The organism is Microbacterium sp. KR10-403 (assembly GCF_040196215.1).
GTDB lineage: Bacteria > Actinomycetota > Actinomycetes > Actinomycetales > Microbacteriaceae > Microbacterium.
On record NZ_JBEGDC010000006.1, the window covers coordinates 1 to 56,156 of the forward strand.

Here is a 56,156-nt window from a genome sequence, read left to right on the forward strand (position 1 = left end):
GAGTTTCGGCGGCCATAGCGAGAAGGAAACGCCCGGTCACATTCCGAACCCGGAAGCTAAGCTTCTCAGCGCCGATGGTACTGCAGGGGGGACCCTGTGGGAGAGTAGGACACCGCCGAACATTTTTCCAGAAATGGCCACCCTCGAGGTGGCCATTTCTGTTTTACGGCAGAATCGGCAGATGAGGTATCGACGTGGCTGAAGACGACGAGCGCGCGAAGAGCGGCAGCGACCGGGGGGACAGCGGAGACCGGCGCCGCCCTGCGCACGGTCAGGAACGCAGCACCGGCCACCGAGACAAGAAGCCTTACGGCGAACGTGGTGAGCGCAAGCCCTACGGCGACCGCGATCGCAAGCCGTATGGCGATCGTGACCGTAAGCCGTATGGCAGCGGGGCGGATCGGAAGCCCTATGGTGATCGGGGCGATCGCAAGCCCTATGGTGACCGTGATCGTCAGCCGTACGGCGACCGTGATCGCAAGCCGTACGGCAATCGAGACGGCAAGCCCTATGGCGATCGTGACCGTAAGCCGTATGGCAACGGGGCGGATCGGAAGCCCTATGGTGATCGAGGCGATCGTAAGCCGTATGGTGATCGAGGCGATCGTAAGCCGTATGGTGACCGTGATCGCAAGCCGTACGGCAGCGACCGTGATCGCAAGCCGTACGGTAATCGAGACGGCAAGCCCTATGGCGATCGTGACCGTAAGCCGTATGGCAACGGGGCGGATCGTAAGCCGTATGGTGACCGGGGCGAGCGTAAGCCGTATGGTGACCGGTCGGATCGGAAGCCGTATGGTGACCGCGGTGCGCGGGGCCGCGTGGAGGGCCGCGATGACCGGCGTACGACGCGGCCGCCGCAGAGCGAGCGCGAGAACCGTCCGCTCGATCCGCGTCTGCCGGATGACATCACGCCCCGCGATCTGCATCCCGCAGCGCGCAACGAGCTGAAGACCCTGAGCAAGGAGAACGCCGAGCGGGTCGCACGGCACCTGGCGATGGCCGCGCAGCTCATCGACGAGGACGTCGCGCTCGCGCACGAGCACGCTCTGGCGGCATCCCGCCACGCGGGTCGCATTCCGGTCGCGCGGGAGACCGTCGCGATCACGGCGTATGCGACGGGGGACTTCGCCCTGGCGCTGCGCGAGCTGCGCACCTATCGCCGGCTGACGGGGCGCGACGACCAGATCGCGCTGATGGTCGACAGCGAGCGAGGGATGGGCCGTCCCGAGCGCGCGCTCGAAGAAGGGCGATCCGTGGACCGCGCCGCACTGCCGACAGAGGTGCGCGTGAATCTGGCCATTGCGATGTCGGGTGCCTGGCTCGATCTGGGCGATGCGCAGCGCGCGCTGCAGGAGCTCGAGATCCCCGAGGCGGATCCGGAGCGCGCCTTCGACTGGAGCCCGGCACTCTTCTCGGCGCGCGCCGCCGTTCTCGACGAGCTCGGCCGTGACGCCGAGGCCGCGCGCTGGCAGAAGTTCGCCGACGTGGCTGCCGAAGCGCTCGACGAAGCCGCCGGCGTCGACGAGAGCGAACTCATCGTCATCGAGGAGCTCGACGAGCCCGAGAACGAGCTGCCTGGCGAGGACGAGGTGCCCGCAGATGACGAAGCGCCTGCTGACGACGAGCCGCCGACACCCGCGGAGGCACCGGGCGAGGAGGCCGACGACTGATGGGGCTGTTCTCGCGACACCGTCCCACGTCCACGCCCCTCGACGGCGTCGACACGATCCTGGCCGACCTCGACGGCGTCGTGTATGCCGGTTCCGGGGCGCTTCCGCACGCTGTCGAGAGCCTCACGCGCGCGGCAGAGGGCGGTGCCCGCCTCGGCTACATCACGAACAATGCTTCACGCACCGATGCGAGCGTCGCGGCGCACCTGCGCGAGCTCGGGCTGAGCCGCACCGCGCCGGAAGACGTCGTCACCAGCCCGCAGGCCGCGGTGCGGCTGCTGCGCACCAAGGTGCCCGCCCCGGCGGTGATCCTCATCGTGGGCGGTGAAGGACTCGTCACCGAGGTGGAGCGCGCCGGCTACACCGTCACGCGCAGCGCGTCGGACGCGCCCGCCGCTGTGCTGCAGGGCTTCTCGCCCGACGTCGCGTGGACAGACCTCGCCCAGGCCGCGTTCGCGCTGAAGGTTCCCGAGGACGAAGGCGGCATCCCCTGGATCGCCACCAACACCGACTGGACCATCCCGCAGGCACAGGGCATCGCTCCCGGCAACGGCACGCTGGTCTCCGCCGTGCACACCGCGGTGGGGCGCCTCGCGACCGTGGCAGGAAAGCCCGAACCGCCGATCTACCATGAGGCCGTCGCGCGGTTCGGGGCGCAGCATCCCCTCTTCATCGGCGACCGGCTCGACACCGACATCGCCGGCGCACATGCCGCCGGCATCCCGTCCGTCCTCGTCCTCACCGGCGTGGACAGGCCCCGGCACGTGCTCGCGGCTCCCGCGGCGAGCCGGCCGACCTTCATCCTCGAGGACCTGCGCGAGCTGTTCGAGCCGTACCCGACCACGCACACGGACGGTGACACGACCCGCGTCGGCGATGCGATCGTGCGCATCGACGGAGCCGACCTGCGGCTGGTGGATGCCGGAACCCGGCCCATCGACCTCGTCCGGGCGGCCGCGGCCGCGGTGTGGGACTCGGGACGTGCGATCTTCGGCTTCCGCGTCGAGGAGGAACTGTACGCCGACCCGTTCTTCCGTCCCTGACCGGAGACGGGCCACGGACTACCATGGGCACATGGAACCGGGCGAGCGCGACGAGCTGATCAGCAGGCTGCGGGTGATCGAGGAGCAGCCGCTGTCGGAGCGCGCCGACGCCTATGCCCAGTTGCACGACGCCCTGGCACGGGAGCTCGACGCAGGACCGGCGGGTCTTCCGTCGGCATGACGCAGCGACTCGATCAGGCTCTCGCCGCGCGCGGGCTCGCGCGCTCGCGCACGCACGCACAGACGCTCATCGCACAGGGCGTCGTGACCGTCGAGGGACGTCCGGCGCACAAGCCGTCGACGCCGGTCGACGAGGGCGCATCACTCGCGGTCGCCGCGCCCGACCACTATGTGAGCCGTGCCGCGCACAAGCTGATCGCCGGACTCGACGCGTTCGCGGTGACCGTCGACGGACGCGTCGCGCTCGATATGGGCGCCTCGACCGGCGGGTTCACACAGGTGCTGCGCGAGCGCGGGGCCGCACCGGTCATCGCCGTCGACGTGGGGCACGACCAGCTCGTACGCGAGATCGCCGCGGATCCCGGTGTCATCCCGATCGAGGGCTTCAACGTCCGGTACATGACGCGCGACACGCTGGCGGAAGCGGCAGGGACCGGCGCCGCGCCCCAGGTGGTCACCGGCGACCTGTCGTTCATCTCGCTGCGTCACGTGCTGCCCGCGGTGCGGGACATCGCGACCGACGACGCCGACATCGTGCTGCTGATCAAGCCGCAGTTCGAGGTCGGGCGCACGGCCGTCAAGGGCGGCCTCGTCAGCAACCCGATCCTGCGCGCCGATGCCGTCGCGCAGGTGCTGTGGTCGGCGTGGGACGCGGGCCTGGCCACCCACGGGCTCATCCCGTCGCCGATCGTCGGCACCCACGGCAACCGCGAGTACGTCGTGCACCTCCGACCAGGGGCGGGCGCCGATCCGTCAGAATGGAGGAACACCGTGGACGAACTGACAGGGGGCTCATGAGCGACGAGCAGCGCAGCATCCTCGTCGTCGCGCACGCCCTGCGCGACGACACCGTCGAAGCCGCAGCCCGGGTGATCCGGGCCCTGCACGACGCCGGCGCGCGACCCGTGCTCGCCGCCGAGGACCGCGACGAACTGGCGTCGAGGCGCAGCGCGTTCGCGTCAACGGCGGTGCTGGGCACGGACGTCACCGTCCACGACATCGAGCTCGCCATCGTGCTCGGCGGCGACGGCACGATCCTGCGTGCGGCCGAGCTGGTGCGCGGGGGCGCCGCGCCGATCCTCGGCATCAACATGGGGCATGTGGGATTCCTGGCCGAGATCGATCGTGACGACATGGACGCCGCCGTGCGCCGCGTGATCGCCCGCGACTACCGCGTCGAAGAGCGCATGACCCTGGCGGTGCGGGTGAAGGATGCCGCGGGCCAGGTGATCTACTCGACCTGGGCCCTGAACGAGGCCACCGTCGAGAAAGCCAGCCGAGAGCGGATGCTCGAGGTCGTCGTCGAGATCGACGGCCGCCCGCTGTCGACCTTCGGGTGCGACGGGATGGTCGTGTCGACCCCGACCGGTTCCACCGCCTACAACTTCTCGGCCGGGGGCCCGGTGATCTGGCCCACGGTGGAGGCGATCTCGGTGGTGCCGCTGTCGGCCCACGCGCTCTTCGCGAAGCCGCTCGTCGTCGGGCCCGAGGCCTCGGTCGCGATCGAGGTGCTCGAACGCACGAACGGTGTCGGCGTGCTCTGGTGCGACGGACGGCGCTCGCACGACCTACCGCCCGGCGCCCGCGTCGTCGTGCGGCGCGCCGATGAGCCCGTGCGACTCGCACGGCTGCACCCGGCCGCGTTTACGGACCGTCTCGTGCGCAAGTTCCGACTGCCGGTCGACGGCTGGCGTGGCAACGGGGACGGCCCGAGCACGGGAAACGGCGCATGATCGAGGAGATGCGCCTGCAGGACCTCGGCGTCATCGCGCAGGCGACGCTGCCGCTCGGCCCCGGCTTCACGGCCATCACGGGAGAGACCGGCGCCGGCAAGACGATGGTCATCAGCGGCCTGAGTCTGCTGCTCGGCCGTCGTGCCGATTCGGGCGCGGTGCGCGCCGGTGCCGCGCAGGCGTCGGTGGAGGGCGTGTGGCTCGTCGACGAAGACGGGCCCGTCGCCGAGCGGGCGCGCGACGCCGGCGGCGATGTCGAGCCCTCGGGCGCGGGGCGCGCGGAGCTGTACGTGGGGCGGACGATCACCGCCGAGGGCCGCAGCCGTGCCACGGTGGGCGGGCGCAGCGCCCCGGCCGGCGTGCTCGCCGACCTGGCCGATCAGCTCGTGGTCATGCACGGGCAGTCCGACCAGCTGCGTCTGCGCTCGGCGGCCGCGCAGCGCGATGCGCTGGACCGCTTCGGCCGCGAGCCCGTGGCGTCGGCGCTCACGGCCTACCAGGAAGGCTTCACCGCCTGGCAGGAGATCGATCGTGCATTGACCGCACTGGTGACCGAACGCGACGCACGTGCCCGCGAGGCGGAGGAGCTGCGGGCGCTCATCGCCGAGATCGAGCAGGTCGATCCGCAGCCGGGCGAAGACGACGAGCTCACGGTGCGCGCCGAACGGCTCGCGAACATCGAAGAGCTGCGGATGGCCGCGGCAACGGCCCACGCCGCCCTCTCCAGCGAGGACGACCAGCCCGACGTCAGCGTGCTCGCGGGCGAAGCCCGGCGCGTGCTCGAACGTGCGGGGGAGAACGACCCCGCACTCGAGGAGTTCTCCGCGCAGGCCGCCGACATCGCGTACCGCGCGGCGGATCTCGCCGCCGGGCTGTCGGGATACCTGGCCGACCTGGACGAGTCCGGGCCCGCGGAGCTGGCGGCCGTCGAAGAACGTCGTGCGCAGCTGGGCGCGCTCATCCGCCGACACGGCGATCTCTCATCGGCGATCGATCTTCTGCAGACGGGCTCGGCACGGCTCGTCGAACTCGATGACGATTCGGACCGCATCGACCGGTTGACCGCCGAGCGCGAGGCCGCGGCATCCACTCTCGACGATGCGGCCGCCGCGCTCACCGCGGCGCGCGTCGACGCCGCGGCCCGGCTGGGCGAGGCCGTCACCGAAGAACTGCGGGCGCTGGCCATGCCCGACGCGCGGCTCGAGGTCGTCGTGGAGCCGGCGGCTCCCTCGCTGCACGGGCGCGACGAAGTGGCGATCCTGCTCGCGCCGCATCCGGGAGCGCAGTTGCGGTCGGTCTCGCGCGGAGCGTCCGGCGGCGAGCTGAGCCGGGTGATGCTCGCCATCGAGGTCGTGATCGCGGCGACCGACCCCGTTCCGACCTTCGTGTTCGACGAGGTGGATGCCGGCATCGGCGGCGCCGCCGCGATCGAGGTGGGGCGCCGGCTCGCGCGACTCGCCGAATCGGCGCAGGTCATCGCCGTCACGCACCTCGCCCAGGTCGCCGCGTTCGCCGGCAATCACCTGACGGTGGTCAAGGACAACGACGGCACCGTGACCGCTTCGAGCGTGCGGCGCCTGGACGGCGACGACCGCGAGGCGGAGATGGCGCGGCTGCTGTCCGGTCTCGCGGATTCCCAGGCGGCTCTCACGCATGCGCGGGAGCTGCTCGAGACCGCGCGCTCGTGACGGCTGAGGGGCCGCAGCGGCGGGAGCGGATGCCCGCCGACGCGATCGCCGTGGAGCAGCGTCGCCCCACGCCGCTCTATCGCTGGCTGTCGGCCCGACTCACCCGGCTGGAGCGCTGGGTGCGCTCGCACGGGTCGGTCAACCTGCGCTGGGGCATCGGGTTCGTCTGGGCGATGATCGTCGGCATCGGGCTGCTGCTGATCTTCGGCCCGGTGATCAACAAGCCGATCGGCTTCGACGACATCACCGCGTCCGCCGAGGACGTCACCGACACCTGGATCGCCCGGTCGTTCCAGGCGGACTACGTGCTGCATCGCACCGACGACGGCCGACTGCAGGTCGATGTGACCGAGCGGATCAGCGCCTTCTTCCCCGACGACGTGAGCGACGAGACGATCGAACGGGTGATCCCCGCAGAGTACGAGTCGCATGATCTGCGACCCACCCTCGCTCGTGCCACGTTCGACGGGGCGGCGGTCGATGCGCGCACGCGAACCACCGCCGACGGAGTGGTCTTCGACATCCCGCACCCGGCAGGGCTGCGCGGCGATCACGACCTCGTGCTTCACTACACGCTGCACGATATGGCGTATGCGGCTCAGGACGACTCAACAGCCCGCGACGAGCAGCTGTGGGAGTGGAACGCCTACGGTCCGGCGTTCGCGCACGGGGTCGCGCACTCCGAACTGAACATCACGGTGCCGCGCGATCTCACTGACGAGTACTCGCGGCAACCTCGGGGCGGACTCTCGTGGCTGCTGGCGGGGGACTCATCCCGGCTGGAGGCGGAGCGCACCACGGCCGACACGGTGACCTACACCCTCACGAACGACCAGAGCATCCCGCCGTACGCGACCTTCTGGTTCCGGTTCGGGTTCGAACCCGGGACGTTCGCTCTGCCGGCGCCGTCGGCCCTCTACTGGGTGCAGGTGATCGGCCCGTTCGTGCCGCTGCTGCTCCTGGCGGTGACCCTGCTGTTCGCCCTCGCGGCCCGTGCCGTCGCCTGGTCGGATGCCCGCGGACGCGCCTGGTACGTGTACCGGGAGGACCCGCCCGACACCGTGAGCCCGGCTCTGGCGGCGCGGGTGTGGGGATCGGTGCGGAACACTCCCCTCGTCGAGGCGCTCGATGCCTATCGCACCGGCGGCGGCGCGGCCGACAAGCGGCGCCTGGTGCGCGCCGCGCGACAGGCGGGCAGACCCGGCGACGCGATGCTCGCATGGGGGCGCCACGTGGGCGGATCGGCGTGGCGTGAGTCGTTCACGCGCGGACTGCGGCGCGTCCCGCGCGGGTTCGTGCGGGAGTCGTTCATCGGCGCGGCCATCGCGTGGACCGTGCTGCAGTGGGGTCTTGTGCGCCAGCTGTCGTACCAGGTGCCGCTGTCCCGCTACTGGTGGCCGGTGGCCGTCGTGGCGGTGTCGGTGCTCCTCGCCGGCGTCATTCTGACCATCGCGCTCACGGCCCGTCCGCTCACGCGCAAGGGCGCGCTCGTGAAGGAGGACCTGCTCGGGCTGCGCCTGTACGCGCAGCAGACGCTCGCGGAGCACCGGATCGGTCTGAGGAACCCGCTGCTGCCGTACACGGTGATGTTCGCGTCGCCGCGTCGTGCCGGGCGTCTGGTCCGCGCGCTCATCGCGCAGAAGGGCCTGGACGCGGACGTCGCCGCCGACCCGAGATTCCTGTCCGGTGGACGGCTGGCACTGCGGACGGCGGCCGTGCTGGCCGTTCCCGCCGCCATCGCCGTGGTCACCTGGGTGCCCGCGAGCACACACTACGACTTCGACGACGCGGGGTACGACAGCGATGTCGTCGCCGGCGCGTACGGCTTCTTCGTGAACACGTTCGCGGCCGACGCCACGCTGACCGGCGCCCCGGGCGGCGCCCCGCGGCTGGAGGTCACCGAGCACATCACCGCCGACGTGGGGGAGGGCTACCGCAACGTGCCCCAGGTCGTGCGGCAGTGGCACGACACCGTCAACGGACACCGGATGGGGCTGACCGTGACCTCGGTGACCGTCGACGGATCTCCGGTGGGGTTCTCACAGAGCCGTCTCGAGGGGCAGGCGCTGCTGCGCACACGGCTGCCGGACGAGTGGCCCGGCGCGCACGACGTGACGATCCGCTACGTGATCGACGACCCGGTCGCCGAGGTCTGGGAGGACGGACGATGGCAGCAGAGGCTGCGCTGGACGGCGCTGAGCCCCGGATGGGACTCCGGCTGGGCCGGAGTGAACCATGACGTGCAGGGGGTGTCGCTCTCGCTGACGATCGCCGACGGGGTGCGGGATGCCGCGACAAGCGGACACGGCTGGCTCGGCGGAGGCATGTGGCCCGATCTGAGGGTCCGCGACTTCGGGGCACCCGCACGGTCGGCATCCGGCACGGAGTACGCCGAATGGTTCGCGCCGGACGAGGACGGGCTGTGGCCGCACAGCGTCACGGAGGACGGACCCTTCTGGTCGAACGACGACTACCTGGGCGCACAGCTGCAGTTCCCCGAGGCGACGTTCGCGTCCGGGTCGCACGCGGCCTTCGTCGCCGACGCCGGAGTGCGTGCGCTGCCGATCGCGCTGCCGATACTGTGCGCGATGATCGCCGTCGGGGCGGGACTGATCGGCATCGTCCGCGGGCGGCGGGGCGTGTCCGGGGCGCCCCGGGACATGACGCGCTGGATCACGCCGTGGCTCACCGTCGCCGCCTGGATGCTGACCGTCTGGGCGACCCGCGACCTGGCCGGCGACGAGCCGGAGTTCCTGCCGATCATGGGCAGCGCGGGACTGGCCACAGCAGCCGCCGTCTGGATGTTCATCGCGACACGACGCCGGCACACGCCGACACGCACCCACCGTTCAGCCTCGCACTGATAGGATCGAAGCCCGTGATGCACAGTTCAGGCTCAGGCGATTCCGGACCTCTTGTCGACACCACGGCGACCGACGACGACACCACCAAGCACATCTTCGTGACCGGCGGTGTCGTCTCCTCTTTGGGGAAGGGTCTGACCGCCGCGAGCTTGGGCAATCTGCTCACCGCGCGGGGACTGCATGTGGTCATGCAGAAGCTCGACCCGTACTTGAATGTCGACCCCGGGACGATGAACCCGTTCCAGCACGGCGAGGTCTTCGTCACCGATGACGGCGCCGAGACCGACCTCGACATCGGGCACTACGAGCGCTTCCTCGACGTGGACCTGAGTCAGGCCGCCAACGTCACCACGGGGCAGATCTACTCGACCGTGATCGCCCGCGAGCGCGCCGGCGAGTACCTCGGCGACACGGTGCAGGTCATCCCGCACATCACCGACGAGATCAAGCGGCGCATGCGCCTGCAGGCAGACGCCGACCCCAAGCCCGACGTGATCATCACCGAGGTGGGCGGCACGATCGGCGACATCGAGTCGACACCCTTCATCGAGGCGGCCCGCCAGCTGCGCCACGAGCTCGGCCGCGACAACGTGTTCTTCGTGCACGTGTCGCTGCTGCCGTACATGGGCGCCTCCGGTGAGCAGAAGACGAAGCCGACGCAGCACTCCGTCGCCGCCCTCCGCCAGCTCGGCGTGCAGCCCGACGCGCTCGTGCTGCGCAGCGACCGGCCGGTCAGCGACGGCAACCGCAAGAAGATCGCGCTGATGTGCGACGTCGACATCGAGGGCGTGGTCAACACCGTCGATCTGCCGAGCATCTACGACATCCCGTCGACGCTCAACGACCAGGGGCTGGACGTCTACATCGCCCGCCGCCTGGGCCTGGCCGGGAAGGCCGGCGAGGTCGACTGGACGCGTTGGCAGAAGGTCCTCGACGCCGTGCACAACCCGCGCCACGAGGTCACCATCGGCCTGGTCGGCAAGTACATCGACCTGCCGGACGCCTACCTCTCGGTCACCGAGGCGGTCAAGGCCGGCGGGTTCGCCCAGGAGACGAAGGTCCGCATCGAGTGGATCCCCTCCGACGAGTGCGAGACGCCGGAGGGTGCGCAGAAGTCGCTCGCTCACCTCGACGGCATCGTCGTCCCCGGCGGCTTCGGCATCCGCGGCATCGAGGGCAAGCTCGGCGCGCTGCGCTTCGCGCGCGAGCAGGGCATCCCGACCCTGGGACTGTGCCTCGGCCTGCAGTGCATGGTCATCGAGTACGCACGCAACGTGGCCGGCATCGCCGGTGCCTCGTCGAGCGAGTTCGACCCCGACACCGCCGACCCGGTGATCGCGACGATGGCCGAGCAGGTCGACATCATCGCCGCCGGCGATCTGGGCGGCACGATGCGGCTCGGGCTGTACCCCGCCGATCTGGCGGAGGGGTCGCTGGCCGCCGAGGTCTACGGCTCGAACCGGGTCGAGGAGCGCCACCGGCACCGCTACGAGGTCAACAACGCGTACCGCGACCGGCTGAGCGACGCGGGCCTCGTGTTCTCGGGGCTGTCACCCGATCGCAACCTCGTCGAATACGTGGAGCTGCCCCGCGCGGAGCACCCGTACTACATCGCGACGCAGGCCCACCCCGAGCTGCGCTCGCGGCCCACCAGCGCGCACCCGCTCTTCCGCGGACTCGTCGAGGCGGCACTTGTGCGCCACCGTGCGAGCGAGCTGTTCGATGACGAGGGCGACGATGACTGAACCGTTGCAGGACGAGCCGGCCGAGGCCGCGGTCACGCGCAGCGACACCGTGTACGAGGGTCGGGTGTGGAACATCCGCCGCGATGAGGTCTCGTACAACGGCGAGACCATCGTGCGCGAGTACATGGACCATACGGGCGCCGTGGCGGTGCTGGCACTGGATGAAGACGACCGGATGCTGCTGATCAAGCAGTACCGGCATCCGGTCCGCGCGCGCGAGTGGGAGATCCCGGCGGGACTCCTCGACATCGCACAGGAGGACGCCCTGACGGCCGCGCAGCGTGAGCTCGCCGAGGAGACCGACCTGACCGCCGCGCGGTGGGACGTGCTGGCCGAGTTCTCCACGAGCCCCGGCGGCAGCGACGAGTGCATCCGCATCTATCTCGCCCGTGACCTCGCGCCGGCCGCCGAGTCGTTCGAGCGCGAGGCCGAGGAGGCCGACATCGAGCTGCGCTGGGAGCCGCTCGAGGACGTCGTGGCGGCGGTGCTCGCACGCCGTGTGCAGAACCCTTCGCTCGTGATCGGCGCACTGGCGGCGCACGCGTCGCGGGCGGCCGACTGGCAGAGCCTCGTCCCCGGCGACACGCCGTGGCCGCGGCGTTCCCGGCCGGTGGGCGCGGGCATCGGCGAGGGCTGATCCCGTGCAGCTCGACCGGGCGATGGACGCGTTCCTGCGCCACGTCACGGTCGAGCGCGGCCTGAGCGAGCACACGGTGGGCGCCTACCGGCGGGATCTGACCGGTTACGTGCAGTGGATGTCGCAGCACGACGTCACCGACAGCGCGCAGGTGACGGCGGCACGGGTGACCGAGTTCATCGCGGAGCGGTCCGGAGCTCAGCCCCGGCCCGCGGCATCCAGTCTCGCCCGTCTGCAGTCGTCGGTACGCGGGCTGCATCGATTCCTGCAGCGGGAGGGCATCGAGGCCGAGGACCCGACGGGACGGCTGCGTCCGCCGAAACTGCCGCAGCGACTGCCCAAGGCCCTCACCGTCGACCAGGCCGTGCGGCTGCTGGAGGCGCCGGACCCCGCCGAGCCGCTGGGCATCCGCGACCGGGCGCTGCTCGAGCTGCTGTACGCGACCGGCGCGCGCGTGTCGGAGGTCGTGCAGCTCGACGTCGACGACCTCGCCCACGGCGATGTGCTGCGCGTGCGCGGGAAGGGCTCGAAGGAGCGCATCGTGCCCGTCGGGCAGTATGCACGCGAAGCCGTCGACGCGTACCTCACCCGGGTGCGCCCCGAGCTGTCGCGTCGGGGGCGCGCGACGCCCCGACTGTTCCTCGGTGCGCGCGGAGCGCCGCTGTCACGCCAGAGCGTGTGGCTGGTCATCCAGGCTGCGGCCGAGCGCGCCCAGCTGAGCGCTCATGTCTCGCCGCACACGCTGCGGCACTCGTTCGCGACCCACCTGCTGCAGGGCGGGGCGGATGTGCGCGTCGTTCAGGAGCTGCTCGGGCACGCGTCGGTCGCGACCACGCAGATCTACACCCATGTGAGCGCGGACGCGCTGCGTGACGTGTACGCGACCTCGCATCCGCGGGCTCAGTGAGACGGCGGAAACACCCTGATCCGGCGACATCCCGCACCGGCCGCCCGCGGACGGGGCGTTCTCCTCGCTAGAATCGTCCGGAAAGCACGACAAGGTCAGGAGAACGGTGGCGGGCAGCACGGCGAGCAAGACGCAGAAGTCGAAGGCCGCAGGCGACACGCCGATCGGCCCGACGGGGCGCCCGTACCACGGCTTCCCGACCCCTCCGGCCCTCTCCGGTCACGGTCCGGCGCGCATCATCGCCCTGTGCAACCAGAAGGGCGGCGTCGGCAAGACGACGACCACGATCAACCTGGCGGCGGCGCTCGCGGGCTACGGCCGCAAGGTGCTCGCCGTCGACTTCGACCCGCAGGGGGCGCTGTCGGCCGGGCTCGGCATCGCGACGCATGAGATCCCGACGATCTATGACCTCCTGCTGGACGGCAAGCGGGACCCGCACGGGGTGATCGTGCACACGGCGATCGAGAACCTCGACGTGATCCCGGCGAACATCGACCTGTCGGCGGCCGAGGTGCACCTGGTCAACGAGGTCGCCCGCGAGATGACGCTGGCGCGCGCCCTGCGCGACGTCTCGAAAGAGTACGACGTCATCCTCATCGACTGCCAGCCCTCGCTCGGCCTGCTGACGGTCAACGCGCTGACGGCGAGCCATGGCGTAGTGATCCCGCTGGAGTGCGAGTTCTTCGCGCTGCGCGGCGTCGCGCTGCTCATCGAGACGATCGACAAGGTGCGCGACAGGCTCAACCCCGCGATCGAGCTCGACGGCGTGCTGGCGACCATGTACGACCCGCGCACCCTGCACTCGCGCGAGGTGCTCGAGCGGGTCGTGGAGGCGTTCGGCGACGACGTCCTGGAGACGGTCATCGGGCGGACGGTGAAGTTCCCCGACGCGTCGGTGTCGGGCGTTCCCATCACCGAGTTCGCCCCGGAGCACGCGGCCGCTCAGGCCTACCTGCGGCTCGCGCGGGAGCTGGTCGCGCGTGGCGCAGTCGCCTGAGACGGCGCCCGAGAACGGCGTGCGGTCGCCTGAGACGGCGCCCGACGCGGACGCTCCGGAGGGCGGCTTCCGGGTCTCGGTCGGCGTCTTCGACGGGCCGTTCGACCTGCTGCTGCACCTGCTGGGTACCCACGAGCTCGACATCACCGAGGTCGCACTGTCGACGGTGACGGGGGAGTTCATCGCCTATCTGCGCGAGCTGCAGACCGAGGACGACCTGGACGAGGCATCCGAGTTCCTCGTCGTGGCGGCGACCCTGCTCGACATGAAGGTCGCCGGTCTCCTGCCGCAGGGCGAGTTCGTCGACGCCGAGTCGGTGGCGCTGCTGGAGGCCCGCGACCTCCTTTTCGCGCGGCTGCTGCAGTACCGCGCCTTCAAGGAGGTCTCCGCGTGGTTCTCGCGCTGCCTGGTGCGCGAGGACCGGCGTCACGCGCGCGCCGTGCGGCTGGACGCGAAGTATCGCAACGCCGCGCCCGAGCTGGTCTGGACGCTGTCCGCCGACGACTTCGCGGCGCTCGCGCTGCTCGCGTTCGCGCCGAAGGAGATCCCGACGGTGGGGCTGGACCACCTGCACGCGCCGTTGGTGAGCATCCGCGAGCAGGCGGCGGTCGTGGTGACGATGCTGCGCTCGGCCGGCAGCCTGACCTTCCGGGATCTCGTGACGGGCGTCGCGCAGCGCGGAGTGGTGATCGCCCGCTTCCTGTCGGTGCTCGAGCTGTACCGGCACGCCGCCCTCACCTTCGAGCAGCTCGAGCCGCTCGGAGACCTCACCCTGACCTGGACCGCCGAGCGGTGGTCCGAAGAGAACCTCGCCGCGCTGGGAGCCGACTATGACCGATGACGTCCACGCCGTCGCGCGAAAGCTCGAGGCGATCCTGCTGATCGTGGAGGAGCCGCAGAGCCTCGTCGCTCTCGCCACCGCGGTCGGCGAACCCGTGCCGGCCGTGCGTCAGGCGATCGAAGGGCTCGTCGCCGACTACGACGGCGAGACCGGCGGACCGCGCCGGGGCTTCGAACTGCGCGAGGTCGGCGGGGGCTGGCGGCTCTACGTGCGCGAGGACTTCGACGATCTGGTCGGCGAGTTCGTGAACACCCAGGCGCCCTCACGGCTTTCGCAGGCGGCTCTCGAGACCCTTGCGGTCATCGCCTACAAGCAGCCGGTGTCGCGCAGCCAGGTGGCCGCCGTCCGCGCCGTCAACGTCGACTCGGTCGTGCGGACCCTCCTGGGGCGTGGCCTCGTGACGGAGATCGGCCACGACGCCGAGACCGGCGCGATCCTGTACGGCACGACCGACGCGCTGCTGGTGAACCTCGGCATCAACTCGCTCGACGAGCTGCCGCCGATCTCGCCGCTGCTCGACGACGTCGACGCGGTGGGCGCCGACGGAATCGATGAACGGGGAGCGCGATGAGCGACGACGGCCAGAGCGCCGAGGGAGTGCGCCTGCAGAAGGCACTCGCGAACGCGGGCGTCGCCTCGCGCCGCGTGAGCGAGCAGTTGATCGTCGAGGGACGTGTGCGCGTCAACGGTGCGGTCGTGACCGAGCTCGGCAGCCGCATCGATCCCGAGCGCGACCTCGTGGACGTCGACGGCACCGCCGTGCAGTTCGATCAGACCAAGCGCTACGTCATGCTCAACAAGCCCACCGGCGTGGTGAGCTCGATGCGCGATGACCGCGGGCGTCCCGACCTGCGCCGGTTCACGGGGGAGTGGTCCGAGCGGCTGTACAACGTGGGGCGGTTGGATGCCGAGACCAGCGGCCTGCTCGTGCTGACGAACGACGGCGAACTGGCACACGTGCTGGCGCATCCGTCGTTCGGTGTCACGAAGGTGTACATCGCCAAGGTGCGCGGCGCCGTGACGCCGCAGACGATCGCGTCGCTGACGCGCGGCATCGACCTCGACGACGGGCCCATCGCGGCCGATCGCGCCCGGCTGCTGGACCGCTCGGGCGGCACCAGCCTGGTCGAGCTCACGCTGCACTCGGGCCGCAACCGCATCGTGCGGCGCATGATGGCCGAAGTGGGGCATCCCGTCGACGAACTCGTGCGCCGGCGGTTCGGACCGCTCCACCTGGGAACTCTCCCGGTGGGCGCGACCCGTGAGTTGACTAAAGTGGAACGCGGCGCGCTGCTGACCCTCGCGCGCCGTGAGCCGGGGGAGCCGACACCGCCGGAGGACGACCAGGAGACCCCATGAGCCAGAGCACCGGCGTGCCCGCACACGGTGGCGGGCGCAGTGCTGCGCGCACCTCGGGGACCGTGCGGGTCGTGGGCGCGGGTCTGCTCGGCGCGAGCATCGGCCACGCGCTGAGCGCCCTCGGCGTCGACGTCGCGCTCGCCGACACATCACCGGCCCAGCTGCGCCTGGCCGTCGACTACGGTGCGGGGCGCGCTGCCGGCGACGACGATCGCCCGCGCCTGGTGGTGGTGGCCGTGCCGCCGGACGTCACGGCCGACGTCGTCGCCCGTGAGCTGGCCGCCTTCCCTGATGCCGTGGTCACCGATGTGGCCAGCGTCAAGTTCGAGCCGCTGCGCGCCCTGCGCGAGCGTGATGTCGACCTCACGCACTACATCGGCTCGCATCCGCTGGCCGGTCGCGAGCGCGGCGGCGCCATCTCGGCGCGCGCCGATCTGTTCATCGGCCGTCCCTGGGTCGTATGCCGCGACGCGGAGACCTCGCCCGCCGATCTCGCGATCGTCGAGGGCCTCGCGCTCGATCTCGGGGCGCAGCCGATCGAGATGGATCCCGCCGAGCACGATCGCTCGGTCGCCCTCGTCTCGCACGTGCCGCAACTGGTCGCCAGCCTTCTGGCCGGCCGCTTCACGGCCGCGCCCGAGGGATCGCTGCGGCTGGCCGGCCAGGGCGTGCGCGACACCACCCGGATCGCGGCATCCGCTCCCGAGCTGTGGGTGCAGATCCTCGGTGCGAATGCGGAGCCCGTCGTCGACGTGCTCGACGCGCTCGCCGGCGATCTGCGCGACGTCGCCGACGCACTTCGCCACCCCGACGCGCCCGGTGCGCGGCGCACCGTCGCCGACACGATCCGGCGCGGCAACGAGGGCGTTGAGCTGCTCCCCGGCAAACACGGGCAGAACCGCCGCTTCGCCCAGGTGGTCGTCATGGTCGACGACACGCCGGGCCAGCTGGGCCGCCTGTTCGGCGAGCTCGGCGAACTGGATGTCAACGTCGAGGACCTGCGGCTGGAGCACTCTCCGGGCGCGCAGTTCGGCCTCGCCGAGATCAGTGTCGACCCGGGCGCCGCACGGCGCGCGGAAGAGGGCCTGGCCGCACGCGGCTGGCGGATTGCGAGCACCACGAATGACTGACGTCGCCATCGTCGCCATCGACGGACCGGCGGGATCCGGCAAGTCGAGCGTCTCGAAGCAGGCGGCCCGCGCCCTCGGGTACGGGTACCTCGACACCGGCGCGGCCTACCGCGCCCTCGCCTGGCACGTGCTCGAGCAGGGCGCCGACACCGCGGACGCCGCCGCCGTGCAGGCTGCGGCATCCGATTTCCCGTACGCCATCTCGCTCGACCCCGACGACTATTGGGTGCGGGTGGGAGACACCGACGTGACCGCCGCGATCCGCGACCCGCGGGTGTCCGGCGCCGTCAGCGGGGTCGCTCGGGTTCCCGAGGTGCGGGTGCAGGTCAACGAGCTGTTCCGGGCGCTGGCCGCGGCATCCGACCGCCCCGGCGTCATCATCGAGGGTCGCGACATCACCACGGTCGTCGCGCCCGATGCACCCGTGCGCATCCTGCTCACGGCCGCTCCCGAGGTGCGTGCCGCCCGCCGCGCCGCCGAGGTGACCGAGCAGGATGCCGCGGCCGTCGCCGCCGCCCTGCACAAGCGCGACGCGTCGGACTCGAGCGTCGTCGACTTCCTGAACGCCGCGCCGGGAGTCGAGGTGGTCGACTCGACCGACCTCGACTTCGCGCAGACCGTCGACGCCGTCCTCGGCGTCGTACACGAGAAGCTGGAGAACGCCGATGGGCGCTGAAGACGAGTACGAGCCCGGCCAGGATCACCTGGCCGAACGGCTCGCCGACATCGACGAGACGCTTGCCGAGCAGCGTGCCGAGGCGCTGCGCGCGTCGCTGGCCGACTATGAGCTGGAGGACGAGGACGCCGCGCTGCTGGCCGGTGTCACGCTCGGCGAGGACGGCATCGAGTACCTGCCGGCGCTGCCGGTGGTCGCGATCGTCGGGCGGCCGAACGTCGGCAAGTCGGCGCTGGTGAACCGCATCCTCGGTCGCCGCGAGGCGGTCGTCGAAGACACGCCGGGCGTCACCCGTGACCGCGTGATGTACAAGGCGGAGTGGCTCGACCGGCGCTTCACGATCGTCGACACCGGCGGATGGGAGCCCGACGCGAAGGGCATCGACCGCTCGGTCGCCGCCCAGGCCGAGGTCGCCATCGACCTGTCGGACGTCGTGCTGTTCGTCGTCGACGCGAAGGTCGGCGCCACCTCGACCGATGAGCACGTCGTGCGGCTGCTGCGCAAGGCGGGCAAGCCGGTGTTCCTCGTGGCGAACAAGATCGACGACTCGCGGCAGGAGCCGGAGGCCGCCGCACTGTGGAATCTCGGGCTGGGCGAGCCGCATCCCGTCTCGGCCATCCACGGTCGTGGCGTGGCGGATCTTCTCGACCTTGTGGTCAAGGCACTGCCGGAGGTGTCGGCGGTCGCCAAGAACGAGATCGGCGGGCCGCGACGCGTCGCGATCCTCGGCCGCCCGAACGTGGGCAAGTCGTCGCTGCTGAACAAGGCCGCGGGTGAAGAGCGCGTGGTCGTCAACGAGCTCGCCGGCACGACCCGCGATCCGGTCGACGAGATCGTCGAGCTCGGTGGCAAGGTCTGGCGCTTCGTGGACACCGCCGGCATCCGGCGCCGCGTGCATCTGCAGCAGGGCGCCGACTTCTACGCGTCGCTGCGCACGTCGGCGGCGCTGGAGAAGGCGGAGGTCGCCGTCGTCGTGCTCGACGTCTCGCAGCCGATCAGCGAGCAGGACATCCGCATCATCGACATGGTGCTCGAGTCGGGCCGCGCGCTCGTGCTCGCGTACAACAAGTGGGACCGCCTGTTCGACGACGACATGGAGAACCAGGACCGCCGCCGGTACCTGGAGCGCGAGATCGAGCAGGACCTCGCGCATGTCGCCTGGGCGCCGCGCGTGAACATCTCCGCGCGCACGGGACGTCACCTCGACCGGCTCGTGCCGGCGCTGGAGACGGCCCTCACGTCGTGGGACACCCGCATCCCCACCGGAAAGTTCAACGCCTTCCTCGCCGAGCTCGTCGCCGAGCACCCGCACCCGCTGCGGGGCGGCAAGCAGCCGCGCATCCTGTTCGGCACCCAGGCGGGCACCCGCCCGCCGACGTTCGTCCTGTTCACGACCGGCTTCCTCGACCCCGGCTACCGGCGCTTCATCCAGCGCCGGCTGCGCGAGCTGTACGGCTTCGAGGGCTCGCCGATCGTCATCAACATGCGGGTGCGCGAGCGCCGGCAGCGCTGAGTCGTTGCGTGACGCGGCGCGGCCTCGGCGCCGCGCCGCTGTGACAGGCTGGACAGGTGACGATCGAGTACCCGCGCCCCGGTGAGCCGCGACGTCCGTCCGGCCCGCGCGACCCGGGCGACGCCTGGGTGATCGCCGACTCGGGGGAGCGGTACTGGGGGCGCTTCGGCGCCGCGGGACTGCTGGCCTACGACGCCGTGCGCGGCGTGCTGCTGCAGCATCGCGTGTCGTGGAGCCACCACGGCGACACCTGGGGTCTGCCCGGCGGTGCGCGTCACGAGGGCGAGTCGGCCCGTGCCGGTGCGCTGCGCGAGGCGCAGGAAGAGGCCGGGGTCCCCGACGGCGCCGTGCGTGCGCGGCTCATGAGCGTGCTCGACCTTCAGGTCTGGACCTACGCGACGGTCGTCGCCGATGTGATCCGGCCGTTCGAGCCGGTCATCAGCGACCCCGAGAGCGTGGCGTTGGAGTGGGTGCCCGTCGCCGAGGTCGACCAGCGCCCGCTGCACCCGGGATTCGCCGACGCCTGGCCGCGGCTGCGTGCGCTGCTCGACGTGCGGCCCGCGCTCGTCGTGGACGCCGCGAACGTCGTGGGCTCGGTGCCCGACGGCTGGTGGCGTGACCGTCTCGGGGCCGCAGACCGGCTGATCGACGACGTCACCCGTCTCGTGGACGAGGGGGTGGATGCCGCGGCCCTCGATCTCGCCGCGGGCACCTGGTTCCCCGAGACGAGCGTGGTGGTCGAAGGACGGGAGAAGGCCGTCTCGGACCGCGACGGCTCCCGCGTGCGGATCGTGCGGGCCGCGGCATCCGGCGATGACACGATCGTCGGCGAGGCGACGCGCCTGGTCGACGCGGGACGCACCGTGACCGTCGTCACGAGCGACCGAGAGCTCAGCGATCGCTGCGGCGCGGTCGGCGCGAGCGTGCACGGCGCGCGGTGGCTGCGCGACCTCTTCCTCTGAATCCGCGGATCGTCGGCGCTCGTTCTTCTCCCTTGCTGTCATTCCTGTCTCTATATGTATGATTGACGCAATGTCAGGACAAAGATAGGAGACAATGTGAGTCCCGATGCCCGACGCCACAAAGGTGTGATGCCCTTCGTCCTCTGCTCGTTCGTGACCGCGGCGATGCTCGCAGGCTGTGCGCCCTCATCCGCGCCCGCGAACAACTCGCCGCGCACCGAACTCGGAATCAGCGATGACGACTTCGACCTCGATGCTCTGATCGCCGCGGCGAAGAAGGAAGGTCCGATCACCGTCTATGACGTCACCGGCAAGATCGTTGACACCGCGAAGAATTTCACGGCTGCCTACGGCATCACAGCGACGGGCGTGAAGGCAAAGGCCAACGAACAGCAGGAGATCATGACGCGGGAGGCCCAGAGCGGCAACGTCAAGGGCGACGTCTTCTTCATGACAGACGCTCCCGCCGTGAGCGGCGACCTGCTGGCGCAGGGGATCGCGGTGAACTGGTTTCCTCCGGACCTGACAGACGATGTGCCTGCGCGCTACCAGTCGCCGACAGCCGTGTCGAATGAGGTCGACGCGTGGACATACAACACGGAGTCGTACGGCGACACGTGCCCGGTCGACAACATGTGGGCGCTGACAACGGCTGAATGGCGCTCCAGGGTCGCCATCTCGGACCCCCTTCTTCGCGCAGACTTCCTGTACTGGGTGAACCAGATGCAGGAGCACGCCGACGACGAGCTCGCCGCGGCCTATGCGGACTACTTCGGCAAGCCCCTGGATCCGGAGGAGGGCACCGCGACGGCGCAGTGGCTTCGGGGACTCGGGGAGAACGACCCGATCGTCAAGCAATCCGGCGGCGATGTCGCGGAGGCGATCGGCGCTCCCGGACAGGCCGCCGCACCAGTGGGCCTCGTGAGCACGGCCGAGTACCGCGACAACGCAGACTCCGGTTATCACCTGGCCCTGTGCACGGGCATGACGCCGTGGCTGGGACGCTCCTACGCCAAGGTCGGTGTCATCGCCAGCGGGACCGAGCACCCCAACGCGGCGAAGCTGTTCATCCACTACCTGTTGACGCAGGACGGGATCTCACCCCAACTGGCCGACGGCAAGATCTCCACCAATGAGAAGGTCGCCCCCAGTGCTGATGAGCCTTCCGGCATCGCGGACGACCTGGACTCCGTCTTCGAACCGGTTCCCGAGACCGCGGCAGACGACCTCGATTCCCTTGCGGACTGGCAGGACTTCTGGACGGTGAGCAGTCGCTGACCGCTCTCAGCCCGCCGTCTTGGCCTTGCGCACGAAGAGCGTCTCGGTCTGCTCCAGCTCCATGCCCTTGGTCTCGGGGATGCGCCAGAACACGAAGACGAACGACAGCAGAGCGAAGAACGCGTACATGCCGTAGGTGAACGGCAGTGACCATGACGACATCGCCGGGAACGTGACGGTGATGAGGAAGTTCGCGATCCACTGCGCGCCGGCGGCCACGCCCAGGGCCTTGCCGCGGATGCGGCTGGGGAAGATCTCGCCGAGCAGCACCCACACGAGCGGCCCCCACGATGCGCCGAAGCCGACGACGAACACGTTCGCGGCGATGAGCGCGACCGGGCCCCACGGGGCGCCCAGCGAGACCTCGCCCTGGGCGTTGGTGGTCGCGAAGGTGAACGAGAGCGCCATGGCGCCGAGCGCGACCGTCATGAGGGCGGATCCCGTGAGCAGGATCGGTTTGCGGCCGACGCGATCGACCAGCACGATCGCGATGATCGTGACGAGCACGTTCGTGACCGATGTGATGACGCTGATCAGCGGGGCGTTCGTGAACCCGACCGAGTGCCACAGCGTCGTCGAGTAGTAGAAGATCACGTTGATGCCGACGAACTGCTGGAACACCGACAGGATGATGCCGATCCACACGATCGGCTGCAGCCCGAGCACGGGGCCGCGCAGGGAGACGCCGGCGTTCTTGCGGTCGGCCTCGATGGCGTGCGTGAGCTCGTTCATGGTCTTGTCGAGGTCTGCCACGGGCACCAGCCGCGAGAAGATCTCCCGGGCCTCGTCGGCGCGCCCCTTCGCGATGAGGAAGCGGGGTGATTCGGGGACCGTGAAGGAGAGGATGCCGTACACGGCGGCCGGGATGGCCCCGACGATGAACATCCACCGCCATGCCGGCATCCCGAACCAGAGAACGCTGTCGGCGCCGCCCGCCGACGATGCGAGCACGGCGTCCGACAGCAGCGCGACGAAGATGCCGAGGGTGATCGCGAGCTGTTGCAGTGAGGCGAGTCCGCCGCGGATCTGCCGGGGCGCGATCTCGGAGATGTAGGCGGGGGCGACGACCGAGGCGATGCCGATGCCCAGACCGCCGATGACGCGCCAGAAGCCGAGGTCCCAGACGGTGACGCACAGGCCGGCGCCGATCGAGCTGACGAAGAACATGACGCCGCCCAGCAGCATGACGCGCAGCCGTCCCCACCGGTCGGCGAGGTTGCCGGCGACCACGGCGCCCACGGCACAGCCGAGCAGGGCGATGGCCACGACGAAGCCGGTGATGACGGGGTTCAGCGCGAAGTCGTGCTGGATCGAGTCCACGGCGCCGTTGATGACCGACGAGTCGAAGCCGAACAGGAAGCCGCCGACCGCGGCCGCGATGGAGAGGCCGATCGCTCGCCGGCCGTACGGGCCGCGCAGGGTGAACGAGCCGGTGGGGATGGAATCGGAACCGCTCATATCCGCCACACTAGCCACGCGCCGACCGATCCGTCAGGGGTGCTCCGGCGCCGCCCCGGTACAGTGAGGGGATGCCCGTGACTCTGCTGGGCGCGGCCGAGATCCGCGCACTGGCCGCCGACCTCGATGTGACGCCCACCAAGAAGCTCGGCCAGAACTTCGTCGTCGACGCCAACACGGTGCGCCGCATCGTGCAGGTCGCGCGCGTCGAGGCGGGCGAACGCGTCGTCGAGGTCGGTCCGGGGCTGGGCTCGTTGACCCTCGCGATCCTCGAGACCGGGGCGACGGTGACCGCCGTGGAGATCGACCATCGGCTGGCCGCGCGGCTGCCGGAGACCGCCGCGGCCCACGGCGTGCCCGATGGGGCGCTGACGGTCGTCGATGCGGATGCCCTGCGCGTGAGCGACCTGCCGGGCGACCCGACGGTGCTGGTGGCCAACCTGCCGTACAACGTGTCGGTGCCGGTGCTGCTGCACCTGCTCGAGACCTTCCCGAATCTGCAGCGCGGTGTCGTCATGGTGCAGGCCGAGGTGGGGGAACGACTCGCGGCCGCACCCGGCTCGAAGGTGTACGGGACGCCCAGCGCGAAGGCGGCGTGGTACGGACCGTGGCGCCTGGCCGGGACGGTGTCGCGCCAGGTGTTCTGGCCCGTCCCCAACGTCGACAGCGTGCTGGTGGCGTTCGAACGGGACGAGACGCCACGGGGGTCGGATGCGGCGCGTCGCCGCACCTTCGAGATCATCGATGCCGCATTCGGCCAGAGGCGCAAGATGCTGCGGCAGTCGCTGTCGGGTGCGCTGGGCGGCTCCGCGGCCGCGGCGACGACGGTGCTGGAGGCGGCCGGCGTCGCACCGACCGACCGGGCCGAGCAGCTCGGGATCGACGAGTTCGTGCGCATCGCCGACGCGGGCTGAACGATCGCGCTAGCCTCGGAGGATGACCGACGAACCGCGCTTCCGGGCCGACCTTCGCGACATCCATCGCCCGTACACGGCCGCCGACGACCGGTACTCGACCACCGAGTATCGCCAGGTCGGGACATCCGGGCTGTTCCTCCCGCCGATCTCGCTCGGCCTGTGGTGGAACTTCGGCGACAACATCCCGTTCGACAGGCAGCGCGAGCTGCTGCGTCATGCGTTCGACAACGGGATCACCCACTTCGACCTCGCGAACAACTACGGACCGCCCTACGGCTCGGCCGAGACCAACTTCGGCCGGATGCTGCGGGAGGACTTCCGCCCGTACCGCGACGAGCTGATCATCTCGTCGAAGGCAGGCTGGGACATGTGGCCGGGCCCGTACGGCGATCTGGGCAGCCGCAAGTACATCCTGGCGAGCGCGGATCAGTCGCTGGCCCGCATGGGTCTCGACTACGTCGACATCTTCTACTCCCACCGCGCCGACCCGCTCACTCCGCTGGAGGAGACGATCGGGGCGCTCGACACCCTGGTGCGCGCAGGCAAGGCGCTGCACGTGGGCATCTCGTCGTACAGCGCCGAGCGCACCGTCGAGGCGAAGGCCATCGCCCGCAGCCTGGGGACGCCGCTGGTGATCCATCAGCCGTCGTACTCGATTCTGAATCGCTGGGTCGAGGACGGACTGACCGGTGCCCTGCGCGAAGAGGGCATGGGAGCGATCGCGTTCACGCCGCTGGCGCAGGGACTGCTGACATCGAAGTATCTGGGCGACGGCACGGCCGAGCGCGCGCAGCAGCGGTCGTCGCTGCCGGGCGGGCGCCTCTCGGATGCGGCGCTCGCCGCCCTGCGGGGCCTGGATGTCATCGCGAAGGAACGCGGCCAGACGCTGGCGCAGATGGCGCTGCAGTGGGTGCTGCGCGACGGCGTCGTGGCGTCGGCACTGATCGGCGCATCGCGCCCCGCGCAGCTCGATGAGAACCTCGAGGCGCTGTCGGGGCCCGCGTTCGACACGGAAGAGCTCGAGCGGATCGACGCGCTCTCCGACGCCATCGACGTCGATCTGTGGGCGGAGTCGACCGAGCTGTGAGCGAAGCCCTGGTGACCGAACGCGTGCACGTGCGTGCCCCGGGGAAGGTGAACGTCTTCTTCCAGGTGGGGGCGCCCGGTGCCGACGGCTACCACGAGGTCGCTTCGGCCTATCAGGCGGTGTCGCTGTACGAGGACCTGTGGGCGACACCCGACGATGACGTGACGATCGAGGTCACCGGGTCGGTCGGACTGGCTGGCGTGCCGCTGGATGATCGCAACCTGGCCGTGCGCGCCGCGCGGCTGCTGGCGGCCGAAGCCGGCTATGCGGGCGGTGTGCATCTGCACGTGCACAAGACGGTGCCGGTGGCCGGGGGCATGGGCGGCGGATCGGCGGATGCCGCGGCGGCCCTCGTCGCCTGCGATGCGCTGTGGGGCACGGGGCTGTCGACCGGTGAGCTGCTGCGGCTCGGCTCTGAGCTGGGAGCCGACGTGCCCTTCGCCCTCATGGGCGGCACCGCGGTCGGGACCGGCCGGGGCGACCAGCTGAGCCCGGCGCTGGCACGGGGACGGTTCGATTGGGTGCTCGTCGTCAGCGAGGAGGGGATGTCAACCCCGGCCGTGTATGCGGAGCTCGATGAGTACCGGGCGGGGGCGGCGCCGCACATTCCGCCCACCCCGGTGCGTCCGACGGTGCAGCCGGCGGTGCTGCAGGCGATCCGCCAGGGGGATGCGCGGATGCTGGCCGCGGCATCCGACAACGACCTCACCCCCGCCGTGCTGAGGCTGCGGCCCGCGCTCGACGACCTCATCGATCTCGGGCTGAGAGAAGAGGCCATGACCGCGCTGGTGTCGGGCTCGGGCCCGACCGTGGCGTTCCTCACCGACGGGGAGCAGTCCGCGCTCGAGCTTCAGGTGGCGCTGAGCGCCGCAGGATACGAGGCGCTGCACGTGCACGGGCCGGTGCCCGGGGCGCGCGTTCTGCCGGAGTGACACGCGACCCTCGACGACATCAGGAGGATGGACATGGACGTTTCCCTTGCCACCCGGCACCGCGAGGCCGGTGCCGATGGGAAGGCGGTCGAACGGCTCGCCGAGCGGGGTCTCACGCTGCGCGTCGTGCCGCATGAGCGCCCCGCGTACGACAGCTGGCTGCAGGCGTCGGCGCGCGGCTTCCTCGACAGCGAGCGGACCGAGGAGCAGATCGCGGCGGCGCTGCAGCGCTCGTCGAACCGAAGGCTTCTCGGTGTGTACGATCCCTCGGCGCCGCAGGAGGAGACGCCGGTCGGGACCTTCGCGACCTGGCTCGACGATCTCGCACTGCCCGGTGGCGTCGTCGTACCCGCGGTGGCCGTGAGCGCCGTCACGGTGTCGCCGACGCACGCCGGCCGTGGCATCGCCCGGACGATGATGGAAGGCGAGCTGCGGCACGCGGTGCGTCTGGGCGTGCCGATCGCCGCGCTGACCGTCAGCGAGTCGACGCTGTACGGCCGATACGGGTTCGGACCGGCCGTGACGGCCGCCACGTGGACGATCGAGACACGGCGCGCAGGATGGGTCGGGCCCGAGGCCACGGGACGCGTGGACTACATCCCGCGGGAGCTGGCGCGCTCCCTCGCGCCGGGCCTGCACGAGCGCGTGCTGCGGTCGCGCCCCGGAGAACTGGCGATGCCGCAGTCGCACTGGGGACGCTTCACCGGCACCGACGCGGATGCGGAGAAGCCCGGTGCCGTCCGCGCCGTGCAGTACGCGGACGCGGCCGGCCAGGTGCAGGGCGTGGCGATGTACACGGTCACGGAGAACGAGGACGACTTCACGAAGGCCACCGCGCGGGTGCAGTACCTGCTCGCGACGGACGACGAGGCATACGCCGGTCTGTGGCGCTTTCTGCTGTCGCTGCCGCTGGTGGCGACGGTGACCGCCAGCGAGCTGTCGACGGATGAGCCGCTGCTGTGGATGATCGCCGACCAGCGTGCCGTCCGCATCAGCCTGACCGATCATCACTACGTCCGCATCCTCGATGTGCCGGGTGTCCTCGGTGCGCGCCGATACGCCTCGCCGGGCGAGCTCGTGCTCGAGGTCACGGACCCGCTCGGCATCAGCGAGGGGCGCTGGCTGCTCGAGGCGGCGGAGAACGGCGAGGGCGGGATCGTCTCGGCGGAGGGAGTCGATACCGGTGACGTGCCCGTGCTGCGCACGGGGACGACCGAGCTGTCGGCGATGTGCCTCGGGGGAGTGTCGCCGGCGGCGCTCGCCGCCGCCGGACGGATCGAGACGACCGATGTCGCGGCTGTTGCGCGCATGCTCGGCTGGCACGTGCCACCGCGGTTGAGTTTCTGGTACTGATCCGGCGCCGTCGGCGTGAAGGCCACGGCCCCGATGTCGGCACCCTGAGCTACGGTGGAGAACACGCGAGAGGCGACATGGGAGGAACGACCATGAGAGCACGACTCGGCGAGACCACCATCGCGACGGCAGACGACTCCGAGCTCGTCCGCATCGAAGGGAACTGGTACTTCCCGCCGCAGAGCGTCGATGCGGCGCTGCTGCAAGACAGCGACACCCCGTACACCTGTCCGTGGAAGGGCGAATGCCAGTACTACTCGGTGAAGATCGGCAACCAGATCCACAAAGACCTGGCCTGGGCCTACCCGACGCCGTATCCGAGCGCCATCGAGAAGGTCGGCACCGACTTCTCCGGCTACATCGCGTTCGCGCCCGAGGTGGAGGTCGGCGACTGACTCCGCCGGCCCGCCGGGGGAGTATCGCATGATCGAGTTCCGCGGCGTGACCAAGCAGTTCCCGGACGGCACCCGTGCCGTGCGGGACTTCGACCTGACCATCCCCGCGCACAAGACCACGGTGTTCGTCGGCTCGAGCGGCTGCGGCAAGACGACGCTGCTGCGCATGATCAACCGCATGGTCGATCCGACCTCGGGCGTCATCGAGATCGACGGCGTCGACATCGCGTCGAGACCCGCCGTCGCCCTGCGTCGCAGCATCGGCTACGTCATGCAGAACGCGGGACTCCTGCCGCACGAGACCGTCGAAGACAACATCGCGACGGTGCCGGTTCTGCAGGGGGCGAAGAGGCGGGATGCCCGGGCCCGGGCCCGGGAGCTGATGCACACCGTCGGCCTCGACGAGGCACTCGCCCGGCGCTATCCGAGCCAGCTCTCCGGCGGCCAGCAGCAGCGCGTGGGCGTCGCGCGGGGGCTCGCCGCCGACCCGAACATCCTGCTCATGGACGAGCCCTTCGGCGCCGTCGACCCCATCGTGCGCGCCGAGCTGCAGCAGGAGCTCATCCGCCTGCAGAGCGAGATCGGCAAGACCATCGTCTTCGTCACGCACGACATCGACGAGGCGTTCCTGCTCGGCGACCAGGTCGTCATCCTCGAGGTGGGCGCGCAGATCGCGCAGGTCGGCACGCCGAGCGCCATCATCGAAGAGCCCGCGTCCGCCTTCGTCGCGAGCTTCATCGGCGCTGATCGCGGCGCGCGCGCTCTGCGCGTGAAGCACACGCCGCGCGGCGCCGTCGTCGTCGACGCCCAGGGGCGCACGCAGGGCACGCTCGTCGAGGACGGGGCGTCCGGGTGAGCTGGATCGCCGACAACATCGGAATGATCCTCGAACTGTCGCTCGTGCACATCCAGCAGAGCGTCATCCCCATCGTGCTCGCCTTCGTCATCTCGGTCCCGCTCGGGTGGGTCGCATGGCGCTATCGGCTGCTGCACGGGCCGATCCTCGTGATCACCGGGCTGCTCTACACGATTCCTTCGCTCGCACTCCTCGCGCTTCTGCCCGTGTTCCTCGGCACCAGCTACATCAGCGACATCAACCTTCTCGTCGCCCTCACGATCTACGGCGTGGCGCTCATGGTGCGCTCGGTGGCCGACGGGCTCGGCTCGGTCGACGACGATGTGCGGCTCGCCTCGGTCGCGATGGGCTACGGGCCGTTCCGCCGGTTCTGGGCGGTGGACTTCCCGCTGGCAGGCCCCGTCATCCTCGCCGGTCTGCGCGTGATGGCCGCCAGCACGATCGGGCTGGCGACCGTCGGCGTCCTCGTCGGCGTGACCAACCTCGGCTACCTGTTCACCAACGGGCTGCAGCGGCGCATCCTCATCGAGGTGTTCGCGGGCATCGTCGCCGTCGTGATCATCGCGATCATCGTCGATGTGCTGCTCGTGCTCGCGGGCCGGCTGCTGATGCCCTGGGCGCGCCGGCCGCGCCGTCGTCGTGCGGCCGCGGTCGTCGCGCAGGAGGCGATCGCATGAGCTTCCTCATCGACGCGATCCGCTGGATCTTCGGCGGCGATCTCTCCGGCACCGACCCGATCCCGCTGGCCCTCGGCATCCACCTCCTCTACACGGCCGTCTCGGTCGCCGTGGCGATCGTCATCGCCGTCCCGATCGGCTGGCTCATCGGGCACACGGGGCGTGGTCGCGATGTCGCCGTCTCGGTCTCGGGAGCCGCGCGCGCCATCCCGTCTTTCGGGCTGTTCATCCTGCTCGTCCTGCTGATGGGCGTCATCCACAAGCCGGAAGCGGCCGTGGTCACCTTCGTGGTCCTGGGCGTTCCGTCCATCCTCGCCGGTGCATACTCGGGTTTCGAAGCCATCGACCGCGCCGTCATCGATGCGGGACGCGCGATGGGCATGACCGAGTGGCAGGTGCTGTGGCGCATCGAGGTGCCGCTCGGGATGCCGCTGCTGGTCGCCGGCGTCCGGTCGGCGGTCCTGCAGGTGGTGGCGACCGTGACGATCGCGGCCTACGTCGGCATCGGCGGCCTCGGCCAGTACATCATCGCCGGGATCCCGCTGCGGCAGCTGGAGATGGTGCTGGGCGGCGCGATTCTCGTCGCGGCGCTCGCGCTCGTGCTCGACGGCCTTTTCGCGCTGCTGCAGCGCGGCAGCGTGCCGCGCGGATTCCGTGCCGCGCGGCATCCCACCCGTTCGCGACCCGCGGTCGCGACTCCCTGAACCCCACGAACCCCCGAAGAAGGAGAAGCACCATGCTCCGTGTACGCAAGACCCTGACCCTCGCGGCCGTGATCGCGGGTGCCGCCCTGGCCCTGGCCGGCTGCTCATCGAACAACCCGCTCGACGAGGCGTCGGGCGATGCGACCGCCGACGCGTCGACGATCGTCGTCGGCTCGCAGTCGTACGCCTCGAACGAGATCATCGCCGAGACCTACGCGCAGGCGCTCGAAGGGGCGGGCCTGAAGGTCGAGCGCAAGTTCAACATCGGCCAGCGCGACGCCTACATGCCGGCCCTCGAGGACGGCGAGATCCAGCTGTTCCCGGAGTACACCGGCAATCTGCTGCAGTACCTCGACAAGAGCGCGACGGCGACCGCCCCCGATGAGGTCTATGCGGCGCTCAAAGATGCGATGCCCGACTCTCTGACGGTCCTCGATCAGGCAACCGCCACCGACCAGGACTCGTACACCGTCACGAAGGCGTTCGCCGACAAGTACCACCTCAGCTCGATCGCCGACCTGAAGAATGTGACCGAGAAGCTCACTCTCGGCGGCAACCCCGAACTCGCCGACCGGCCGTACGGTCCGAAGGGGCTGAAGAGCACCTACGGCATCGACATCGGGTTCAAGGCGACTGGCGACACCACCGTCGAAGACCTCGTCGCCGGCACGGTGAACGTCGCGGACGTGTACACGTCCGACCCGCGCATCAAGACCGACGACCTCGTCGTGCTGAAGGATCCGAAGGGTATGATCCTCGCCTCGAACGTCGTGCCCGTGGTCGCGACCTCGGTGCAGGGCAAGGTCGCCGACGTCATCAACGCGGTGCAGGCCAAGCTCACGCCCGAAGCGCTCGTCGACATGAACGTGCAGAACACCGTCGACAAGAAGTCGGCCGCCGACATCGCGAAGGCCTTCCTCGCCGACAACGGCCTGAAATAGCGCGCGAAACCTCCCGTCACCGCCGTCTCGAGGGGAGCACGGCTCGGCGGTGGCGGGAGGTTCCGACTTCTCTCAGACGGCCAGACCCCAGCCCAGCGAGAAGTTGAACGCGACGGCGACCATGAGGTACATCAGCCACAGCCCTGTGACGATGTGCCAGAAGCCGAGGGCGCGTTCGCCCCACTTCTGCCCGATCGCAGCGAAGAAGTCGGACAGATAGATGAGTGCCAGGCCGAGGAACAGCAGCCCCACCGGCCAGTCACCGGCCACGAAGAACACCACGAGGCCGACGACGGAGATGATGAAGAAAGCGACGCACATTCCCGCGTTCGGGCGAGGGTCGTGGCCGCGGTACCGGTTGAAGCCGATCGCGAACCAGTGGATGCCATACGCGGAGAACGCGAGCGCGGCCATGTACAGCGGTGCATCTTTGAACACTTGGAACCATGTCAGCCCGATGAACAGGATCGTCCCGGTCACGAACTGACAGAATCCCGGCAACCAGATGCCCCAGATCCCGGTGGCGCGGTCGACACCTTCGTCCCGCTTCGGCCACCCGAACAGCTCCTGCGGGCCGTAGATCAGGTAGCCGGTTCCGAGTCCGAAGAAACCGAGGGCCAGGGGTGGGAACATCGATACGGCGAATTGCATGATGAACCTTCTTAGATGAGGCTCCCCTCATCCACATGGTCCACCCGCGCCCGGCGGCGGTCAAGCACCCCGGACGGCGCGGCGATTCAGCCTTCGAGCGACTCCGACAGCTCGAGCCAGCGCTCTTCGAGCGTCGCGCTCTCGTCGGTGAGTGCGTCGCGGTCCTTCTGCAGGCGCATCAGCGTGTCGTAGTCGTCGTGGGCGCCGGCCAGCTTCTCGTCGACCGCGGCGATCTCCTTCTGCAGCTTCTGCAGGCGTCGATCGATCGCGGCGACCTCCTTCTCGGCGGCGCGTCGATCGGACCCGGTCAGGCCGGGAGCGGGTGCCGCGGCCGCGGCATCCCGCACCGTCGAGGCCGGCCGCGCCCGCTGATCCGCGCGCAGGTGCAGGTACTCGTCGACGCCGCCGGGCAGGTGCCGCAGCCGGTGGTCGAGGATGGCGTACTGCTGGTCGGTGACCCGCTCGAGGAAGTACCGGTCGTGCGAGACGACCAGGAGCGTGCCCGGCCACGAGTCGAGCAGCTCTTCCATCGCGGCGAGCATGTCGGTGTCGAGGTCGTTGGTCGGCTCGTCGAGGATGAGCACGTTCGGCTGGCTCAGCAGCACGAGCAGCAGCTGCAGGCGGCGCTTCTGGCCGCCGGAGAGATCCTTGACCGGGGTCGACAGCTGCACGCTCGCGAAGCCCATGCGCTCGAGCAGCTGCCCGGGCGTGAGTTCGGCGGCCTTGGAACCGGTGCCGAAGGTATAGGTGGTGCGCAGGCCCTCCAGCACGAGCCGCACCGGCTTGTGCAGGTGCTCGTCGAGCTCGTCCATGCGCTGCGAGAGGGCGGCGACTTGGACGGTCTTGCCATGCTTGACGCGCCCGGACGTGGGGGAGACGGTGCCGTCGACGAGGCCGAGCAGCGTCGACTTGCCCGCGCCGTTGACGCCGAGGACTCCGGTGCGCTCACCCGGCGCGATGCGCCACTCGACGTCGTGCAGCACCTCACATGCGTCGCCGGTGTCGGGGTCGGGATACGAGACGGAGGCGGCGAGCAGGTCGACCACGTCCTTGCCGAGGCGGGCTGTCGCCAGCGACTGCAGCGCCACCGAGTCGCGCAGCGGCGGCACGTCGGCGATGAGCTCGTTCGCGGCGTCGATGCGGAACTTCGGCTTCGACGTGCGCGCGGGCGCGCCGCGGCGCAGCCACGCGAGCTCCCGGCGCGCGAGGTTCTGCCGGCGCGCCTCGATCGCCGCCGCCTGCCGGTCGCGCTCCACGCGCTGCAGGATGTACGCGGCGTAGCCGCCCTCGAAGGGTTCGACGATCCGGTCGTGCACCTCCCAGGTGTCGGTGCACACCTCATCGAGGAACCAGCGGTCGTGCGTGACGACGAGGAGAGCACCGGCGTTCGCGGGCCAGCGGTTCTTCACATGCCGCGCGAGCCAGGAGATGCCCTCGACGTCGAGGTGGTTGGTGGGCTCGTCGAGCACGATCACGTCGAGATCCTGCGCGAGGAGCGCGGCGAGCGCGACGCGGCGGCGCTGGCCGCCGGAGAGCATGCCGATGCGGCCGTCCCACGGCAGATCCGATACGAGGCCCGCGATGATGTCGCGCACGCGCGCGTCGCCGGCCCACTCGTGCTCGGGCGCGTCGCCGACGATGGCGTGGCCGATGGTCTCTTCGTCGTCGAGCATGTCCTGCTGCTCGAGCACGCCGATGCGCACGCCGCCGCGCACCGTGACCCGCCCGCCGTCGGGCTCGACCCGTCCGGTGAGCATGCCCAGCAGCGACGACTTGCCGTCGCCGTTGCGGCCCACGATGCCGATGCGGTCGCCCTCGTCGACGCCGAGGCTGACGGCGTCGAAGACGACCCGGGTCGGATACTCCAGGTGCAGGGCCTCGGCCCCGAGAAGATGTGCCATATCCTTCCCAGGCTAGGGCACCGGGCTGTGCCGCCCTCTCAGCGTCGTCCGCTCAGATCACCGGCTCGACGGCGACGCGCACGGTGTCGCCCACCTCGACGCTCTCGCGTCGCCGGATCTCCTGCTTGATCGCGAAGACGTAGGTGCCGTCCGACTCGGGGAACAGCGAGGTCTGCCAGCGCGACGAACCGAGCGAGGCCGTGATCTTCACCGAGTCGAATCCGCCGCGCGGCAGCGGCATGTCGTGGATCTCGTCGGAGATGCCGGCGGGAACACGCGCGAACACCCACAGCTCGCGCCGCGCCGCCCAGCGGAAGAGCGTGGTCTCGAACTCGTATCGGATGCCCGGCATCCGCCCACTGTAGCCAGGGTCAGCCGCCTTCGCGCCGGGTGCCGCCGCAGCGCCAGCACGCGGTCCCGGGCGGGCCCTCGATCATCGCGCCGCAGTCCGTGCACAGCGCGGGCAGCCAGCAGGCGGCATCCCCGCCCATCTGTGCATCATCCACGCTCTGCAGCGGGGGCCGTCGGTCGTCTTCGCCCATGACTCCATCATGCGACGTCACACCGGGCCGGGGGCATCGATTCCGCTGATACGTTCGCACCATGACCGCCGATTCGCCCGCCCCTCTCACCGAGACCAGGGAGAGGGGGGTGGATGCCGCGGCCGCTGCGCCGTCGCACGTGATCGCGCACCCGCACGTGCTGTACGTCGGCACTCCGCCCTACCTCATCGGCTCGACGAATGCCGACGGCACGGCGAACCTGGCACCGGCGTCGTCGCACTGGGCGCTGGGTGACATGCTGTGCCTGGGGCTGGAGGCCGAGGGGCAGACGGCCCTGAACATCGCCGAGCGGCCGGGGATCACGATCAGCTTCCCGTCGGCACCGCTGTGGCCCTCTCTCGTGCGCCTGTCGCGCCTGACCGGCCGTACGCCGGTGCCCGCCGACAAGGCCGACCGGTACAGCTACGAGCCCGACAAGTTCGCGGCCGCACGCCTCACCCCGCAGCCATCCGACCTCGTGGACGCCCCGCGCGTGCTCGAGTGCGCGCTGCAGTTCGAGGCGGAGGTGCGCCGGATGACCCCGGGGCTGGACGGCAGCTACTTCATGGTCGAGGCCGAGGTGCTCCGCGTGCACGCCGATCCGGCGCTCGTTCCCGAGGGCACCGGCGAGATCGACCCGCGGCGGTGGCATCCGCTCGTGTACGCGTTCCGCCACTTCTTCGACCGCGGTGACGAGGTCGGCTGGCTGCCGTCGAGCCGGCTCGCCCCGTCACCGGTCATCGACTGACGGCGAAACCGCTCAGAGGTCGAAGCCGAGGCTGAGCTTGCGCAGGAGCGTCGCGAGCCGCTCGCGATCGGTGCGGGTGAGCCCCGCCAGCAGCACCGCCTCGGCGTCGACGAGGCGCGTGATCGCGGCATCCACCCGCGTCTTCCCGTCTCCGGTGAGCACGACGAGCACGCTGCGCCCGTCGGCCGGGTCGGCCTCGCGACGCACGAGCCGGCGCCCGACGAGCCGGTCGATGCGATTCGTCATCGTGCCCGACGACACCAGCGTCTGCTGCAGGAGCTGCTTCGGAGTGAGCTGGAACGGCTCGCCCGCGCGCCGCAGGGCCGACAGCACATCCCACTCCCACGGCTCGAGCTCGCTGCGGCGGAACGCATCGCGCCGCGAGTGGTCGAGATGGCGCGACAGACGGTCGACGCGCGAGAGCACCTCGAGGGGCGAGAAGTCGAGATCGGGCCGTTGCCGGTTCCACGCCTCGACGATCCGGTCGACCTCGTCATGCTCGTTCGCCATCCGTCCATTATCGCGAGGGATGCCGCGGCGCAGGCCGCGTGCACGCTCAGCCCGCGCGCCGGGTCATGGCAGACTTGACGTGGCCGCGGAAGCGGCGGTCCGCCGTGGTGTAATGGCAGCACGACAGCCTTTGGAGCTGTGAGGTCTAGGTTCGAGTCCTGGCGGCGGAGCATGACCGACACCCAACTCGCCATCGTCATCCTCGCCGCAGGGCAGGGCACGCGCATGAAGTCTTCGCTGCCGAAGGTGCTGCATCGCATCGGCGGTCTGCCACTGGTCGGTCATGTGCTCGGCACGGCGCAGGCGCTCGAGGCCACCGAGGTGCTCGTGGTGGTCCGCCACGAGCGCGACCAGGTCGCCGCCGCCGTCGCCGAGCTGGATCCCGCCGCGCGGGTCGTCGACCAGGACGAGGTGCCGGGCACCGGGCGTGCGGTGGAGGTCGCGCTCGCCGAGCTGGGCGGATTCGACGGCGACGTGCTGGTGCTGTCGGGCGACGTGCCGCTGCTGGACGCCGCGACGCTGAGCGCGCTGCTCGACGGGCACCGCGCCGCGCAGGCCGCGGTGACGCTGATGACCGCGGTCGTCGCCGACCCGCACGGCTACGGCCGGGTGATCCGCGACGCGGACGGCGACGTCGACCGCGTCGTCGAGCAGAAGGACGCCACCCCGGAGGAGACGGCGGTCACCGAGATCAACGCGGGCGTGTACGTGTTCCGCGCCGAGGCGCTGCGCACGCACCTGCCGGCTGTGGGCACCGACAACGCCCAGGGCGAGAAGTACCTCACCGACGTGCCCGCGCTCGTGCGCCGTGCCGGCGGCCGGGTCGCGGCATCCGTCGTCGACGACGTGACCGTGACGTACGGCGTCAACGACCGCGCGCAGCTGTCGGACGTGGGGCGGCTGCTGAACGCCCGCACCGTGCGCCGGTGGCAGCTCGAAGGCGCCACGATCATGGACCCGGCCACGACCTGGATCGATGTCACCGCGACCCTGGCGCCCGACGTGACCGTGCTGCCGAACACGCACATCCTGCGGGCGACGACCGTCGCCGAGGGCGCGATCGTCGGGCCCGACACGAGCCTGGTCGACTGCGAGGTGGGGGAGCGGGCGATCGTGCGACGCGCCGACGCCACCCTCGCGGTGATCGGCGCCGATGCGAACGTCGGACCCTTCGCCTACCTGCGCCCCGGCACCTATCTCGGTGACCACGGCAAGATCGGCACCTTCGTCGAGACCAAGAACTCGACCATCGGCGAGGGCAGCAAGGTGCCGCACCTCTCCTACATCGGCGACACCACGATCGGCCGGGGCGTGAACCTCGGCGCCGGCGCCATCACCGCGAACTACGACGACATCACCAAGCACCGCACCGAGATCGGCGACGAGGTGCACAGCGGGTCGCACAACGTCTTCGTCGCGCCCGTTAGGATCGGAGATGGCGCGAAGACCGGGGCGGGCGCCGTGATCCGCAAGGATGTGCCCGCCGGAGCCCTGGCCCTCAGCGTGGCCCCCCAGCGCAACATCGAGGGGTGGGTCGAGAAGAACCGACCGGGCACAGCGGCGGCGGATGTCGCCTCCCGGTCCGCACAGAAAGCGGGCGATGGGCCACAAGGACAAGAAGGTTGATCTCGATCGCGAGCGCGGGATAGCGCCGGGCCTGGTCGCCAAGACGAAGAAGCGCCTGGTCGTCGCGTCCGGGCGTTCGCACCGGGCTCTGGCCGCCGAGGTCGCCACGGCACTGGGCACCGAGCTCGTGCCCACCGAATACCGGACGTTCGCGTCGGGTGAGATCCTGACCCGCTTCGAGGTGTCGGTGCGCGGTTGCGACGTGTTCCTCGTGCAGTCGTTCGGGCCGCCCGTCAACGAGTGGCTCATGGAGCTGCTGATCATGCTCGACGCGGCCAAGCGCGCCTCGGCGAAGCGGATCACGGTCGTCGCGCCGTACTACCCGTACTCCCGCCAGGACAAGAAGGGCCGGGGGCGCGAGCCGATCAGCGCGCGTCTGGTCGCCGATCTGCTGAAGACGGCCGGCGCCGACCGCGTGATGAGCGTCGACCTGCACGCCGCGCAGATCCAGGGCTTCTTCGACGGCCCCGTCGACCACCTGTTCGCCAAGCCCGTGCTGCTCGATTACTTCACGCGCACGCTCAGCGAGGAGGACCGCGAGAAGCTCACGGTCGTCTCGCCCGACACCGGGCGCGTGCGCGTGGCCGATCAGTGGTCCGACTCGCTGGACGCGCCGCTGGCGATCATCCACAAGCGCCGCGACCCGAACGTCGCGAACCAGGTCACGGTCAACGAGATCGTCGGGCGCGTACGCGGCCGCGTGTGCCTGCTCGTCGACGACATGATCGACACGGGCGGCACGATCCTGAAGGCCGCCGAGGCGCTCAAGGCGAACGGCGCCGAGCGCGTCATCGTCGCGGCCACCCATCCGGTCTTCAGCGATCCGGCCGTCGAGCGCCTGCAGAACGAGGTCATCGACCAGGTCGTGGTCACCGACACGATCCCGCTGCCGGAGGACAAGGTCTTCCCGACCCTGACGGTCCTCCCGATCGCGCCGCTGCTGGCGCGGGCGATCCATGAGGTGTTCGTCGACGGATCGGTGACGAGCATGTTCAACGGCGAGGCGTGAGACCTGCCGCAGACCAGACGGGACGAAGGGCGGTCGGCATGGTGCAGCCGGCAGTGCAGAACAGGCCTTACGCGCAGACGGTCGACGACGTCGTCGTCGCACTGGACGCCGACCTCGCCGGGCTGAGCTCTGCACAGGCCGGAGCGCGGCTGGCCGAGGGGGGCCCGAATCTGCTGCCCGAGCCCAAGCGCAAGCCCGCCCTCGTGCGGTTCCTCCTGCACTTCAACGACACGCTGATCTACATCCTGTTGGGCGCCGCCGTGATCAAGGCGATCATGGCCGACTGGCTCGACTTCTGGGTGATCGTGGCCGTGGCCGTGATCAACGCGGTCATCGGCTATGTGCAGGAGGGGCGTGCTGAGAAGGCACTCGCCGGGATCCGCGGGATGCTGTCGGCCGATGCCTCGGCGCGGCGCGACGGCGGTTGGCAGACCGTGCCGGCGGCCGACCTGGTGCCCGGTGACGTCGTCCGGCTCGCGCCGGGCGATCGGGTGCCGGCCGATGTGCGCCTGTTCCAGACCTCGCAGCTGCGCATCGACGAGTCCGCCCTGACCGGCGAGTCGGTGCCCGCCTCGAAGGACGCCGAGCCGGTGCCCGCGGATGCCGGCATCGGCGACCGGCACTCGATGGCGTTCTCGGGCACGATCGTGTCGGCCGGGCAGGGCCGGGGCATCGTGACCGGCACCGGCACGCGCACCGAGATCGGGACGATCCAGACGCTCGTGGGCGAGGCGGGCACGCTCGACACCCCGCTGACGACGCAGCTCGACGACTTCGGCCGAAAGCTGACGCTGATCATCCTCGGCATGGCCGCGCTCATGCTGGCGATCGGCCGGTTCGTGCATCAGATGCCGTTCGGCGACCTCATCTCGGCGACGATCGGCTTCGCCGTGGCCGCGATCCCCGAAGGCCTTCCCGCGCTCGTGACGATCACGCTGGCGATCGGCGTGCAGCAGATGGCCAAGCGCAACGCGATCACCCGCAAGCTGCCCGCGGTCGAGACGCTCGGCTCGGTGACCACGATCTGCTCCGACAAGACGGGAACGCTCACCCGCAACGAGATGACCGTGCGTCGCATCATCACCCCGCTCGCGTCGTACGACGTGAGCGGTCTGGGCTACGCCCCCGAGGGCGAGATCACGCGCGCCGACGCGGGCGATGGCGACGTCGCGGGCGACGGGGGAGACCTCGCGGCCCTCCTGGCCGTCGCGAACCTCTGCAACGACGCCCACATCGTCTCCGACGACGATGCGCCCGGCCACTGGACGCTGGTCGGCGAGCCCACCGAGGGCGCGCTGAAGACCGTCGCGATGAAGGGCGGCGTGCGCTCGGCCGGGACCGCCCGCGTCGCGGTGCTGCCCTTCGACTCCACGAACAAGCTCATGGCCACCCTCAACGCGTCGGCCGACGGATCGCGGGCGATCCTGGTCAAGGGTGCGCCCGACCGCCTCCTGCGCCGTGCGCACACGCAGCGCGGAGCGCACGGTCGCGAGCCCCTGAACGTCCTGCACTGGGAGGACGTCATCGCGGACCTCAGCGGTCAGGGCCTGCGCGTGCTCGCCGCCGCGCGGCTGCCCGCGGCATCCGACACCGCCGACATCGTCCTCGATGACCTGCACGATCTCGAGTTCCTCGGGGTGTGGGGCATCCTCGACCCGCCGCGCCCGGAGGCCGTCGAAGCCATCGCCGACTGCCATCACGCCGGCATCCGGGTGAAGATGATCACCGGCGACCATGCCGGCACGGCGCTGGCGATCGCGCGCGAGATGAATCTCGTGGACGCGCCCGACGCCCCGGTGCTCACCGGCACCGAGCTCGAGGCCATGTCGCAGGAGCAGCTCAAGGAGGTCGTGCGCGACGTCGACGTGTACGCGCGCACCAGCCCCGAGCACAAGATCCGCATCGTTCGCGCCCTGCAGTCGCACGGCGAGGTCGTCGCGATGACCGGCGACGGCGTCAACGACGCCCCGGCGCTCACCCGTGCGGACGTGGGCATCGCCATGGGCATCAAGGGCACCGAAGCGACCAAGGAGGCCGCCGAGATCGTCCTCGCCGACGACAACTTCGCGACGATCCGCAGCGCGGTGCGCGAGGGCCGGCGCATCTACGACAACCTCCGCAAGTCCGTCGTCTTCCTGCTGCCGACGAACGGTGCGCAGTCGCTGGTCATCCTGGTGGCGATCGTGTTCGGGTTCGTGCTGCCGCTCACGCCCGTGCAGGTGCTCTGGGTGAACATGGTGACGGCGCTCACGCTGTCGCTGGCCCTCGCGTACGAGCCCGCCGAGCGCGGCATCATGTCCAGGCCGCCGCGAAAGCCCGGCGGGTCGATCGTGTCGCTGCGTGAACTCGGCTTCGTGCTCATCGTGTCGGTGCTCATCGGCGGCGCCACGCTCGCGGTGTTCTACGGGGTGGCCGCGACGGGCGTGGACATCGACTACGCGCGCACCGAGGCGGTGGCGATGCTCGCCCTCGGCCAGCTCGCCTACCTGCTGAACTGCCGGTTCCTGTCGCGGTCGAGCCTGTCGCTCGACGCGGTGCGCGGCAACCCCGTCGTGTGGTGGTCGGCGCTGGCCCTCGTCGTGCTGCAGCTGGTGTACACGTACGTGCCGTTCATGAACGATCTCTTCGGCTCGCGTCCGCTGGCAGTCTGGTCGTGGGCGCTGCCGATCGTGCTGTCGATCGTCGTCTTCCTCGCCGTGGAGGGCCTCAAGGCCATCCGTCGGCGCGGCGGCTCGGCGGTGGCGGCGTGATCGCGGCGCTCACGGCGTGGTGGAACCGCGTCTTCGCGGTCCTCGGCCGCGTGTCGATGTACCGCCTCGCCCTGCTGAGCGTCGGCGTGCTCGCGGCGGTGGCCTTCCTGCTGTCGCTGGCGGAGCTGGCAGGTCCCTCATGGATCGAGATCCTCGCGACGGCCGCCGTGCTGGTCGCGGTGTGCACGGCGGTGGATGCCGCCTCCCAGCGTCTGCTGAAGCTGCCGTGGCGTGTGGAGTCGTCCCTGATCACCGCCGGCATCCTGCTGTTCGTGCTGCGGCCGAGCGCCACGGTGCTGGGGCTGGTGGGCATCGCGATCGCCGGGGCCGTGGCATCCGTCTCGAAGTACGTCCTGGCCTGGCGCGGGCGGCACGTGTTCAACCCCGCGGCGGTGGGGGCGACCGTGCTCACGCTCATCTCGGCGACCAGCGGCGTCGCCGAGCTCGGCTACTCGTCGTGGTGGGTCGGCTCGCCACTGTTCGGGCCCATCGTGCTGCTGCTGGGCGTGATCCTGGTCTGGCGCACCGAGAAGCTGCGGGTGATCGCTCTGTTCTGGGTCGTCGCGATCGCCGTCGGGGTGGTCGCGGTGGCCACGCAGTACGCGCAGCAGGGCGTCCCGATGGAGGTCTGGACGCTCGTCGGCCAGCAGCTGTGGTCGTCGCCTGTGCTGTTCCTCGGGGCGTTCATGCTCTCCGAGCCCCTGACCCTGCCGCCACGCCGCTGGCAGCAGCTGATCGTCGCCGTCGTCGTCGGCGTGCTCGTGGGGTGGGCGCCGCTGTTCGGCACGTTCCCGGTCGGGCTCGGTCAGGAGCGTGCGGTGCTCATCGGAAACCTCATCGCGTTCGCCTTCGCGGTCCGTGCCGCCGTGCGTCTCGTGTTCGAGGGGCGCGTGCAGCTGACGCCCACGGTGCGCGCACTCACCTTCCGCGCCAGTCGCGGGTTCGGCTTCACGGCGGGCCAGTTCCTCGAGCTCGACGTGCCGCACCGGCACCCCGACGCGCGCGGCACCCGCCGCGAGTTCAGCATCGTCTCGGCACCCGAAGACCTGCCGACCGTGCGCATCGCGTTCCGCGACGGAGGCGGGCCGCAGTCGAGCTTCAAGAAGGCGCTGGCGGCCGTCGAGCCGGGGCAGGCGCTGGCGGTGACCGGCGTGTGGGGCGACTTCGTGCTGCCCCGGCACTCCCGCGACCCCCTGCTGATGGTCGCCGCCGGAATCGGCGTGACGCCGTTCATCTCCCACCTGCGGCACCTGACGCAGACCGGACAGCATCGTGACGCGGTCGTCGTGTACGTGGCGCGGGATGCTGCCGAGCTGGCGTTCCGCGACGACCTCGAGCAGTCGGGGGTGAGGGTCATCGCCTTCACCCGCGACGAACCGGCCGACATGCCGGAGAACTGGTTCTGGGCGCAGGGGGCGCGACTGGACGCCCAGACGCTGCGCCGGGCGGTCCCCGACATCGGCGAGCGGCACGCGTACGCGTCGGGGCCCGCGGGCCTGCTCGCCGATCTCGCGCCGACGCTGCAGCAGGCGCGGTCGATCACGACCGACGCGTTCAGCGGCTACTGATCCTGCGACTCCGGGGGAGTCGCAGCGGACGGGTCGGCGGGCCGCGCCGACAGTCGCACTTCGAACGTGGTGTCGCCCGGAACACTCGTGACGCTGATCGTGCCGTGGTGGGCGTCCACGATCGCCTTGGCGATCGAGAGGCCCAGCCCGGTGCCGCCCGTCTTGCGAGCGCGCGACCCGTCGGCCCGGGCGAACCGCTCGAACAGCTCGCCGGCGACCGAGGGGTCGATGCCGGGGCCGTCGTCGTGCACGCTGAGCACGGCATCCTGCCCGTCCCGCTCCACACGCGTGGTCACCGTCGTCCCCGCCGGCGTGTGGGTGCGCGCGTTGGCCAGCAGGTTCGCGATGACCTGATGCAGACGCGCGGTGTCGCCGGCCACCACGACGGGCTCCTCGGGCACGTCGACGATCCAGTGGTGATCGCGACCGGCGACCTGGGCGTCACCCGTCGCCTCGACGGCGAGACGGGTCAGGTCGACGGCGCCGTAGACGAGCTCCTTGCCCTCGTCGAGCCGGGCGAGCAGCAGCAGGTCTTCGACGAGCGCGGTCATGCGCAGGGACTGCGCCTGGATGCGCTCGAGCGACTGCTGGGTCGTCTCGCCCAGCGCGGGATCGCGCAGCGACAGCTCGGAGTAGCCGCGGATCGACGCCAACGGCGTGCGCAGCTCGTGGCTCGCGTCGGCGACGAAGCTGCGCATGCGCTCCTCGTTGCGTTGACGGGCCTGCAGCGAGGCCCCGACATGGTCGAGGAGAGTGTTCAGCGCGGTGCCGACGCGGCCGATCTCGGTGGCGGCGTCCGCATCGGCCACCGGGACCCGCTCGGCGATCGACACCTCGCCCTCGGACATCGGGAGGGAGGCGACGCGGGTGGCGGTGTCGGCCACCGTGCGTAGGGGCTGGAGACCGCGGCGGATCACGATGGCGATCGCGGCCGCGAGGAGCAGCAGGCCTCCGAGGGTGACCAGGCCCACCGTGGTCAGGATCTGGGTGATGGTCTGGCTGACCTCCGTCAGCGGCAGTCCGCCCGCGATGGCATAGGTGTTGCCGGCGACGCCGGTGAGCATGCGGAAGGTGCCGATCGACTCGACCGACACGGTCGCCATGCGCGAGTGCTGCAGGGGAGTGACGATCTGCTCGACCTGACGCGCCGTGAGCTGCTGCACGTCGCCGTCGTCGGTGACATAGGCGCCCGTGGGCACGCCGCCGGGTTCGCTGACCACCAGCAGAAAGCCGGGTCGGCGCGGCGAATTCTCGAGCGTGTCGTACGCGATGCCCGAGCTGTCGGTGAGGCTCGGCCGCGGGATGCGCAGGCTGCTGACGGCCTCCTGCACCTTGTTGTCAAGGTTCTGCTGCAGGATGCCGCCGAGGATCGCGCTCGTGGCCAGGGCCACCGCGACGAGGATCAGGGCGACGATGCCGATCACGGTGGCCATGAGCCGCGTCTGCAGATTGAGGTGCCGCCGAGGCCGCCGGGACCTCCGCGGCACGGCGGACGTCTGGGTCACTGCGGGGCTTTGATCATGTAGCCCACGCCGCGCACGGTGTGGATGAGCGGCTCGTACCCCTGGTCGATCTTCTTGCGCAGGTACGAGATGTACAGCTCGACGACGCTGGAGCGCCCGCCGAAGTCGTAGTTCCACACCCGGTCGAGGATCTGCGCCTTGGAGACGACGCGGCGCTGGTTGCGCATGAGGTACCGCAGCAGCTCGAACTCGGTGGCCGTGAGCTCGATCTCGCGCCCGGCGCGCTCGACCTCGTGGCTGTCCTCGTTCAGCGACAGGTCGCCGACGCGCAGGATCGGCTCGGCCTCGGCCGACTGTGCCGTGCCGGCGCGGCGCATGAGCCCGCGCAGCCGCGCCACGACCTCTTCGAGGCTGAACGGCTTGGTCACGTAGTCGTCGCCGCCGGCGGTCAGCCCCGCGACCCGGTCGCCGACCGAGTCCTTCGCGGTGAGGAAGAGCACCGGCACATTGTTGCCGCTGTGTCGCAGACGCTGCAGCACGCTCATGCCGTCGAGGTCGGGCATCATGATGTCGAGCACCATGGCGTCGGGCGTGAAGTCACGTGCGGCCTGCAGCGCCTCGAACCCGGAGGCAGCCGTCTGCACGTCCCAGCCCTCCATGCGCAGCGCCATCGACAGCAGGTCGGTGAGCATCTGCTCGTCGTCGACAACGAGGATGCGCGGGGCGGAGCCGTCGGCGCGCTGGAGCGAGGTTCCCGAAACTGTCATGGTCATGCCTCGATTCTCCTGGGCCGACTGTGAGGGACCTATGGCAAACACTATGCCGTTCCTGTGAATCGCGGTAGATCGGATCCCGATGACCGTCGCCTAGGGTGTTCGACATGGGCAGCATCTCCTGCGGCGTGTACGTGGACGGCCGTCGCGTGGCATCCGGCACGGATCCGGCTGCCGCCCTCGCCGCCGCCGACAGAGAGGGCGGGATGCTGTGGGTCGGGCTGGACGCCCCGAGCGAGAGCGAGCTCACCGACATCGCGTCCCTGCTGGATCTGAACCACCTCGCCGTGCGCGACTGCCTGCGCGGCAATCAGCGCAGCAAGCTCGAGGACTACGGGGCGATGCACTACCTGGTGCTGCACCCCGCGCGCTATCACGACGACACGGAGACCGTCGAGCGCAGTGAGGTCGCCCTCTTCGTCACCCGGGATCGGATCGTCTCGGTGCAGCCGGACGGCTTCATCGACCAGGATGACGTGCGCTCCAGGCTCGAGGATCGCCCCGAGATCCTCGCGAAGGGCACGCGCAGCGTGGTGTGGATGGTGATGGAGGCCGCGCTGGCCGGCTACGGGCCGGTGCTGGACGGCGTCGAGAACGACATCGACGAGATCGAGGAGCAGCTGTTCACCGGCGACCCGGACGTCTCCAAGCGCATCTTCAAGCTCCAGCGCGAGGTCATCGAGCTGCAGCACGCCACCGCGCCGCTGCCCGACATGATCGATCGGATCGGACAGTTCGCGGCCGACGAGGCCGGACACCGCCCCGTACCCGCGTTCGGTGAGCTCGGCGATGCGGCCCGGCACGTGTCCGATCGCGTGGAGGCATTCCGCAACACGCTCGCCTCGGCGCTGAGCGTGCATGCGACGCTCGTCGAGCAGGAGAACAACGAGGCCATGCGCCGGATGACCGAGACCGGCCTCGCGCAGAACGACCAGGTGAAGAAGATCTCGTCCTGGGCGGCGATCCTCGTGGCGCCGACCCTCGTGGGCACGGTCTACGGTATGAACTTCAGCGACATGCCCGAGCTGCACTGGGCGTGGGGGTACCCGGCGGCGCTGGGGCTCATGCTGGCCTCCAGCGTGGTGCTCTATGTGGTCTTCAAACGCAAGGACTGGCTCTGAGGCGTCACGACCGGCGAGGCGCCAGCAGGAACGCCAGCAGCAGCATGAGCAGCATGCCGATGACGGCCCCCAGGGTGTTCGCCACGATGTCGCGCACATCGGGCACGCGGGTGCTCAGCAGCAGCGCCTGCGTGCTTTCGATGGCGGTGCTGACGAGTGCACCGAGGACCGGCGCCGACCACCACCCGCGCACGCCGAACCACAGCACCGCGAGGATGCCCAGGGGCACGAACATCGCGACGTTGGCGGCGAACTCGACGCGGTCGAAGGTGATCCAGGCCGTCGACGCGTGTTCGGCGAACCACGCGAGCAGGCGGTCCAGGCCCGTCGCGATGTCCGAGCCGTACGGCTGCGCGCGCAGCGTCATCCATCCGACCGCCCAGAGGTAGCCGAGCGTCAGCGCGGTGAGCACGAGCCGGGCGGCGGTGCGCTGCACGCGCATCGCCGCCGTGGGCCGTGTCATGCTCAGTGCGTGTCCTCCGCGGAGACCTCGGACCGGTCGCCCGACCACAGCGTGTGGAACGTGCCATCACGGTCGGTGCGGCGGTACGTGTGCGCGCCGAAGAAGTCGCGCTGGCCCTGGATGAGCGCGGCCGGCAGGCGGTCGGCGCGCAGGCCGTCGTAGTACGCGAGCGACGACGAGAAGGCGGGGGAGGGGATGCCGCTGGCCGCGGCCGTGGCGACGATGCGGCGCCACGCGTCCTGTGCGCGCTCGAGGGCCGCCACGAAATACGGCGCCGTGAGCAGCACCTGCAGATCGGGCTGCTCGGCGTACGCGTCGGAGATGCGGTTGAGGAACTGGGCGCGGATGATGCAGCCGCCGCGCCAGATCTTGGCCACCGCGCCCAGGTCGATGCTCCAGCCGTACTGGGCGGCGCCCGCACGGATCTCGTCGAAGCCCTGCGAATACGCGACGATCTTCGAGGCGAACAGCGCCAGGCGCACGTCCTCGATGAATGCGTCGGCGTCGGCGACCTGCAGCTCGTCGGCCGGGCCCGGCAGGTTCGCGGCGACGGCCCGCTGCTCGGGGTGGCTCGACAGCGACCGGGCGAACACGGCCTCGGCGATGCCGGAGACCGGCACGCCCAGGTCGATCGCGGTCTGCACCGTCCAGCCACCGGTGCCCTTGGCGCCGGCCTGGTCGACGATGACGTCCACCAGAGGCGTGCCGGTCGCGGCATCCTGCTGCCGCAGCACCTCCGCGGTGATCTCGATGAGATACGAGTCCAGCTCGCCGCTGTTCCACTGCGCGAACACGTCGGCGATCTCGGCGGGCGTCTTGCCGGTGCCGCGACGGATGAGGTCGTAGGCCTCGGCGATGAGCTGCATGTCGGCGTACTCGATGCCGTTGTGCACCATCTTCACGAAGTGGCCGGCGCCGTCGTGGCCGACGTGCGTCACGCACGGCTCACCCTCGGCGACCGCGGCGATGGACTTGAGGATCGGGCCGAGGGTCACCCACGACTCGTCGGAGCCGCCGGGCATCAGCGACGGGCCCAGCAGAGCACCCTCCTCGCCGCCCGAGACGCCCATGCCCACGAAGTTGATGCCGGTGGAGCGCACCGCCTTCTCGCGGCGGATGGTGTCGGTGAACAGGGCGTTGCCGCCGTCGACGATGATGTCGCCGGGTGCGAAGACCTTCACCAGCTCGTCGATGACCGCGTCGGTGCCGGCGCCGGCCTTGACCATGATGACGGCGGTGCGCGGCACGGTGAGCGACGCGGCGAACTCCTCGTAGGAGAACGAGGGGACGAAGCCGGCCTCGGGGTGCTCGGCGAGCAGTTCGTCGGTCTTCGCACGGCTGCGGTTGTAGACGGCCACCGTGTTGCCCTCGCGCGACGCGAGGTTGCGGGCGAGGTTCGACCCCATGACGGCGAGTCCGATGACTCCGATGTTGGCAGTGGCTGTGGGCACAGTGCTCTCCTTGATAGTGAGGGGCGGGGTCCCTCCCAGAGTACTGGGCGAGGCACCGGCACGCGCCCGTGAGTGTTTCTGTTGCGTTACAAGCCGGTACCGAACATGGCGAATCGCCCGTGACGATGTGCGTTTCGGCAGATCGCGCGGTAATCTCTTGCCCACCCAGTCCACGGTTGTACAGGGTCGCTGTGTCCGCACCCGGCCGTGGGCCCGATTTCGGAAGGCAATCACATGTTGCGAAAGACAGCGCTGGCAGGCGTCGCGGCAGCCGCGACCCTGCTCATGCTCGCGGGCTGTGCCAATCAGCCCGGCGCCACCTCCACCGGAGGTTCCGGCGACGACGGAGGCAGCGGAAAGGTCGACATCCCGGCGATCACCTCCATCGAGACACCCGCGAACGCTGTTCTGCCCGCCGGCAGCGGCAACGCCAAGTGTGATGGGCTCACGATCGCGTACGTCGGCGCCGAGACCGGCCCGAACGCGCAGCTCGGCATCAACATCTACAACGGCGTGCAGCTGGCGATCAACCAGCACAACGAGGCCAACCCCGACTGCCAGATCGCGTTCAAGAAGTTCGACACCGAGGGCGACCCGAACAAGGCGACCGGCCCGGTGACCCAGGCGGTCAACGAGAAGGACATCGTCGGCGTCGTCGGCCTGCCGTTCTCGGGCGAGTCGAAGGCCACCGGCAACATCTTCGACCAGCAGGGCCTCGTGCACATCACGCCGGCGGCCACCAACCCCGACCTGACCAAGAACGGCTGGAAGACCTTCTTCCGCGGCCTGGGCAACGACTCGGTCCAGGGCCCGGCTGCGGCGGAGTTCATCACCGACAAGCTGAAGGCCAAGAAGGTCTACCTGGTGCAGGACGACTCCGACTACGGCATCGGCCTGGCCAAGACGACCTCCGACGCGCTCGGCTCGGCGCTGGTCGGCACCGACAAGGTGACCACCGGCCAGAAGGACTTCTCGGCCGTCGCCTCGAAGATCATCAACGCCCAGCCTGACGCCGTCTACTACGCCGGCTACTACGCCGAGGGTGCGCCCTTCCTGCAGCAGCTCGTCAACAAGGGCTACACCGGCACGTTCGTCGGCCCCGACGGCGTGAAGGACGACCAGTTCATCAAGCTGGCCGGTGACGCCTCCGACGGCGCGTACTTCACCTGCCCCTGCATCCCGGGTGAGCTGATCCCGTCGTTCGCCGACGCCTACAAGAAGCTGACGAACGCCGAGCCGGGCACCTACTCGGTCGAGGGTTACGACGCGACGACGATCCTCCTCGCCGGGATCGACGCGGGCAAGCAGACCCGTGCTGACCTGCGTGACTGGGTCGCCTCGTACGACGCCGACGGACTGAGCAAGCACTACAAGTGGGATTCCACGGGTGAGCTCGCCGCCCCGGCTGTCTACGGCTACAAGGTCCAGGACGGCAAGATCGTGCCGATCGGGGTCATCGGCCAGTGACGGAGCGCTGCGGCGCCGACAGCATGTCGGCGCCGCAGCCTCTTTCCGGCACCTTCCCCGTCCCATCCCGCGCGACGCGTCGCCCGAACCGTAGCGGAGCCTGAATGCTTGATCTGCTCCTGATCACCAGCCACCCGGTCCTCGACAACTCCTGGATCAATTTCGATTTCGATTCCCTTCTCCAGAATTTCTGGAGCGCCACCTTCGACGGCCTCACGTTCGGTGCCATCTACGGCCTGATCGCCGTCGGCTACACGCTCGTCTACGGTGTTCTGAACCTCATCAACTTCGCCCACTCCGAGGTGTTCATCGTCGGCGCCTACGGCGTGGTCATGACCCTCACCGCCCTCGGCTTCGGTCCGAGTGCGCCGACCATCGGCATCTGGGCGATCATCGGCGATCTGCTGCTGGCGATGATCGTCGGCATGATCTGTTCGGCGCTGATGGCGGTCATCCTCGAACGCGTCGCGTACCGGCCGCTGCGGCGTCGCAATGCTCCACGCCTCGCGTTCCTGATCACCGCCATCGGTGCGTCATTCGCCGTCCAGTACCTGATCTTCGTGATCCGCGGTGCGAACGCCGAGCCCGCTGTGACGATGTTCGTCAACAAGCCCGTGTTCAACGTGTTCGGCACGATCATCTTCAGCCAGCAGATCATCATCGTGATCGCGGCCATCATCCTGATGGTGGCCACCGACCTGTTCATCCGCCGTGGGCGCACCGGTCGCGGCATCCGTGCCGTCGCGCAGGACCCCGACACCGCGACGCTGATGGGCGTGAACAAAGAGCGCATCATCCTCATCACGTTCATCCTCGGCGGTCTGCTGGCCGGTGCCGCCGCGCTGTTCTACGTGATGCTGGTGCCCTCCGGCGTCATCTACAACGGCGGGTTCATCCTCGGCATCAAGGCGTTCGCCGCCGCCGTCCTCGGTGGCATCGGAAACGTCCGCGGAGCGCTGCTCGGCGGTCTGCTGCTGGGCGTCATCGGCAACTACGGGCAGATTCTGCTCGGTGACTCGCAGTGGGCGGACGTCGTGGCCTTCGTGGTCCTGGTCCTCGTGCTGCTGGTGCGCCCGACCGGGATCCTGGGCACGACCCTCGGAAGGAGCCGCGCATGAGCACCTCCTCAGACGGACCCCGCGTCATGCCCGATGCGGAATCCGCGCGCGAGGTCGTCGAGACCGAGTCCGTCGTCGTGAAGCGGCGCGGCCCGTTCGTCGGCCTGCGTGAGAAGTGGGACGGGCTGCCCCGCCAGGGGCAGTGGGCGTGGATGCTGATCGTCGTGGCGATCGCGTACTGCCTGCCGTACCTCAACTTCTTCCCTCTCACCACCGAACCGGGCAACGACTGGCCGCTGGCGTGCTTCGCCATGGCCGTCTACGCGCTGGTCGCGGTCGGCCTGAACGTCGTCGTCGGCTATGCGGGCCTGCTCGACCTGGGCTACGTCGCGTTCTTCGCGGTTGGCTCGTACACCGCCGCGCTGCTGACCAGCCCCGACTCGCCGCTGTTCAAGATCCCGTACCTGTGGACCCTGCCGGTCGGCATGGCCGTCACGATGGTCTTCGGCGTGATCCTGGGCGTGCCGACGCTGCGTCTGCGCGGCGACTATCTCGCCATCGTCACGCTCGGCTTCGGCGAGATCGTGCGTATCCTCGCCACGATCATCCCGGCCATGAAAGGTCAGGTCGGTTTCCAGAACGTGGGACACCCTCCGGGGGTCGCCGAGAATGGCATCCCGATCTTCGCCAACTCCAACGGTACGCCGTGGTACTGGCTGACGATCACGATCATCATCATCGTGATGCTGCTGGTCGGCAACCTCGAGCGCAGTCGGGTCGGGCGCGCGTGGATCGCCATCCGCGAGGACGAGGATGCCGCCGAGACCATGGGCGTGCCCACCTTCAAGTACAAGGTGTGGGCCTTCGCGATCGGTGCGAGCGTCGGCGGCCTGTCGGGCGCCCTGTTCGCCGGCCAGGTCGGCTTCGTGAACAACCAGAAGTTCGACGTGCAGACCTCGATCCTCTTCCTCGCCGCCGTCGTGCTCGGCGGTACCGGAAACAAGGTCGGTGCTCTGCTCGGCGGCGCGATCGTGGCGTACATCCCGCTGCGCTTCACCGCGATCGCCGACTACAAGTACCTCATCTTCGGCGTGGCGCTCGTGGTCCTGATGATCTACCGGTCGCAGGGCCTCGTCCCGGCGAAGATCCGCCTGCTGGCCTACGGACGCAAGGCGCTCCACCGCGATGCGCCACCGGAGAAGACCTCTGTCAGACCGGGCGAGACGACGGAAGGAGCGACGTCGTGACGGATGCGGCATCCACCCCCGACGAGTCGTTCGACGACCCGACCCTCGTAGAAGGCGCCGAGGCAGAGCGCGACATCGCCGTCGACGTCGGCGACGTGCTCGTCGAGGTGCGCGACCTGACGATGCGCTTCGGGGGCCTCCTGGCCCTCGACAGCATCTCGTTCGACATCAAGCGTGGTGAGATCCTGGGTCTCATCGGCCCGAACGGCGCGGGTAAGACGACCTGCTTCAACGCGATGACCGGTGTCTACAAGCCGACCAGCGGCGACGTGCTGCTGGAGGGCAAGTCGCTGAAGGGGCGCAAGCAGCACCAGATCACGCGACTGGGCCTGGCGCGCACGTTCCAGAACATCCGCCTGTTCGGCGAGATGACCGCGCTCGAGAACGTCGTGGTGGGGCTCGACGCCCGGCACCGCACCTCTGTGCCCGGGGCACTGCTGCGGCTCCCGCGCCACATCCGCGAGGAGAAGACGGCCATCGACCGCGCCATGGCGCTGCTCGAGTTCGTCGGCATCGACCAGCACGCCGAGAAGCGCGCGCGAGAGCTGTCGTACGGCTCGCAGCGGCGCCTCGAGATCGCGCGGGCGCTGGCGACCGACCCGAAGCTGCTGTGCCTGGACGAGCCGGCCGCCGGCTTCAACCCCGCAGAGAAGGAAGAGCTCATGGAGCTCATCCGCACCATCCGCGACGAGGGCTACACCGTGCTGCTCATCGAGCACGACATGAAGCTCGTGATGGGCGTCACCGACCGCATCGTGGTGCTCGAGTTCGGAAAGAAACTGGCGGATGACGTGCCCCACGCCATCCGCAACGACCCGCGGGTGATCGCCGCATACCTGGGAGAGCCCGAAGATGACGTTGCTTGAGCTGAAGGACATGTCCGTCCACTACGGGCGGATCCAGGCGATCCACGACATCTCGTTCAGCGTCGAGCAGGGCGAGATCGTCTCGCTCATCGGCGCGAACGGCGCGGGCAAGACCACGACGATGCGCACGATCTCGGGGCTGCTGAATCCCTCGAGCGGATCGATCCACTTCGAGGGCGAAGACATCACCAAGACCAAGGCGCATCTGCGCGTGGTGCGCGGCATCTCGCAGGCCCCCGAGGGCCGCGGGATCTTCCCGGGCATGACGGTCGAGGAGAACCTCGACATGGGCACGTTCGGCCTGAAGACGCGCGCGCACGTGGACGAGTCGTTCGACCGCGTCTACTCGCTGTTCCCGCGCCTTGCGGAGCGCCGCAAGCAGTTCGGCGGCACCATGTCGGGCGGCGAGCAGCAGATGCTCGCCATCGGCCGTGCGCTCATGTCGCGCCCGCGGCTGCTGCTGCTCGACGAGCCGTCGATGGGGCTCGCGCCGCAGTTCATCCGGCAGATCTTCTCGATCATCACCGAGATCAACGAGCAGGGCACGACGATCCTGCTCGTGGAGCAGAACGCCAATCAGGCGCTGGCGCGGGCGCACCGGGCGTTCGTGCTGGAGACGGGGGAGATCACCCGCACCGGGACGGGCCGCGAGCTGCTCAACGACCCGGCCGTGAAGGAGGCCTACCTCGGCGTCGGGTGAGCAAGCACTGAGCCGCCGCTGCGCGGCGGCTCAGTGCTTGCGGTAGTTCTGTCGGCCGAGGTGCCAGAACGACGCGACGACCCCGATGATGCCGACGACCACGACGAGGCCGACGTAGCCGAGGACGAGGTCCGAAGCGAGCTGGGCATCCATGGGTTCCTCCAGGGTCGTTGCTGTGGCCGTCGTGTGGGGACGTCGTGTTCATCGTACCGGTCCGCCTGGTAGACTCGGAGCGCAACTTCGGCGAGGGATGCCGCGTCCGCCCGTGCGGCGGAAGAGCGGTGTCCGTGATCGACGCAGTGAAGCAGGCCCTGGCGGCTTTCCTCACGCGCATGCGTTCGAGTTGAACACGACCCCCATACATCCGGACCTGCACGAGCTGGTCCCGCAAGGAGATTCACATGTCTGAGGACACCACGGTCCACGCTGAACTGCGTGAGAACTTCGGCAAGGGCTTCGCCCGCCGCCTGCGCGCCGCCGGCCAGATCCCGGCCGTCATCTACGGTCACGGCACCGACCCGGTGCACGTCGCCCTTCCCGGCCACCAGCTCTCGCTCCTCGTGCGCCGCGCGAACGCCGTGCTCGAGCTCGACGTCAACGGCAAGAGCCAGCTGGCCCTGGTCAAGGACGTGCAGCGCGACCCGGTGCGTCAGATCATCGAGCACATCGACCTTCTCGTCGTGAAGAAGGGCGAGAAGATCGAGGTCGAGGTCCCCGTCGTCGTCGTCGGCGAGTCGGCCCCCGGCACCATGGTCAACCTCGACACCGTGACCCTGCGTCTCGAGGTCGAGGCCACGCACATCCCCGAGCACGTCCAGGTCGACGTCAACGGCCGCGAAGAGGGCGACCACGTCACCGCCGGTGCGATCGAGCTGCCCAAGGGCGCGACGCTCATCGACGACGCCGAGCTGCTGATCGTCGCGATCTCGGTCCCGACGGCCGCCGCTGAGGAAGAGCCGGCCGAGGAGACCGCCGAGGCCGCCGAGGCCCCGGCCGAGGAGACCGCCGCGGAGTGACCCGCGTTTTCGTCGAGGGGGTGCGTGCTGCGCGCCCCCTCGACGCGTATCCGGAGGGATGAGGATGCCGCAGACATGGCTGGTGGTCGGCTTGGGCAACCCCGGGCCGCAGTATGAGGCGACCCGCCACAACGTGGGGCAGATGGTCGTCGACGAGCTGGCGGCCCGCCGGGGCGAGCGCTTCAAGGCGCACAAGGCGGGCGCGCGTGTCGCCGAGACCTGGCTGCGCCCCGGCGGCGACAAGATCGTGCTGGCCAAGCTCAACTGCTTCATGAACGTGTCGGGTGGGCCGGTCGCGAACCTCGCACGGTTCTACGGCATCGACCCGGCACACGTCGTGGTCGTCCACGACGAACTCGACATCCCCTTCGACTCGCTCAAGCTCAAAATCGGCGGCGGGCACGGCGGGCACAACGGCGTCCGCGACATCGCCAAGGCGCTGGGCACGCCCGAGTTCCCCCGCGTGCGGGTGGGCATCGGCCGCCCGCCGGGCCGGCAGGATCCCGCCGACTGGGTGCTCGCTCCGTTCGGCGGCACCGACCGTGCAGGGCTCCCGATGGCGCTGTCGGATGCCGCGGACGCCGTCGAGCAGCTCATCGACGAGGGGCTTCTCGCCGCGCAGCAGAAGCACCACGCACCGCGGGAATGACGTCTCGGGTCTCGGGCCGGGCTCAGCCCACCGGCATGGCTGCGGCGGTCGCGTAGCCGGCGAGCATCGTCATGGTGCCGGCCGCGGTGAAGACGACGGGGCCTGCCACGGCGACGACCGATGCGGCGATGCCGAAGGCGCGCCCGCGGTTCGTGGCGACCGCGATCAGTCCCTGGATGAGTGCCCACATGCCGCCCAGCGTGCCGAGCCAGAAGGCGACCTCGAGCACGGCGACCCAGCCCTGCAGGTCCGACATCCACGCCGGATCGACACTCTGCCCCACCGGGGTGGAGGCGAACGCATGCCCGGCGGCCTCTCCGAGCGGATAGCCGGCGATCGCCACGCCGATCGATGCGGCCAGCACGACGACGGCCGCCACGATGAGGGCCACGAGCCCGAGCGTGCGCGACGACGGCGCGGTGCCGAACGGGTCGGCGGTCGGCTCGGGCAGCGGGGCGAACAGGTCGGAGCTCACGCGCTCATCCTAGGGGGCCGGGCTGCGGTGTCCGTGGACCGCCGTAGAATCCTCTGGTGACAGTTCCCGGGATCGCGCGCGCCCTCGCGCAGGATGAGTCCGTCCGCGATGCCCTGGCCGCGGCATCCGTCGACACCGACCTCTCACTCGTCGAAGGCCTGAACGCGCCGGTCCTCGCCGCGCTCGTCGAGCGTCGCCGTGCGGCCGGTCACCCCGCTGCGCTCCTGGTGATCACCCCGACCAGCAGGCGGGCCGAGTCGGTCGCTCCGGCCCTGGCCGAGCTGCTGCCGGGCGCGACGGTGCTGCACTTCCCGGCGTGGGAGACCCTGCCGCACGAGCGACTGAGTCCGAGCGCCGAGACCGTCGGTCGACGGCTCGACGCGCTGCGCCGTGCGCGGGAGTGGGGGGATGCCGCGGCATCCGGCCCGCTCGTGATCACCGCCTCGGTGCGCGCGGCGCTGCAGCCGCTGGCGCCCGGGCTCGACGATGCGGCGCCAATCGTTCTGACCACCGGGGCCCGCGGCTACGACCTCTCCGCGGTGAGCGCACAGCTCGTCGAGCGCGCGTATCTGCGGGTGGACATGGTGTCGCGCCGCGGCGAGTTCGCGGTGCGCGGGGGCATCCTCGACGTGTTCCCGCCGACGGCCGACCACCCGTTCCGCGTGGAGTTCTTCGGCGACGAGGTCGACCAGATCCGCGCGTTCTCGGTCGCCGACCAGCGCAGCCTGCCGGGCGAGGTCCCGCAGGTCGAGCTGCTGCCCAGCCGTGAGCTGCTGCTGACCGATGCGGTGCGCGAGCGCGCGCTCGAGCTGTCGGCGACCGCTCCGGGTCTGCAGGGCATGCTCGAGAAGATGGCCGAGGGCATCCCCGCCGAGGGGATGGAGTCGCTCACTCCGGCTCTCGTCGACGAGCTTGTGAGCCTCGTGGACTACCTGCCGGGGGGCACCGCGGTTGCGCTCCTCGACCCCGAGCGCGCCGTCACCCGCGCGATGACGCTCTCCGAGACGAACCGTGAGTTCCTCGAAGCGGCGTGGAGTGCCGCCACTGCGGGCGGGCAGTCGCCGGTGGACCTCGGGTCGGGCGACTTCCTCGCGCTGCCCGAACTGCACGAGCGCACCCGTGACCGCGGCGGCGTCTGGTGGACGCTCAGCGCCTTCGACTCGGGAGCGGTGGATGCCGCGGCCGAGGGCCTCGTCGACATCGATGCCGCAGACACCGACGCCGTGCGCATCGACGGACAGGCCGTGCCCTCGTTCCAGGGCAACATCGACGGGGCGATCGGGCGCATCGCACAGCTGATCGGCGAGGGATACCGCGTGGTCGTCGCCGCCTCCGGTGCGGGTCTCGCCGACCGTGCCCGCGACGTGCTCTCCGAGCGCGGCGTTGCAGCCCGCCGGGTCGACGAGGTGCTCGAGGTTCCCGAGCCCGGGGTCGTGCACGTCGTCGTCGCCACGCTCGAGCGCGGGTTCGAGGCATCCACCGCCCGTCTGGCTGTCTTCACCGAGAACGAGTTCTACGGGCGCACGATCGGAGCCGACTCGCGCGTGGTGCGCAAG

General features: G+C 70.1%; 54 protein-coding genes, 1 tRNA gene and 1 rRNA gene (1 of these 56 running past the window's edge). 44 read left to right on the forward strand and 12 right to left on the reverse strand.

Translation table 11 applies throughout. The features are described 5' to 3' along the window. Positions 1-4: 4 nt before the first annotated feature. From rrf to ABMQ42_RS14310, 20 genes are all read left to right on the forward strand, one after another. A 5S ribosomal RNA gene (gene rrf, locus ABMQ42_RS14215) occupies positions 5-121 on the forward strand. Positions 122-194: 73 nt separating this feature from the next. Continuing rightward, positions 195-1,673 (forward strand): primosomal protein, encoded by a 1,479-nt coding sequence (locus tag ABMQ42_RS14220; RefSeq protein WP_349723656.1) that lies wholly within the window; start codon positions 195-197, stop codon positions 1,671-1,673. After that, on the forward strand, positions 1,673-2,716 hold the full coding sequence (locus tag ABMQ42_RS14225) for an HAD-IIA family hydrolase (RefSeq protein WP_349723657.1): 1,044 nt from the start codon (positions 1,673-1,675) through the stop codon (positions 2,714-2,716). The genes ABMQ42_RS14220 and ABMQ42_RS14225 overlap by 1 nt, the downstream gene beginning before the upstream one ends. A 31-nt stretch (positions 2,717-2,747) precedes the next feature. Continuing rightward, on the forward strand, positions 2,748-2,897 hold the full coding sequence (locus ABMQ42_RS14230; RefSeq protein ID WP_349723658.1) for a hypothetical protein: 150 nt from the start codon (positions 2,748-2,750) through the stop codon (positions 2,895-2,897). Next, positions 2,894-3,694 (forward strand): TlyA family RNA methyltransferase, encoded by an 801-nt coding sequence (locus tag ABMQ42_RS14235; protein WP_349723659.1) that lies wholly within the window; start codon positions 2,894-2,896, stop codon positions 3,692-3,694. Before ABMQ42_RS14230 ends, ABMQ42_RS14235 begins: the two co-directional genes overlap by 4 nt. Continuing rightward, complete coding sequence (locus tag ABMQ42_RS14240; RefSeq protein WP_349723660.1) at positions 3,691-4,629, forward strand: NAD kinase; 939 nt, start codon at positions 3,691-3,693, stop codon at positions 4,627-4,629. Before ABMQ42_RS14235 ends, ABMQ42_RS14240 begins: the two co-directional genes overlap by 4 nt. Then, positions 4,626-6,317, forward strand: coding sequence for a DNA repair protein RecN (gene recN, locus ABMQ42_RS14245; RefSeq protein ID WP_349723661.1), 1,692 nt, complete (start codon positions 4,626-4,628; stop codon positions 6,315-6,317). The genes ABMQ42_RS14240 and recN overlap by 4 nt, the downstream gene beginning before the upstream one ends. Continuing rightward, positions 6,314-9,181, forward strand: coding sequence for a hypothetical protein (locus ABMQ42_RS14250; protein WP_349723662.1), 2,868 nt, complete (start codon positions 6,314-6,316; stop codon positions 9,179-9,181). Before recN ends, ABMQ42_RS14250 begins: the two co-directional genes overlap by 4 nt. A gap of 17 nt (positions 9,182-9,198) precedes the next feature. Further along, positions 9,199-10,926: a CTP synthase gene (gene pyrG / locus ABMQ42_RS14255; protein WP_349723949.1), complete on the forward strand. Its 1,728-nt coding sequence runs from the start codon at positions 9,199-9,201 to the stop codon at positions 10,924-10,926. Next, complete coding sequence (locus ABMQ42_RS14260) at positions 10,919-11,563, forward strand: NUDIX domain-containing protein (RefSeq protein ID WP_349723663.1); 645 nt, start codon at positions 10,919-10,921, stop codon at positions 11,561-11,563. The genes pyrG and ABMQ42_RS14260 overlap by 8 nt, the downstream gene beginning before the upstream one ends. 4 nt (positions 11,564-11,567) lie before the next feature. Continuing rightward, positions 11,568-12,470, forward strand: coding sequence for a site-specific tyrosine recombinase XerD (xerD, locus tag ABMQ42_RS14265; protein ID WP_349723664.1), 903 nt, complete (start codon positions 11,568-11,570; stop codon positions 12,468-12,470). A 106-nt stretch (positions 12,471-12,576) separates the two neighbouring features. Beyond that, the gene (locus tag ABMQ42_RS14270; RefSeq protein WP_349723665.1) at positions 12,577-13,467 is read left to right on the forward strand and encodes a ParA family protein; all 891 of its coding nucleotides are present in this window, start codon (positions 12,577-12,579) and stop codon (positions 13,465-13,467) included. Beyond that, positions 13,451-14,308: a segregation and condensation protein A gene (locus ABMQ42_RS14275; protein WP_502884716.1), complete on the forward strand. Its 858-nt coding sequence runs from the start codon at positions 13,451-13,453 to the stop codon at positions 14,306-14,308. The genes ABMQ42_RS14270 and ABMQ42_RS14275 overlap by 17 nt, the downstream gene beginning before the upstream one ends. Next, positions 14,298-14,879, forward strand: a complete 582-nt coding sequence (gene scpB / locus ABMQ42_RS14280; RefSeq protein ID WP_349723666.1) for an SMC-Scp complex subunit ScpB — start codon at positions 14,298-14,300, stop codon at positions 14,877-14,879. The genes ABMQ42_RS14275 and scpB overlap by 11 nt, the downstream gene beginning before the upstream one ends. Further along, a complete protein-coding gene (locus ABMQ42_RS14285) occupies positions 14,876-15,667 on the forward strand; it encodes a pseudouridine synthase (RefSeq protein WP_349723667.1) in 792 nt (263 codons plus the stop codon). Before scpB ends, ABMQ42_RS14285 begins: the two co-directional genes overlap by 4 nt. Next, on the forward strand, positions 15,664-16,797 hold the full coding sequence (locus ABMQ42_RS14290; protein ID WP_349723668.1) for a prephenate dehydrogenase: 1,134 nt from the start codon (positions 15,664-15,666) through the stop codon (positions 16,795-16,797). The genes ABMQ42_RS14285 and ABMQ42_RS14290 overlap by 4 nt, the downstream gene beginning before the upstream one ends. Beyond that, on the forward strand, positions 16,790-17,473 hold the full coding sequence (cmk, locus tag ABMQ42_RS14295) for a (d)CMP kinase (RefSeq protein ID WP_349723669.1): 684 nt from the start codon (positions 16,790-16,792) through the stop codon (positions 17,471-17,473). Before ABMQ42_RS14290 ends, cmk begins: the two co-directional genes overlap by 8 nt. Further along, positions 17,463-18,986: a ribosome biogenesis GTPase Der gene (gene der, locus ABMQ42_RS14300; RefSeq protein ID WP_349723670.1), complete on the forward strand. Its 1,524-nt coding sequence runs from the start codon at positions 17,463-17,465 to the stop codon at positions 18,984-18,986. The genes cmk and der overlap by 11 nt, the downstream gene beginning before the upstream one ends. 56 nt (positions 18,987-19,042) lie before the next feature. Beyond that, positions 19,043-19,948, forward strand: a complete 906-nt coding sequence (locus tag ABMQ42_RS14305; protein WP_349723671.1) for an NUDIX domain-containing protein — start codon at positions 19,043-19,045, stop codon at positions 19,946-19,948. Positions 19,949-20,077: 129 nt separating this feature from the next. Then, positions 20,078-21,226 (forward strand): ABC transporter substrate-binding protein, encoded by a 1,149-nt coding sequence (locus ABMQ42_RS14310; RefSeq protein WP_349723672.1) that lies wholly within the window; start codon positions 20,078-20,080, stop codon positions 21,224-21,226. Between the two features lie 6 nt (positions 21,227-21,232). On the opposite strand, the gene ABMQ42_RS14315 is transcribed toward ABMQ42_RS14310, so the two are convergent. Then, on the reverse strand, positions 21,233-22,684 hold the full coding sequence (locus ABMQ42_RS14315; RefSeq protein WP_349723673.1) for a sugar porter family MFS transporter: 1,452 nt from the start codon (positions 22,682-22,684) through the stop codon (positions 21,233-21,235). A 71-nt stretch (positions 22,685-22,755) separates the two neighbouring features. Here ABMQ42_RS14315 and rsmA point away from each other — a divergent pair, with 71 nt between their 5' ends. The 9 genes from rsmA (at position 22,756) to ABMQ42_RS14360 (ending at position 30,546) form a co-directional block, all read left to right on the forward strand. Further along, positions 22,756-23,598 (forward strand): 16S rRNA (adenine(1518)-N(6)/adenine(1519)-N(6))-dimethyltransferase RsmA, encoded by an 843-nt coding sequence (gene rsmA, locus ABMQ42_RS14320; protein ID WP_349723674.1) that lies wholly within the window; start codon positions 22,756-22,758, stop codon positions 23,596-23,598. A gap of 22 nt (positions 23,599-23,620) precedes the next feature. Further along, the gene (locus tag ABMQ42_RS14325) at positions 23,621-24,688 is read left to right on the forward strand and encodes an aldo/keto reductase (protein ID WP_349723675.1); all 1,068 of its coding nucleotides are present in this window, start codon (positions 23,621-23,623) and stop codon (positions 24,686-24,688) included. Between the two features lie 11 nt (positions 24,689-24,699). Next, on the forward strand, positions 24,700-25,620 hold the full coding sequence (locus tag ABMQ42_RS14330; protein ID WP_349723676.1) for a 4-(cytidine 5'-diphospho)-2-C-methyl-D-erythritol kinase: 921 nt from the start codon (positions 24,700-24,702) through the stop codon (positions 25,618-25,620). 33 nt (positions 25,621-25,653) lie between these two features. Then, on the forward strand, positions 25,654-26,973 hold the full coding sequence (locus ABMQ42_RS14335; RefSeq protein ID WP_349723677.1) for a GNAT family N-acetyltransferase: 1,320 nt from the start codon (positions 25,654-25,656) through the stop codon (positions 26,971-26,973). 92 nt (positions 26,974-27,065) lie between these two features. Further along, a complete protein-coding gene (locus ABMQ42_RS14340; RefSeq protein ID WP_349723678.1) occupies positions 27,066-27,368 on the forward strand; it encodes a DUF427 domain-containing protein in 303 nt (100 codons plus the stop codon). 28 nt (positions 27,369-27,396) lie between these two features. Beyond that, a complete protein-coding gene (locus ABMQ42_RS14345; protein ID WP_349723679.1) occupies positions 27,397-28,224 on the forward strand; it encodes an ABC transporter ATP-binding protein in 828 nt (275 codons plus the stop codon). Then, positions 28,221-28,901 (forward strand): ABC transporter permease, encoded by a 681-nt coding sequence (locus ABMQ42_RS14350; protein ID WP_349723680.1) that lies wholly within the window; start codon positions 28,221-28,223, stop codon positions 28,899-28,901. Before ABMQ42_RS14345 ends, ABMQ42_RS14350 begins: the two co-directional genes overlap by 4 nt. Continuing rightward, the gene (locus ABMQ42_RS14355; RefSeq protein WP_349723681.1) at positions 28,898-29,605 is read left to right on the forward strand and encodes an ABC transporter permease; all 708 of its coding nucleotides are present in this window, start codon (positions 28,898-28,900) and stop codon (positions 29,603-29,605) included. Before ABMQ42_RS14350 ends, ABMQ42_RS14355 begins: the two co-directional genes overlap by 4 nt. Before the next feature lie 32 nt (positions 29,606-29,637). Continuing rightward, the gene (locus tag ABMQ42_RS14360) at positions 29,638-30,546 is read left to right on the forward strand and encodes an ABC transporter substrate-binding protein (RefSeq protein ID WP_349723682.1); all 909 of its coding nucleotides are present in this window, start codon (positions 29,638-29,640) and stop codon (positions 30,544-30,546) included. Between the two features lie 72 nt (positions 30,547-30,618). Here the strand turns inward: ABMQ42_RS14360 and ABMQ42_RS14365 are convergent, their stop codons facing one another. The 4 genes from ABMQ42_RS14365 to ABMQ42_RS14380 form a co-directional block, all read right to left on the reverse strand. Then, the gene (locus ABMQ42_RS14365; protein ID WP_349723683.1) at positions 30,619-31,197 is read right to left on the reverse strand and encodes a hypothetical protein; all 579 of its coding nucleotides are present in this window, start codon (positions 31,195-31,197) and stop codon (positions 30,619-30,621) included. Positions 31,198-31,283: 86 nt separating this feature from the next. Then, complete coding sequence (locus ABMQ42_RS14370) at positions 31,284-33,098, reverse strand: ABC-F family ATP-binding cassette domain-containing protein (RefSeq protein ID WP_349723684.1); 1,815 nt, start codon at positions 33,096-33,098, stop codon at positions 31,284-31,286. Positions 33,099-33,150: 52 nt separating this feature from the next. Continuing rightward, on the reverse strand, positions 33,151-33,450 hold the full coding sequence (locus ABMQ42_RS14375; protein ID WP_349723685.1) for a DUF1905 domain-containing protein: 300 nt from the start codon (positions 33,448-33,450) through the stop codon (positions 33,151-33,153). A 19-nt stretch (positions 33,451-33,469) separates the two neighbouring features. Further along, positions 33,470-33,640 (reverse strand): hypothetical protein, encoded by a 171-nt coding sequence (locus ABMQ42_RS14380; protein WP_349723686.1) that lies wholly within the window; start codon positions 33,638-33,640, stop codon positions 33,470-33,472. 61 nt (positions 33,641-33,701) lie between these two features. Between ABMQ42_RS14380 and ABMQ42_RS14385 the strand changes: the two genes are divergently transcribed. Then, on the forward strand, positions 33,702-34,388 hold the full coding sequence (locus ABMQ42_RS14385) for a flavin reductase family protein (RefSeq protein ID WP_349723687.1): 687 nt from the start codon (positions 33,702-33,704) through the stop codon (positions 34,386-34,388). A gap of 12 nt (positions 34,389-34,400) precedes the next feature. Here ABMQ42_RS14385 and ABMQ42_RS14390 read toward each other — a convergent pair whose 3' ends face one another. Further along, positions 34,401-34,898, reverse strand: coding sequence for a MarR family winged helix-turn-helix transcriptional regulator (locus ABMQ42_RS14390; RefSeq protein WP_349723688.1), 498 nt, complete (start codon positions 34,896-34,898; stop codon positions 34,401-34,403). A 98-nt stretch (positions 34,899-34,996) separates the two neighbouring features. On the opposite strand from ABMQ42_RS14390, the gene ABMQ42_RS14395 reads away from it, so the two are divergent. The 5 genes from ABMQ42_RS14395 to ABMQ42_RS14415 all read left to right on the forward strand — a co-directional run bounded on the left by ABMQ42_RS14395 (position 34,997) and on the right by ABMQ42_RS14415 (position 41,851). Further along, positions 34,997-35,068, forward strand: a tRNA-Gln gene (locus ABMQ42_RS14395). Between the two features lies 1 nt (position 35,069). Continuing rightward, positions 35,070-36,524, forward strand: a complete 1,455-nt coding sequence (gene glmU, locus ABMQ42_RS14400) for a bifunctional UDP-N-acetylglucosamine diphosphorylase/glucosamine-1-phosphate N-acetyltransferase GlmU (RefSeq protein WP_349723689.1) — start codon at positions 35,070-35,072, stop codon at positions 36,522-36,524. Next, entirely contained in the window at positions 36,499-37,533 is a 1,035-nt protein-coding gene (locus ABMQ42_RS14405; protein ID WP_349723690.1) for a ribose-phosphate diphosphokinase, read from the forward strand. Before glmU ends, ABMQ42_RS14405 begins: the two co-directional genes overlap by 26 nt. Before the next feature lie 38 nt (positions 37,534-37,571). Next, positions 37,572-40,283 carry an HAD-IC family P-type ATPase gene (locus ABMQ42_RS14410; RefSeq protein ID WP_349723691.1) on the forward strand — a complete coding sequence of 904 codons (2,712 nt, stop codon included), beginning with the start codon at positions 37,572-37,574 and terminating at the stop codon, positions 40,281-40,283. Then, a complete protein-coding gene (locus tag ABMQ42_RS14415; RefSeq protein WP_349723692.1) occupies positions 40,280-41,851 on the forward strand; it encodes a ferredoxin--NADP reductase in 1,572 nt (523 codons plus the stop codon). The genes ABMQ42_RS14410 and ABMQ42_RS14415 overlap by 4 nt, the downstream gene beginning before the upstream one ends. Here ABMQ42_RS14415 and ABMQ42_RS14420 read toward each other — a convergent pair. Together ABMQ42_RS14420 and ABMQ42_RS14425 are read right to left on the reverse strand one after the other, a co-directional pair. Beyond that, positions 41,845-43,284, reverse strand: coding sequence for a sensor histidine kinase (locus ABMQ42_RS14420; RefSeq protein WP_349723693.1), 1,440 nt, complete (start codon positions 43,282-43,284; stop codon positions 41,845-41,847). The two genes, ABMQ42_RS14415 and ABMQ42_RS14420, sit on opposite strands and share 7 nt — an antisense overlap. Positions 43,285-43,352: 68 nt before the next feature. Then, positions 43,353-44,081 carry a response regulator transcription factor gene (locus ABMQ42_RS14425; RefSeq protein ID WP_349723951.1) on the reverse strand — a complete coding sequence of 243 codons (729 nt, stop codon included), beginning with the start codon at positions 44,079-44,081 and terminating at the stop codon, positions 43,353-43,355. A gap of 113 nt (positions 44,082-44,194) precedes the next feature. On the opposite strand from ABMQ42_RS14425, the gene ABMQ42_RS14430 reads away from it, so the two are divergent. Beyond that, positions 44,195-45,208, forward strand: coding sequence for a magnesium and cobalt transport protein CorA (locus ABMQ42_RS14430; RefSeq protein ID WP_349723694.1), 1,014 nt, complete (start codon positions 44,195-44,197; stop codon positions 45,206-45,208). Between the two features lie 4 nt (positions 45,209-45,212). Here the strand turns inward: ABMQ42_RS14430 and ABMQ42_RS14435 are convergent, their stop codons facing one another. Both ABMQ42_RS14435 and gnd read right to left on the reverse strand, forming a co-directional pair. Continuing rightward, on the reverse strand, positions 45,213-45,671 hold the full coding sequence (locus tag ABMQ42_RS14435; RefSeq protein ID WP_349723695.1) for a VanZ family protein: 459 nt from the start codon (positions 45,669-45,671) through the stop codon (positions 45,213-45,215). A 2-nt stretch (positions 45,672-45,673) separates the two neighbouring features. Further along, on the reverse strand, positions 45,674-47,122 hold the full coding sequence (gnd, locus tag ABMQ42_RS14440; protein WP_349723696.1) for an NADP-dependent phosphogluconate dehydrogenase: 1,449 nt from the start codon (positions 47,120-47,122) through the stop codon (positions 45,674-45,676). A 234-nt stretch (positions 47,123-47,356) separates the two neighbouring features. Between gnd and ABMQ42_RS14445 the strand changes: the two genes are divergently transcribed. The 5 genes from ABMQ42_RS14445 to ABMQ42_RS14465 all read left to right on the forward strand — a co-directional run bounded on the left by ABMQ42_RS14445 (position 47,357) and on the right by ABMQ42_RS14465 (position 52,460). Further along, entirely contained in the window at positions 47,357-48,589 is a 1,233-nt protein-coding gene (locus ABMQ42_RS14445) for a branched-chain amino acid ABC transporter substrate-binding protein (protein ID WP_349723697.1), read from the forward strand. 104 nt (positions 48,590-48,693) lie between these two features. Next, on the forward strand, positions 48,694-49,707 hold the full coding sequence (locus ABMQ42_RS14450) for a branched-chain amino acid ABC transporter permease (RefSeq protein WP_349723698.1): 1,014 nt from the start codon (positions 48,694-48,696) through the stop codon (positions 49,705-49,707). Beyond that, on the forward strand, positions 49,704-50,894 hold the full coding sequence (locus tag ABMQ42_RS14455) for a branched-chain amino acid ABC transporter permease (protein WP_349723699.1): 1,191 nt from the start codon (positions 49,704-49,706) through the stop codon (positions 50,892-50,894). The genes ABMQ42_RS14450 and ABMQ42_RS14455 overlap by 4 nt, the downstream gene beginning before the upstream one ends. 122 nt (positions 50,895-51,016) lie before the next feature. After that, positions 51,017-51,760: an ABC transporter ATP-binding protein gene (locus ABMQ42_RS14460; RefSeq protein WP_502884735.1), complete on the forward strand. Its 744-nt coding sequence runs from the start codon at positions 51,017-51,019 to the stop codon at positions 51,758-51,760. After that, positions 51,747-52,460 carry an ABC transporter ATP-binding protein gene (locus ABMQ42_RS14465; protein ID WP_349723701.1) on the forward strand — a complete coding sequence of 238 codons (714 nt, stop codon included), beginning with the start codon at positions 51,747-51,749 and terminating at the stop codon, positions 52,458-52,460. Before ABMQ42_RS14460 ends, ABMQ42_RS14465 begins: the two co-directional genes overlap by 14 nt. A gap of 30 nt (positions 52,461-52,490) precedes the next feature. Here the strand turns inward: ABMQ42_RS14465 and ABMQ42_RS14470 are convergent, their stop codons facing one another. Beyond that, the gene (locus ABMQ42_RS14470) at positions 52,491-52,613 is read right to left on the reverse strand and encodes a hypothetical protein (protein ID WP_349723702.1); all 123 of its coding nucleotides are present in this window, start codon (positions 52,611-52,613) and stop codon (positions 52,491-52,493) included. Between the two features lie 248 nt (positions 52,614-52,861). Between ABMQ42_RS14470 and ABMQ42_RS14475 the strand changes: the two genes are divergently transcribed. Together ABMQ42_RS14475 and pth are read left to right on the forward strand one after the other, a co-directional pair. Next, complete coding sequence (locus ABMQ42_RS14475) at positions 52,862-53,476, forward strand: 50S ribosomal protein L25/general stress protein Ctc (protein ID WP_349723703.1); 615 nt, start codon at positions 52,862-52,864, stop codon at positions 53,474-53,476. Between the two features lie 64 nt (positions 53,477-53,540). Further along, entirely contained in the window at positions 53,541-54,125 is a 585-nt protein-coding gene (gene pth, locus ABMQ42_RS14480) for an aminoacyl-tRNA hydrolase (RefSeq protein WP_349723704.1), read from the forward strand. A gap of 22 nt (positions 54,126-54,147) precedes the next feature. On the opposite strand, the gene ABMQ42_RS14485 is transcribed toward pth, so the two are convergent. Then, complete coding sequence (locus ABMQ42_RS14485) at positions 54,148-54,600, reverse strand: hypothetical protein (protein WP_349723705.1); 453 nt, start codon at positions 54,598-54,600, stop codon at positions 54,148-54,150. Positions 54,601-54,656: 56 nt separating this feature from the next. Between ABMQ42_RS14485 and mfd the strand changes: the two genes are divergently transcribed. After that, positions 54,657-56,156: the 5' end (the start) of a transcription-repair coupling factor gene (gene mfd, locus ABMQ42_RS14490; RefSeq protein WP_349723706.1), read on the forward strand. Its footprint extends 2,121 nt past the window's final position; the window shows 1,500 of its 3,621 coding nt (coding positions 1-1,500); the start codon lies at positions 54,657-54,659; its stop codon lies beyond the right edge, outside the window.

Excerpts from the sequence above, each read along its gene's own strand:
- ABMQ42_RS14225 (WP_349723657.1), top strand. The coding sequence starts at position 1,673 with ATGGGGCTGTTCTCGCGACACCGTCCCACGTCCACGCCCCTCGACGGC.
- ABMQ42_RS14230 (WP_349723658.1), top strand. The coding sequence starts at position 2,748 with ATGGAACCGGGCGAGCGCGACGAGCTGATCAGCAGGCTGCGGGTGATC.
- ABMQ42_RS14235 (WP_349723659.1), top strand. The coding sequence starts at position 2,894 with ATGACGCAGCGACTCGATCAGGCTCTCGCCGCGCGCGGGCTCGCGCGC.
- ABMQ42_RS14240 (WP_349723660.1), top strand. The coding sequence starts at position 3,691 with ATGAGCGACGAGCAGCGCAGCATCCTCGTCGTCGCGCACGCCCTGCGC.
- recN (WP_349723661.1), top strand. The coding sequence starts at position 4,626 with ATGATCGAGGAGATGCGCCTGCAGGACCTCGGCGTCATCGCGCAGGCG.
- pyrG (WP_349723949.1), top strand. The coding sequence starts at position 9,199 with ATGCACAGTTCAGGCTCAGGCGATTCCGGACCTCTTGTCGACACCACG.
- ABMQ42_RS14260 (WP_349723663.1), top strand. The coding sequence starts at position 10,919 with ATGACTGAACCGTTGCAGGACGAGCCGGCCGAGGCCGCGGTCACGCGC.
- scpB (WP_349723666.1), top strand. The coding sequence starts at position 14,298 with ATGACCGATGACGTCCACGCCGTCGCGCGAAAGCTCGAGGCGATCCTG.
- ABMQ42_RS14285 (WP_349723667.1), top strand. The coding sequence starts at position 14,876 with ATGAGCGACGACGGCCAGAGCGCCGAGGGAGTGCGCCTGCAGAAGGCA.
- ABMQ42_RS14290 (WP_349723668.1), top strand. The coding sequence starts at position 15,664 with ATGAGCCAGAGCACCGGCGTGCCCGCACACGGTGGCGGGCGCAGTGCT.
- cmk (WP_349723669.1), top strand. The coding sequence starts at position 16,790 with ATGACTGACGTCGCCATCGTCGCCATCGACGGACCGGCGGGATCCGGC.
- der (WP_349723670.1), top strand. The coding sequence starts at position 17,463 with ATGGGCGCTGAAGACGAGTACGAGCCCGGCCAGGATCACCTGGCCGAA.
- ABMQ42_RS14310 (WP_349723672.1), top strand. The coding sequence starts at position 20,078 with ATGCCCTTCGTCCTCTGCTCGTTCGTGACCGCGGCGATGCTCGCAGGC.
- ABMQ42_RS14315 (WP_349723673.1), bottom strand. The coding sequence starts at position 22,684 with ATGAGCGGTTCCGATTCCATCCCCACCGGCTCGTTCACCCTGCGCGGC.
- rsmA (WP_349723674.1), top strand. The coding sequence starts at position 22,756 with ATGCCCGTGACTCTGCTGGGCGCGGCCGAGATCCGCGCACTGGCCGCC.
- ABMQ42_RS14325 (WP_349723675.1), top strand. The coding sequence starts at position 23,621 with ATGACCGACGAACCGCGCTTCCGGGCCGACCTTCGCGACATCCATCGC.
- ABMQ42_RS14335 (WP_349723677.1), top strand. The coding sequence starts at position 25,654 with ATGGACGTTTCCCTTGCCACCCGGCACCGCGAGGCCGGTGCCGATGGG.
- ABMQ42_RS14340 (WP_349723678.1), top strand. The coding sequence starts at position 27,066 with ATGAGAGCACGACTCGGCGAGACCACCATCGCGACGGCAGACGACTCC.
- ABMQ42_RS14345 (WP_349723679.1), top strand. The coding sequence starts at position 27,397 with ATGATCGAGTTCCGCGGCGTGACCAAGCAGTTCCCGGACGGCACCCGT.
- ABMQ42_RS14355 (WP_349723681.1), top strand. The coding sequence starts at position 28,898 with ATGAGCTTCCTCATCGACGCGATCCGCTGGATCTTCGGCGGCGATCTC.
- ABMQ42_RS14360 (WP_349723682.1), top strand. The coding sequence starts at position 29,638 with ATGCTCCGTGTACGCAAGACCCTGACCCTCGCGGCCGTGATCGCGGGT.
- ABMQ42_RS14365 (WP_349723683.1), bottom strand. The coding sequence starts at position 31,197 with ATGCAATTCGCCGTATCGATGTTCCCACCCCTGGCCCTCGGTTTCTTC.
- ABMQ42_RS14370 (WP_349723684.1), bottom strand. The coding sequence starts at position 33,098 with ATGGCACATCTTCTCGGGGCCGAGGCCCTGCACCTGGAGTATCCGACC.
- ABMQ42_RS14375 (WP_349723685.1), bottom strand. The coding sequence starts at position 33,450 with ATGCCGGGCATCCGATACGAGTTCGAGACCACGCTCTTCCGCTGGGCG.
- ABMQ42_RS14380 (WP_349723686.1), bottom strand. The coding sequence starts at position 33,640 with ATGGGCGAAGACGACCGACGGCCCCCGCTGCAGAGCGTGGATGATGCA.
- ABMQ42_RS14385 (WP_349723687.1), top strand. The coding sequence starts at position 33,702 with ATGACCGCCGATTCGCCCGCCCCTCTCACCGAGACCAGGGAGAGGGGG.
- ABMQ42_RS14390 (WP_349723688.1), bottom strand. The coding sequence starts at position 34,898 with ATGGCGAACGAGCATGACGAGGTCGACCGGATCGTCGAGGCGTGGAAC.
- glmU (WP_349723689.1), top strand. The coding sequence starts at position 35,070 with ATGACCGACACCCAACTCGCCATCGTCATCCTCGCCGCAGGGCAGGGC.
- ABMQ42_RS14405 (WP_349723690.1), top strand. The coding sequence starts at position 36,499 with ATGGGCCACAAGGACAAGAAGGTTGATCTCGATCGCGAGCGCGGGATA.
- ABMQ42_RS14410 (WP_349723691.1), top strand. The coding sequence starts at position 37,572 with ATGGTGCAGCCGGCAGTGCAGAACAGGCCTTACGCGCAGACGGTCGAC.
- ABMQ42_RS14420 (WP_349723693.1), bottom strand. The coding sequence starts at position 43,284 with ATGGCCACCGTGATCGGCATCGTCGCCCTGATCCTCGTCGCGGTGGCC.
- ABMQ42_RS14425 (WP_349723951.1), bottom strand. The coding sequence starts at position 44,081 with ATGACAGTTTCGGGAACCTCGCTCCAGCGCGCCGACGGCTCCGCCCCG.
- ABMQ42_RS14430 (WP_349723694.1), top strand. The coding sequence starts at position 44,195 with ATGGGCAGCATCTCCTGCGGCGTGTACGTGGACGGCCGTCGCGTGGCA.
- ABMQ42_RS14435 (WP_349723695.1), bottom strand. The coding sequence starts at position 45,671 with ATGACACGGCCCACGGCGGCGATGCGCGTGCAGCGCACCGCCGCCCGG.
- ABMQ42_RS14445 (WP_349723697.1), top strand. The coding sequence starts at position 47,357 with ATGTTGCGAAAGACAGCGCTGGCAGGCGTCGCGGCAGCCGCGACCCTG.
- ABMQ42_RS14450 (WP_349723698.1), top strand. The coding sequence starts at position 48,694 with ATGCTTGATCTGCTCCTGATCACCAGCCACCCGGTCCTCGACAACTCC.
- ABMQ42_RS14455 (WP_349723699.1), top strand. The coding sequence starts at position 49,704 with ATGAGCACCTCCTCAGACGGACCCCGCGTCATGCCCGATGCGGAATCC.
- ABMQ42_RS14460 (WP_502884735.1), top strand. The coding sequence starts at position 51,017 with ATGCGCTTCGGGGGCCTCCTGGCCCTCGACAGCATCTCGTTCGACATC.
- ABMQ42_RS14465 (WP_349723701.1), top strand. The coding sequence starts at position 51,747 with ATGACGTTGCTTGAGCTGAAGGACATGTCCGTCCACTACGGGCGGATC.
- ABMQ42_RS14470 (WP_349723702.1), bottom strand. The coding sequence starts at position 52,613 with ATGGATGCCCAGCTCGCTTCGGACCTCGTCCTCGGCTACGTCGGCCTC.
- ABMQ42_RS14475 (WP_349723703.1), top strand. The coding sequence starts at position 52,862 with ATGTCTGAGGACACCACGGTCCACGCTGAACTGCGTGAGAACTTCGGC.
- pth (WP_349723704.1), top strand. The coding sequence starts at position 53,541 with ATGCCGCAGACATGGCTGGTGGTCGGCTTGGGCAACCCCGGGCCGCAG.